Here is a 57,671-nt window from a genome sequence, read left to right on the forward strand (position 1 = left end):
GGACCGGGACCGGCGCGGACCGGGACCGGGACCGGCGCGGACCGAACGGGGGCAGCGTGTGGCGCGGCGTCGACCCACCAGGAGTAGCGCGCGGCGCGGCGCGGGCTGGGCGAGGGCCCGGCGCCCTTCCAGCCTGGCCGGGCGCAGGGCGCTCGGGAGGGAGGGGGGCAGGGCGCTCGGGAGGGACGGGCGCGGGGCTTCGCGCGCCCCTGAATTCTTTTCGACATCGGCTATTGACGTCGCCGTAACAGGTGGCCTAGCGTCCTGTCGAACCGCTTCGTCGAAACGCTTCGACGAAGTTCGGGAGCGGTCCCACCCCAGGCCGGAGGAGGTGCGCGGTGGCCACCATGCACGACGTCGCCCGCCTCGCACAGGTCTCGGTCAGCACCGTCTCGTACGTGCTCACCGGCACCCGGCCGATCTCGCAGGCCACCCGTAACAAGGTGCTCGCCGCGATGGCGCAGCTCGACTACCAGCCCAACGCGATGGCCCGTGGGTTGGCCAGTCGCCGCAGCCGGATCCTCGGCCTGCTGATGCCGATGGACGAGCGTGGCCTCGGTGCCACCGAGACCGCGTTCGTCACCGGTGCCGCCGCCGCGGCCAGCGTCGCCGGCTACCACCTGGTGCTCTCGCCGGTCGGTGGGGGCAACCTCGACGACCTGCGTCGGCTGGCCAGTCAGCGGATGCTCGACGGGGTCGTGCTGATGGAGGTCCAGCTGGCTGACGAGCGGGTCACTGTGCTCCAGGAGGCGGGGGTGCCGCTGGTGCTGATCGGCCGCACGGGCGACACCAGCACGCTCTCCTACGTCGACATCGACTTCGACCAGACCGTTCGGGAGGCTGTCGCGCACCTGGTCGGCCTCGGGCATCGGCGCATCGTCTACGTCAACCACTCGGCCGCGACGTTGGCCAGCGGTTACGGGCCGGCGTTGCGTACCCGTGACGCCTTCAGCGCGGCGATGACCGGGCACGGCCTGGAGCCGGTGATGATCGCGGCCGAGGACAGCGCCGCCGGCGGGCGGGCTGCCCTGGCCGCCGCGTTCGCGCAGGCCCCGGAGCTGACGGCGGTGTTGGCGATGAACGAGACGGCGATCTTCGGCATTCTCGGTGAGCTGACCGGCCGCGGGTTGTCAGTGCCCGACGACGTGTCCGTCGTCTCGATGGTCACCTCGCCGCAGGTCGCCGAGCTGGCCACCCCGGCGCTGACCGCGATGACGTCACCCGGTTCGGCGCTCGGCCGGATCGCGATCGAGGCGCTGACGCGCCAGCTGGATGGCCCCGCTGACCTTCGTCACCAGCAACTGCTGCCGTGCGCGTTGGAGATTCGTGGGTCGACCGCCGTGCCCCGAAGTCACCAGCTGATGGGGGCCGATCAGTAAATGGCCCGCCGCCGCGCTGCAACGCGACGACGGGCCCCGTGAAGTACCGGCTAGATACTCAACGAGGAGGATGCTAATGCAGCGATTCCACCGGCTCGTCGCCGCGATCGCCCTGGCGGCGATGGCGACGACCACCGTGGCCGCGTGCGGCGGTGGTGACAGCGGGGACGACAGTGACGCCAAGACCCTCAAGCTCTGGCACTACGAGAGCGAGAACAGCGCCATGGGGGTCGGCTGGGACCGGGCGATCGAGATCTTCAAGTCCGAGCACCCGGGCGTGGAGGTGCGCTTCGAGCGCAAGGCGTTCGAGCAGATCCAGCAGAACGCCGGGATGATCATCAACTCGTCCGAGGGCCCGGACATCATGGAGTACAACAAGGGCAACGCGACCGCCGGGCTGCTCTCCTCCCAGGGCCTGCTGGCCGACCTGAGCAGCGAGGCCGACAAGCGCGGCTGGGCCGGCAAGCTCAGCCCCAGCCTGCAGACCACCGCCCGGTACAGCGACAAGGGCGTGATGGGCTCCGGCAAGTGGTTCGGCGTGCCGAACTACGGCGAGTACGTCACCGTCTACTACAACAAGGACCTGTTCCAGAGCAACGGCGTCAAGGTCCCGACCTCGATGGCGGAGATGACCGCCGCGATGGACACCTTCGTCGGCAAGGGCATCACCCCGCTGGGCATGGCCGGCGCCGAGTACCCGGCCGGGCAGCTCTTCTACCAGCTCGCCCTCTCCAAGGCCGACCGGCAGTTCGTCGACAACTACCAGCTCTACAAGAACCCGGTCGACTTCAAGGCCGACCCGCTCAAGTACGGCGCGGACACCTTCGCCCAGTGGGTGCAGAAGGGTTACGTCGCGAAGAACTCGGCCAGCCTCAAGGCCGAGGACATGGGCACCGCCTTCATCGGCGGCAAGGTTCCGATGATCGTCTCGGGTAGCTGGTGGTACGGCCGGTTCAAGACCGAGATGAAGGCCAACTGGGACACCTTCCTCTTCCCCGGCAACACCCTGCAGGCCGGCTCCTCCGGCAACCTCTGGGTCGTCCCGGAGAACAGCAAGGCCAAGAGCCTGGCGTACGACTTCATCGACATCACCCTGCGTCCGGAGATCCAGGACCTGATCGGCAACAACGGTGGTGTTCCGGTCGCCGCTGACGCGTCGAAGATCAGCGACCCGAAGGACCGCAAGCTGATCGAGGACTTCAACACGGTCAGCAAGTCCGACGGGCTCGCCTTCTACCCGGACTGGCCGGTCCCCGGCTACTACGACGTGCTGGTCTCCGGCTTCCAGGGTCTGATCAACGGCTCGAAGTCGCCCGACCAGGTTCTCGACACGATCGCCAAGCCGTACGCCGATGGCGTCAAGGAGATCACCGGCAAGTGACACGGCGAGCGGCGGGCGCGACCGGCACGACCGGTGCGCGCCCGCCCACCCCGCCGGGAAGGATCTTCCATGGCAGTCTCCGAGACGGTCGCCGCCACACCGCCGGCCGCGACCCCCACCCCGCCCGCGCCCAGCCGCAGACGCCGCGGCCGCAACGCGGCGTACTGGCTCTACCTGCTCCCCGGAGCGGTGCTCTTTCTCCTGGTCATCGGCGCGCCGCTGGTCGGCACCCTCTACCTGTCGCTGACCAAGTGGTCCGGCATCGGCGACCCCCGGTGGGTCGGCCTGGACAACTACCGGCAGTTGCTCCAGGACGACGTGTTCTGGGCGTCGTTCCGCAACACCGTCTGGATGCTCGTCGCGATGGTGGTGGTGCCCACGGTGCTGGGGCTGCTGCTCGCCGCGGTGCTCTTCGACGTCGTCGGCCGCCGGTTCAAGCCCCGCACCGCCGCCGCGCTGCGGGCCGCGTTCTACCTCCCGCAGGTGCTGCCCGTCGTGGTGGCCGGCATCGTCTGGGGCTGGATCCTGCGCCCCGACGGCGCGTTCAACAGCCTTCTCGACGTGGTCGGTCTCGGCGCGTTACGCCATGACTGGCTCGGGGACCCGGGCACCGCCCTGCCGGCCGTGATGGCCGTGATGATCTGGGTGCAGATCGGCTACCCGGTGGTCGTCTTCATGGCGGCGTTGCAGCGGGTCGACCCCGAGCTGTACGAGGCGGCCGAGGTCGACGGCGCGAACTGGCTGCACCGGTTCCGCGCGATCACCCTTCCGCAGATCCGGCCGGAGACCTTCGTGGTGGCCCTGACCTGCACCATCGCCGCGTTGAAGGTGTTCGGGCCGATCTTCGCGCTGACCCGGGGTGGTCCGGACAACGCGACGAACGTGCCGAGCTACTTCGCCTACTACACGTTCTTCAAGAAGCTGCAGGTTGGCTACGGCTCCGCGATCTCCACGGTGCTGACACTGATCATCGTGGTGGTGGCCGGGGTCTTCATCTGGATGCAGGCCCGCAGCGAGCGCCGGGACCGGGGGTTCTGACATGGCCGTCACGCTCACACCGAGCCCCGCGCCGGTGACGCCGGCCCGGCCCGTACGCGATCGACACCACCGTGGCGTCAGCCGCTGGGTGGTGCTCGCCCTGGTCACCCTCGGCGCGCTCGTCATGCTGGTGCCGTTCGCGTTCATGCTGCTCAACGCGTTCAAGTCGCCCGGCGACTACTCGTCGGGCGGCCCGCTGAGCTGGCCGACGGAGTTCTACACCAAGGGTCTGCGCACGTACTGGACCGAGGTCAACTTCCCGCTGAAGTTCTGGAACTCGGCGGTCATCGCCGGCTCGGTGGCAGTGCTCGGCGTCGCCGTGTCACTGCTCAACGCCTACGCGCTGGGCATCGGCCGGGTCCGGGGCCGGCTGTGGATCGTGGGTCTCTTCCTGCTGGCCAACATGCTGCCGCAGGAGGCGCTGATCTACCCGCTGTACTACGCGGCGAAGCAGGTCGGCCTCTACAACACCCAGCTCTCGGTGATCATCATCTTCACCGTGATCCAGAGCGCGTTCGGCACGTACCTGCTCGCCTCGGTGATGGGCACGTTCCCGCGCTCGCTGCTGGAGGCCGCCGCGCTGGACGGCGCCGGCAAGTGGACGGTGCTGTGGCGGGTGGTCTTCCCCAACCTGCGGCCCACCCTCGCGGTGCTGCTCATCTTCTTCTTCATCTGGACGTGGAACGAGTTCCTCATCCCGCTGGTGATGCTGATCGACAACCAGACGCAGACCATTCCGGTCGCGCTCGCGTCGTTGCAGGGCGACCGGCTGATGGACGCCCCGACCACGAACGCCGGCGCGCTGATCAGCCTGGTGCCGGCCATCCTCTTCTTCCTCATCTTCCAGCGCACTCTGGCGCGCGGCATCACGGCAGGAGCCGAGAAGTGAAGTTCACCGACGGGTACTGGCAGCTGCGCCCCGGCGTCAGCGTCCTGCGCCCCGGCATCGTGGAGTCGGTCGAGCCGGACGAGCGCGGCTTCACCGTCTTCGCACCGACCGGTCAGATCACCGGCCGCGGCGACACCCTCAACCGCCCCCTGGTCACCGTCCGGTTCTTCTCCCCCGCCCCCGGTGTCATCGGCGTGACCATCGCCCACCACACCGGAGGGCTGCCCCGCGAGCCGCACTTCGGGCTGAGCACCGACGACACCCATCCGGTCACCGTCGACGTCACCGGGCTCAGCGCGACACTGACCACCGGTGAACTGACCGCGCGGGTCGCGCTCATCGACGGGTGGCGGGTCGACTTCCTGCACGGCGACCGGCTGGTCACCGCGTCCACCGCACGCAGCATCGGCGTCGTCACCGACGCCGAGGGCCGCCGGCACGTACACGAACGGCTCGCCCTCGGTGTCGGCGAGACGGTGTACGGGTTGGGCGAGCGCTTCGGCCCGTTCGTGAAGAACGGGCAGACCGTCGACATCTGGAACGCCGACGGAGGCACCGCCAGCGAGCAGGCGTACAAGAACGTGCCGTTCTACCTGAGCAGCGCCGGCTACGGGGTCTTCGTCGACCACCCGGAGCACGTGTCGTTCGAGGTCGGCTCCGAGGTCGTCGCTCAGACCCAGTTCAGCGTCGAGGGCCAGTCGCTCACCTACTACGTCATCGACGGACCCCACCCGAAGGACGTGCTGCGCCGCTACACCGCCCTCACCGGCCGTCCGGCCCGGATCCCCGCCTGGTCGTACGGCCTCTGGTTGTCAACCTCGTTCACCACCTCGTACGACGAGAAGACGGTGACCGAGTTCGTCGACGGGATGGCCGAGCGGGGGCTGCCGTTGTCGGTGTTCCACTTCGACTGTTTCTGGATGCGTCAGTTCCACTGGGTCGACTTCATCTGGGACCCGGCGACCTTCGGAGACCCGGAGGGGATGCTGCGCCGGCTGCACGAGCGCGACCTGAAGGTGTGCGTCTGGATCAACCCGTACATCGCGCAGCGCTCGTACCTCTTCGAGGAGGGCCGCGAGGCCGGTTACCTGGTCCGCAACCCGGACGGTTCGGTCTGGCAGTGGGACAAGTGGCAGGCCGGCATGGCGCTCGTCGACTTCACCAACCCGGACGCGGTCCGCTGGTTCACCGGCAAACTCAAGGCCCTGCTGGACATGGGCGTCGACTGCTTCAAGACCGACTTCGGTGAGCGCATACCGACCGACGTGGTGTGGCACGACGGCTCGGACCCGCAGCGGATGCACAACTACTACTCGTACCTCTACAACAAGGCCGTCTTCGAGTTGCTGGAGACCGAGCGCGGCGAGGGCGAGGCGGTGCTGTTCGCCCGCTCGGCCACCGCCGGCGGGCAGCAGTTCCCCGTGCACTGGGGCGGCGACTGCGAGTCGACGTTCGTCGCGATGGCCGAGTCGCTGCGCGGCGGGCTGTCCCTGGCGGCCTCCGGCTTCGGCTACTGGAGCCACGACATCGGCGGCTTCGAGGGCACTCCCGACCCGGCGGTGTTCAAGCGGTGGGTCGCCTTCGGGCTGCTCTCCTCTCATTCCCGGCTGCACGGGTCCGGCTCCTACCGGGTGCCGTGGGCGTACGACGAGGAGTCCGTGGACGTGCTGCGGCACTTCACGCACCTCAAGCTCGGCCTGATGCCGTACCTGGCGGCTGCCGCCCAGGAGGCGCACCGCGACGGGACGCCGGTGATGCGCCCGATGTTCCTGGAGTTCCCGGACGACCCGGCGACGACGCACCTGGACCGGCAGTACATGCTCGGCCCGGACGTGCTGGTCGCCCCGGTGCTCAGCGCCGACGGCGACGTCACGTACTACGTACCCGCCGGCACCTGGACGCACCTGGTCACCGGCGCGCAGGTCACCGGCCCGGCCTGGCTGACCGAGAAGCACTGCTTCGACAGCCTGCCGGTGCTGGCCCGACCGGGCGCGGTCATCCCGTTCGGCTCGCGCACCGACCGACCGGACTACGAGTGGGCCGACGATGTGCGGCTGCGGGTGTACGCACCGGCCGAGGGGCAGCGGACCCGGGTACGGGTACCGTCACCCGGCAACGGGCCGGGTGCCGAGTTCGACGTGCGCTACGAGGGTGGGACGGTCAGCGCCGAACTGGTGGCCGGCACCTCGACGGGCTACATCTGCGAGATCCAGGGGACGGAACGATGACGCAACACCACTTCCCGGAGAGCTTCGTCTGGGGCTCGGCGACGGCCGCGTACCAGATCGAGGGCGCGGCGACCGAGGACGGGCGCGGACCGTCCATCTGGGACACCTACAGCCACACACCGGGTCGAACCCTCAACGGTGACACCGGTGACGTGGCCGCCGACCACTACCACCGGTGGGCCGACGACCTCGGGCACATCGCCGACCTGGGGCTCGGTGCGTACCGGTTCTCCATCTCCTGGCCCCGGGTGCAGCCGGGCGGTTCGGGCCGGTTCAACCAGGCCGGCATCGACTTCTACTCGCGGCTGGTGGACGGGCTGCTGGAGCGGGGCGTCCGCCCGGTAGCCACCATGTACCACTGGGACCTGCCGCAGGAGTTGGAGGACGCCGGCGGGTGGGCGGCGCGGGAGACCGCGTTGCGCTTCCAGGAGTACGCGGCGGGCATCGTCGGTGCGCTGGGCGACCGGGTGCACACCTGGACGACGCTCAACGAGCCGTGGTGCTCCGCGTACCTGGGCTACGCCTCCGGCGTGCACGCGCCGGGTCGGACCGAGCCGGCGGCGGCGCTGGCCGCGGTGCACCACCTCAACCTCGCGCACGGCCTGGCCGGTCGGGTGGTCCGGGAGCTGGCCCCGTCCGCCGAGCTGTCGGTGACCCTGAACCTGCACGTCATCCGGGGTGCGTCGGACTCGGCGGCCGACCAGGACGCGGTCCGGCGGATCGACGCGCTGGCGAACCGGGCGTTCCTCGGCCCGATGCTGGACGGGGAGTACCCGGCCGACCTGCTGGCCGACACCGCTTCCGTCACCGACTGGTCGTTCGTGCGCGAGGGCGACGAGAAGCTGATCGCGGTGCCGCTTGACGTGCTCGGGGTCAACTACTACTCCAGCACCCTGGTCCGGGCGTGGGACGGGGTGTCGGCCCGCTCCGACGCCGACGGGCACGGCGCGTCGACCTCGACGCCGTGGGTCGCCGCGGAGAACGTCGACTTCCTGCCGCAGCCCGGCCCGTACACGGCGATGGGTTGGAACATCGACCCGCCGGCGCTGACCGAGCTGCTGCTGCGCCTCCAGCGCGAATACCCCAACCAGCCCATGATGATCACCGAGAACGGCGCGGCGTTCGACGATGTGGTGTCGGCCGACGGCCGGATCCACGACGAACGTCGGATCGACTACCTGCGTCGGCACATCGGCGCGATGGCCGACGCCCGCGCGCAGGGCGCGGACGTGCGCGGCTACTTCGTCTGGTCGTTGTTGGACAACTTCGAGTGGGGCTACGGCTACGACCGTCGCTTCGGCATCATCCGGGTCGACTACGACACCCAGGTACGCACCTGGAAGGACAGCGCCCACTGGTACCAGCGTCTCGCCGACACCGGCGAGCTGGACCAGGCGGCGGAGTAGACACGCCGCGACACTGCAGGTGTCACGGCGGTCGACCGGAGCCCCGCGCCCCGCGCCCTGCCGCGCCGATCATGGAGTTGTGGTGGGTGACAAAGTCGCCATTAGCCCCCCCAGAATGGGCACCACAATTCCATGATCGGCGAGGGCGGACGAGCGGCGTGGCGGCTAGACCCCGACGCGCTGCGGCGGGACGGTCAGGCCGTACATCTCCATCAGCTCCGGAGTGTCGACCCGGCTGCCGTCGGCCACCGAGTCGCAGGCGATGTCGACGATCTGGTCCTTGTGCGCCAACAGGTACGGCCGGGCGCCGACGTCGGCGCTGGCCAGGGTCGCGATGCCGGGCCAGTGCCGGCGGCCGAACAGCATCGGGTAGCCGCGCAGCCCGTCGTAGGTGGCGCAGACCAGCACGTCCGGGTACGGCAGCGCGGCCACCCGGCTGACCGCCTCGGCGGTCAGGCCCGGCATGTCGACCGGCACCACCACCACCGCCTCGATCCCCTCGTCGTCCATGGCGGCCAGGCCGGCCCGGATGGACGAGCCGACCCCGGTGCCCCACGCCTTGTTGATCACAACGGTCGCCTTGCCCAGGTCGGCGGTTTCCTGGACCTGCTCGGCGGCAGCGCCCAGGACGACCACGATCTGCTCGCAGCCCGCCTCGGTCATCGTGTCGATCATCTGATTCACCAGCGGCTTGGCGCCCTGGTGCAGCAACGCCTCGGGACCACCGATCCGTCGTCCCCCGCCTGCGGCGATGATCATTCCTGCGATCCCGTTCAGCTGCGCCCCCTCAAGCATGGGAGCGACCGCGACCGATCCGCCCCCTCCTACGGACACTGCAACGAGGAGCGCCAGCCAGGGGTGGCGGGGCGAAAAGGAGAAATAGCACAACCGTTATACACCGGACCGCAGCCGCTCCGCTCCGCTGCCACCCCTGACGCGAGCCGTGATCAAGTGATCAAAAGTAGGTCGGGAGGGCTCCTGGAACCTACTTTTCGTCACTTGATCATGGCGCGAGCACGGGTCAGGCCGCGTCGGCGTAGCAGTCGACGATGGACAGGTCCAGTGGGAACCGGACCGGCGTCGCACCGAAGAGCAGCGCGGAGGCTCGCTCGCCCGACCGGTTGACAGCCTCGGCGACCGCGTCCGCCTGACCGGCCGGCGCGTGCACGACCACCTCGTCGTGCTGGAAGAAGACCAGCTCGGCGTCGGTGCCGGACAGCTCCGTCCGCAGCGTGGCCAGCAACGTGGAGGCCCACTCCGCCGCCGTGGCCTGGATGACGAAGTTGCGGGTGAAGCGCCCCCGGGACCGGGCGGCACGCGCCCGCGGACTGTGCGGATCACCCGCCCGCTCCGGGTCGGCGGGCTCGTCGTCGAGATCACCGAACCCGACCGAGCCGGGCGGACACGTCCGCCCCAGCCACGACCGCACCAGCCCACCCGTCTCACCGGTACGCGCCGCCGCCTCGACGTAACCGAACGCCGTCGGGTAACTGCGCTTCAGCACCGCCAACGCGGGCACCGCGGCCCCGCCGGTCTGCCCGTACATCGCGCCGAGCAGGGCCACCTTGGCCTTGGCCCGGTCACCGCCGAACGAGTCCCGGGCCAGGGCCGCGTAGAGGTCGCCGGCACCGCCCGCCGCCGCCAACCGCGCGTCGCCGGAGACCGCGGCCAGCACCCGGGGCTCCAACTGGCCGGCGTCGGCGACCACCAACCGCCAGCCCGGATCGGCCACCACCGCCCGGCGGATCACCTTGGGAATCTGCAACGCGCCACCACCCCGGGTGGCCCAGCGGCCGGAAACGACCCCAGCCGGCACGTACTCCGGGTGGAACCGGCCGCCCCGGGCCCACTGATCGAGCCAGGACCAGCCGTGCGCCGTCCAGATCCGGTACAGCTCCTTGTATTCCAGCACCAGCGGCACCGCCGGATGGTCCACCCCACGCAGCACCCAGGCCCGGGTGTTGGGCAGCTCCACCCCGGCCTGGGCGAACGCCTTCAGCAGCTCCGCCGGAGAGTCGGTGTGCAGGCCGCGTACGCCGAGCGCGTCGGCGATCCGGGCGGCCAGCTCGGCGAGTCGGCGTGGCGGACCACCGACCGGGGACGCCTCGCCGAGCAGCTCGTGCAGGATCTCGTTGTGCACGTCGGCCCGCCAGGGCAGCCCGACGACACCCATCTCCGCCGCGATCAGCGCGCCGGCCGACTCCGCGGCCACCAGCAACCGGAACCGGCCGGGATGCTCGGTCGCGGCGACGCGGGTGAGCTGGTCGGCGTACACCTGGGTCAGTGCCTCGATGCCCGGGCCCGGCGGACCGGGCACTGTGTCGAAGAGCGCGCCCTGCCCGTGCCCGGGTGGCGCTGCGACGCGCAGCGGCGGGTCGGGCGGCACCGTCGCGCCGGTCAGCCGGGCCCAGGCGGCGGCCAGCGAGCGGGGCTCACCCCAACGGCCCACGTGCCCGAGCAGCAACGCCTCGGTCAACTCCACGTTGTGACACCGATCGACCCGGACGCCGGCGCGCAACAGCGTCGGGTAGAGCGCCGTGGCGGTCGACCAGACCCAGCGCGGGTGCTCGGCGGCCTCGCGGGCGGCGACCGCGGCGACCAGATCGGTGACGACCTCGGGTCGGCCGGTCGGCCGGCCGGTGGCGTCCAGCGGGCACAGCACTCCCCCACCCCGCTCGTCGGACACCACCGCCACCAGCACGAACGTGATTCTGCCTCTCCCGTCCGACAGGAACGGAGGCGCACCTCACGGTCGTCGGGCCGGTGGGCTGTCGGGGCCGGTCGGTAGCGTGATCGGGTGCCTCCCCAGATCCCGCATCCCGATCCCGGCACCCCCGACGCCCGCGGTCCGATGCGCTACCTCTGGTGGCTCGTCCGCTGCCAACCCTGGCGGGTGCTGCGCGGCAGCCTGATCGGCACGGCCTGGATGATCGGGCTCTCGGCCCGGCCCTACCTGATCGCCCGCGCCGTCGACGACGGGCTGCGTGAACGCGACACCCAGGCGCTGGCGCTCTGGGTAGCGGCGATCGTCGTCGCCGGCGTGGCCCTGTCCTACCTGGGCATCATGCGGCACCGCACGATGACCTTCCTCCGGGAGGACGCCAAGGCCCGCTCGGCGGAGGTTCTGCTGCGCCACCTGTCCCGCATCGGCGCGGTGCTGCCCCGCCGGGTCGGGGCGGGCGAGGTGTCCACCATCGGCGGCTCCGACATCGACTGGACCGCGCAGGTGCTGACGCTGACCGGGCCCGGCGTCGGCGCTGTCATCGCGTACGGGGTGATCGCCGTGGTGCTCTGGTCGGTCTCCCCGATGCTCGCGGTCTGCGTGCTGGTGGGGGTGCCGGTGGTCGGTCTGATCGTGGGGCCGCTGCTGCGCCGCCTGGAGCAGGTCGAATCGGTCTACCGCCGGCAACAGGGCGCGCTCACCGCCCGATCCGGTGACATCGTCGCCGGGCTACGGGTGCTCGCCGGGGTGGGCGGCCGGGACCTGTTCGCCCGGCGGTACGCGGCCCGGTCCCAGGAGCTGCGCGCCGAGGGCTACCGGGTCGGCGCGGTGAACAGCTGGATCGACGCGGCGACGGTCGCCATCCCCGGGTTGTTCCTGGCGGCGGTGGTGTGGCTGACGGCCCGGATGGCGGTGACCGGCGACGTCACGATCGGCGAGTTGGTCGCCGTCTACGGCTACGTGGCGACCCTGATCGTGCCGGTCTGGTTTCTGCTGGAGGGCAGTTACCAGCTCATTCGCGGCCGGGTCGCCGCCCGACGGATCGCCGACCTGCTCAACGTGACACCGGACGACGTCGGTGGCCCGGGCCGCCGGTGGCCGGGCGCGGTGCCCGAGGCACGCCGGCCGGACGACCTGGCCGGGCCGGACGTCCCGGCCGACCTGCACGACCCGGTGACCGGCCTGACCGTGCGCGCCGGCCACCTGACCGGGGTGGCGGTGGACGACCCGGCGGCGGCCGTGGCGTTGGCCGACCGGCTCGGCCGGTACGTGGCCAGCGACGTCACCTGGGGCGGCGGGCCGCTGCGCGAGGTCGCCCTGGACGAGGTGCGCGCGCGGATCCTCGTCGCCGACCACGACTCCTACCTCTTCGCCGGCACCCTGCGCGACATCCTGCAAGCCGGGGCCGACGACGATGACGAACGGGTCGGCGCGGCCCTGCGGACCGCGTCGGCGCAGGACGTCGTCGACGCCCTGCCCGCCGGGCTGGACACCCCGATCGACGCCCGAGGCCGGACGCTCTCCGGCGGTCAACGCCAACGGCTGCGCCTGGCCCGGGCGTTGAGCAGCGAACCGGAGGTGCTGATCCTCGTCGACCCGACGTCGGCGGTGGACGCGCACACCGAGGCGCAGATCGCCGAGCGGCTGGGGGCCGCGCGGGCCGGGCGGACCACAGTGGTGATCGCCACGTCGCCGCTGCTGCTCGGCCGGGCCGACGTGGTCGCGCTTCTCAGCGCCGGCCGGGTCACCGCCACCGGCAGCCACGCCGACCTGCTCGACGACGACCCGGCCTACCGGCACCTGGTGGCCCGCGGCAGCGAGGAGGCGTACCGGTGAGCCGGCTGCCGGTCGCCGACCGTGGCACCGTACGCCGCGCCCTGCGGGACATGATCAGCCGGCACCGGCGCGCCGTCGGGGTCGTGCTGGCGCTGCACAGCGCCGCCGCGGTCGCCGGGCTCGCCCCGCCGTGGCTGCTGGGCACCATCGTCGACCGGGTCACCGCGGGCGCGGGCGTGGCGACAGTGGACCGGCTGGCACTGGCCATCGCCGGCTGCGTCGTGGTCAGCGCCCTGCTCTCCCGGTACGCCCAGTACGCCGGCCACCGCTTCGGCGAACGGGCCGTCGCCGAGCTGCGCGAGGAGTTCGTCTCCCGGACTCTCGGGCTGCCCGTCTCGGTCGTCGAGCGTGCCGGCTCTGGGGACCTGGCCACCCGCAGCTCGGTCGACGTGTCGACGGTCGGCACCACCGTCCGGGACGTGGTGCCCACCATGGTCATCGCCACGGTGCAGTTGACGTTGCTGTTCGGGGCCGTCTTCCTGCTGCACCCGCTGCTCGGGTTGGCCGCGCTGGCCGGGCTCCCGTCGATCGTGGCGGTGACCCGCTGGTACCTGCGCCGGGCCAGCTCCGCGTACCTCACCGAGGGCGCGGCGGCCGCCGAGCTGACCGAGACGCTGACCACCACCGCCGAGGGCGCGCGCACCGTGGAGGCGCTGCGGCTGGCCGACGACCGGATCCGGCATGGCACCACTCGCGTCACAGCGGTGTGGCGGGCCCGTCGGGCGACCCTCGCGCTGCGTACCGTGTTCTTCTCGGTCGTCGAGGCCAGCTATCCGCTGCCGGTCGCCATGGTCCTGCTCGTCGGGGGCTACCTGCTCTCCCGGGACATGGTGTCGCTCGGCGCGGTGGTCGCCGCCGCGCTCTACCTGCAGCAGGCGATCGACCCGTTGGACCGCCTGTTGCAGTGGACCGAGCAGGCGCAACGCGGCTTCGCGTCGTACGCGCGACTGCTCGGCGTGGGCATGGTCCCGCCGGAAGCGCCAGGCACTAACGCCTCGTCACGGGGTGAGCGGCTGGTCGTCAGTGGCGCCCGGTTCTCCTACTCCGACGGGCCGGACGTGCTGCACGGCATCGACCTGGAGGTGCAGCCCGGTGAACGGCTGGCCGTCGTCGGCCCGTCCGGCGCCGGCAAGTCCACCCTGGCCCGGCTGCTGGCTGGGATCGACGCGCCACGCCACGGCGTCGTGACCATCGGCGGCTGCCCGATCACCGACCTCGACCCGGCCGAGCGACGCCGCCGGATCGCCCTGGTCACCCAGGAGCACCACGTCTTCATCGGCTCGGTACGCGACAACCTCTCCTTCGCCGCGCCCGACGCCTCCGACGAAGAGATGCGCGCCGCGCTGCTCACGGTGGGCGCCGGGTGGTTCGCCGAGCTCCCTGACGACCTGGACACCCAGCTCGGCGACGGGGCCCGTCAACTCGGTGCGGCCGAGGCCCAACAGCTCGCGCTGGCCCGGTTGGTGCTCGCCGACCCGCACACGCTGATCCTGGACGAGGCGACCGCCGCGCTCGACCCGTCCACCGCCCGCCGGACCGAACGCGCGCTGGCCGCCGTGCTGGTCGGGCGGACCGTCATCGCGATCGCGCACCGACTCAACACCGCGCACGACGCCGACCGGGTCGCCGTGCTCGCCGACGGTCGGATCACCGAGATCGGCAGCCACGACGAGCTGGTAGCGGCCGGCGGGGCGTACGCGGCGCTGTGGCGCTCCTGGCACACCCGCGTCGACGAGCGGTGAGGCGTCCTACTTCACGGCGCCGGAGGTGAGGCCGGCCTGGATCTGACGCTGGAAGACCGCGTACACGATGATCATCGGGAGGATGGCGATGGTCAGCGCGGCGAACAGCCCGGACCAGTCCGCCTCGTAGCCGGCGTTCACCGAGATGTCGGCGATGCCCTGGGTGAGCACCCACTTGTCCTTGGCGTTGGAGAGCAGCACCAACGGGAGCTGGTACTGCGCCCACTGGCCGATGATGTTGAAGATCGCCACGCTGATCAGGCCCGGCTTCGCCATCGGCATCATCACCTGGAAGAACAGGCGGGTGTGCGAGCAGCCGTCGATCATCCCCGCCTCGGCCACCGACGACGGCAGCGTCTTGAAGAACGCGGCCAGGAAGAACACGGTGAACGGCAACGAGTACGCCGAGTAGACCAGGATCACGCCGGTGTGGGTGTCGAGCAACCCGAGGTTCTTCACGACGAAGAAGAGCGGCACCAGGGCCAGGAAGACCGGGAAGGCCAACCCGGAGACGAACAGGTAGTAGACCGCCCGGTTGCCCCAGAACTTGTAACGGGCCAGCACGTACGCGGCCATCGAGCCGAGCAGCATGGTGAGGAACGTGCTGCACGACACCACGATCACGCTGTTGATGAAGTAACGGCCGACGTGCGCCTTGGTCCAGGCCCGCCCGAAGTTCTCCCACCGCAGCTCGGCCGGGAGCGTCCACGGGCTGCTGAAGATCTCGCTGGTGTTCTTGAACGCGGCCAGGAACGTCCAGAGGATCGGCACGATGACGATCACCGCCCACACGGCGAGCGCGACGTGCCCCAGGCCGGCGAAGAGCCGTACCTCCGAGCGAGGGTCCTTACGCCCCGGCCCGGCGGGGGCGGACGGGTCACCGGTCTTCGGCGGCAGCGCGGCCGGGGTCGGCGGCAGCGTCGACTGCGGATTCATCAGTACTCCACGCTTTCCCGCTTGGTGAGCCGCAGCGTCAGCGCCGCGAACGTGAGGGTGAGGAAGAACAACGCCACGCCCATCGCCGAGGCGTAGCCGTACTTCGAGTAGACGAACGCGTTGCGGTAGATCTCCATGGCCAGCACGGTGGTGGCGCCGTCCGGGCCGCCACCGTCCACCGAGAGCACCGCCACGATGGCGAACGCGTCGAACGCCGCGATCCCGAGGTAGACCCAGGCCACCTGGAGCGTGTCCCACAGCAGCGGCAGGGTGACCCGGAAGAACAACGTCACCCTCGTCGCCCCGTCCATCTCGGCGGCCTCGTAGATCTCACCGGGGATGGAGGCCATCCCCGCCGAGAAGAGCACCACGTAGAAGCCGACCGCCTGCCAGACCAGCACCGCGAGGATCGACCAGAGGGCCAGGCTCGGCTTGACCAGGAAGAGGATCGGCTCGATGCCGAACTTCATCAACACGCCGTTGATCAGGCCGGACTCGTTCGGCCTGTACACCATCTGGAACAACACCGCGATGATGGCCACCGCCAGGACCTGGGGGAAGAAGAACACCACCCGGTAGAACTTCGCCCCCCAGACCCCCTGGCGTTGACCACCGCTGCTCTTGCCGCCCACGTTGAGCAGGAAGGAGAAGAACAACGCGATGGCAATGGTGATCAGCGGCAGGGCAAGCAGCAGTACGCCGTGGTGCTGGACCGCCTTCCAGAAGGCCCCGTCGTCGAGCAACCTCTGGTAGTTGTCGAAGCCCACCCACTGCGGGGCGGACAGCCCCCGCCAGTTGGTCATCGAGATCTGGAACGCCTGCGCGTACGGCCAGATCACGAATGTCACGTACAGCGCGACCGGGGCGAACAGGAACCCGATCACGAATGGATACTTGCCGTGCCGCATGACCCTAGCTCCGATCGATCAGCGCTTGAACTTGGTGACGGAGCTGTCCTTCTTGATGGCGTCGGCGCGCTTCTGGATCCGCTCCACGAAGGCGTCGGCGTTGATCCGGCCGAACATCAGCTCGTTGGTGGCGGTACGCGCCTCGGTGTCGAGCTCCTTGTACCAGCCGTCGAAGTACAGGTTGAACACGTCCTGACCGGCTGCCTTGAGCGCGGCCTGCGAGCTGGCCACACCGGGCGGGAAGGAGAAGCCCTCCGAGCCGGCGGTGACCACGGTCGGGGCCTTGACCACCTCGGTGAAGCCCTTCGCGCCCGCCTTCGACAGCATCTGACGCATGTACTCCAGGCCACCCTTGGGGTTCTTGCTCTTGGCCGAGACGAAGTAGCCCTCACCGGCGGTGGCGCGCAGCGCGGTGGCTGGCAGCTTGTCCGATGCGGTCAGGCTCGGCACCGGCATGAGCTGGTAGTCGAAGCCGGCCGGGGTGTCCTTCTTCTGCTCGCCCTCCAGCCAGTCACCGCTGGGGTACAGGGCCACCTTGTACTGGTTCTGCCGCAGCTGCACGTCGGTGTGCTTGAGGCCCTCGAAGCTCTTGTCGCTGAACTTCGCCCCGACCTCGGCCCACGCCGCGGCCGCCTGCTTCACGGCGTCCTGCTTCCAGGCGCCGTCCTCCAGGTTGTCGATGTTCTTCAGCACGTCCGTGCCGCCGATCTTGGCGGCCTGGGTGAGGATCACGTTCCACTGGTAGTAGGCCGCGTTCGCACCGGCGTAGCCGTACGGGGTGATGCCCTTGGCCTTGATGTTCGTGAGCAGGGTCATGAACTCTTCCCAGGTCTTCGCCGGCGCCCAGCCATTGTCCTTGAACAGCTTGGCCGAGTACCAGATACCGAAGACCGTGGAGACGTAGTACAGGACGAACGGCTTGCCGTTGAAGGAACCGGCCTCGATGGTGCCCGGCACCACCGTGTCGCGGACCTTCTTGGTCGGGTCGTCGACCGACGGCGCGTCCCACAGCTCGGTGAGGTCCTGGAGCTGACCGTCGGCCACGAGCGCGCCGAAGTCCATCAGCTTCTCGCCCGAGTTGTTCACGAACTCCGGCGGGTTGCCGGAGGCGAACCGCGGCTGGAGCACAGTGGAGACGGCCTGGGTGGCCTGGTGCTTGACCTCGGCCTTGGGGAACGCCTTCTTGTACAGCGGCTCGTGCACGTCGGTGGCGTACTTCTCGCCGTAGCCACCGTTGAAGATGACCACCTCGATCGCGGCGTCCTCCTTGACGCCCAGCGGGTTCGCCTCGCTCTTGGTGCCGCCGGCGACCTGCTCGTTGTCACCGTCACTGCCGCTGGTGGCGCACGCGCCGAGCAGGCCGATGGCCGGAGTGGCGAGCATGCCCACGGCGGCGGCGCGACGCAGCACCGTGCGACGGTCGAGTGCGGCCGGGTGTTCGGGGGTAATCGACATCGTCGTCTCTCCTTGTGAAATTCGGGTCATGCGGTACGCCGGAGACGTCCGGCGTACCGCGACTCGAGGGCGAGGTTGTGCTCGTCCCCGCCGGGGACGTTGGCGGAGAGGTAGATAGGGGGTACCTCCCCGGCCTGGTGGAACCGTCGTACGACCTCCGCGGTCAGCAACTGCGCCAGCAGCGCCGTGGTGACCGAGGAGACCGCACAGACCGCGCCGCCGCCCTCGAGCGGCAGCAGTGCATCGCCGTACGGCGCGCCGTTGTCCAGCACGACGTCGGCGAGGTCGGCGAGCCGGTGCCCGGACGGGTGCCGTGGCGCCACCCGCGCGGTGTGCTCGACCGAGGTGACCGCGATCAACGGGTGACCGCGCTCGGTGACCAGCGCCGCCAGCTCGACCACCGAGCCGTTGATGCCGGACTGGGACGCCACCACGAACACGTCGCGCGGCTGGGGCGCCGCGAGCGCGTAGATCTGGTGGGCGATGGAGGGATCACGTTCCAGCTTGGGGTCGGCGAGCACGTCACGCGGGGCGTCACCGTGCATCACCAGGTCCCGTACCGAGAGCCGGTTGGTGGGGACCAACCCGCCGGCCCGGGCGACCAGCTCGGCGGCGAACGCCTCCGAGTGCCCGGCGCCGAACGCCTGGAGCACGCCGCCGTCGCGCAGGCTGTCGGCGATCAGGTCGGCGGCCCGGGTGATCCCGTCGGCCTCCGAGTCGAGCAGCCGGTCGAGCACCGGGCGGACGGCGTCCGCGTACCCCTGGGCGCTGATCATGAGTGGGCTCCCTTCGCTGCCTTGTGCCCGTCGACGGCCTGCGCTGTCCGCCGGAAGGCCGCGTGCGCGCGGTCGTGCGTGCGTTGGGCGACGGCGATGTAGAGCAGGTCGAGCACCACCAGTTGGGGGTGCCGGGCGGAGAGCGCGTCCGGCCGGAAGGTGGTCGCCTGGCTGGCGGTGAGCAGGACGATGTCGGCCAGCTCGGCCAATGGGGAGCGAGGGAAGCCGGTGAGCGCGAGCGTGGTGGCGCCCCGGCTGCCCGCCTCGGCGAGCATCTCGATCGTCTCCCGGGTCTGCCCGGTGTGCGAGATGCCGAGCGCCACGTCCCCCGATCGCAGCAACGCGGCGCTGGCCAGCCCCTCGTGCACGTCGTTCCAGGCCCACGCCGCCACACCGATGCGGTGCAGGCTGAACTGCATCTCCTCACCGACCAGGGCGCTGCCGCTGGCACCGAAGATGTTCACCCTGCTGGCGCCGGCGATCGCCACCGCGGCCCGCTCCACCTCGGTGAGGTCGAGCAGGGTGGCGGTGTCGTGCATGGCCCGCGTGTCGGCGGCCATGATCTGGTCGAGCACCCGGGCGAGCGGGTCGCTCGGTTGGATCTCGCGTCCGATGTCGACTGTCCAACCGGCAGAGCGGGCCCGGCCGGTCTCGGAGGCGATGCCCAGTCGCAGGTCGGCGTACCCCTCGAAGCCCATCGCCCGGCAGAACCGGGTGATGGTCGCCGGTGAGGTGCCGCTGCGCTCGGCCAGTTCGACGATCGTCGAGCGGGCGGCGGCCTCCGGGTCGCTGAGCACGTGCTCGGCGACGCGGTGCAGGGCACCGGTCAACTCGCCGAGCCCGTTGCGGACCCTGGCCAGCACCCCGTCGGAGGCCGAGGTTCGTCGCTCGATCACGTCGGCGTCGACCACCGCGGTCCCCGCGGCGGTGTCCACCTCGTGATCAACCATGAGACGCCCCTGCTTTCCGAAAAGACTGTTAACTGTTAGTGGTAAAATTTCTTACTGAACGACCGTCTATGTCAAGACCGTGGGCGAAGTTTTCAAACTGTTACCTGGCGCACGGCCCCTCACGCCGGCCACAACTTGCCCCGCACGACCGCGCCGACCAGCATGAACAAGCCAGATCGCCGTTCCGCGCAAGGAGAGTCGTACCGATGTCCGACAGCGTCGTGGTGGGTCTCGACATCGGCGGTACGTCCACCCGGGCGACCGTCCTCACCCTCACCGGGCAACGCGTCGGCACCGGTCGCGCCGGCGGCGGCAACCCCACCAGTCACGGCGCCGAGCGCGCCGCCGCCGAACTGTTGACTGCGCTGCGCGAAGCGCTCGCCGACGTCGACCCGACGCGGGCCGCCGCCGGGACCATCGGGCTCGCCGGAGCCGGCCGACTGCTCGCCGACCCGGCCGGGCGGGCCGCCTTCGACCAGGCCTGGCATGACGCCGGCCTGCGCTGCCCGTACGAGGTCCACGGCGACGCCCTGGTCGCGTACGCCTCCGGCACCGCCGCCCCGGACGGAACCATCCTCATCGCCGGCACCGGCGCGATCACCGCCCACGTCCACGAGCTGCGGCTCGACCGGATCGCCGACGGCCACGGCTGGCTGCTCGGCGACGCCGGGTCGGGCTTCTGGCTCGGTCGGGAAGCCGTACGCCGACTGCTCGCCGACCTCGACGCCGGCAGTGCGCTGGGCGCGCTGACCACCACCGTGCTCACCGAGATTCTGGGCAGCGCCGACATCGCCGCCCGCTCCCGAGACACCGTCGACGCCACCATCCAGACGGTGACCCGTCGACCCCCCGTCGAACTGGCCCGGCTCGCGCCGCTGGTCGTCGACGCCGCCACCCACGGCGACCCGGTCGCCACCGAACTGATCACCGACGCCGCCGCGCACCTCACTGAGAGCGTGAGCCGCATCCGCCCCGCCGGGGCTGTGACACCGATCGTGCTCGGCGGCGGCCTGCTCACCGCGGACACCCCGCTCGCCGCCGCTGTCCGGGCCGAGATCGCGCGGCACTGGCCGGACGCGCCACTGCGCACCGCCGGAGACGGGGCCGCCGCCGCGGCCTGGCTCGCCGCCCGTGGCCTACCCGAGGTGACCGACCCGGGCGCGCTGCATGCCCGCCTCTTCCCCACCCCCTGAAGGCAACGGCGCGCAGCGCGCCGCCCGCATCGGCACGGCACCTCGCACCCCCGCACCGCGGTTCCCCGCGCCTGACCTGCCCGCGGCGCACCCCGCGCCGCACTGCGCCCGACACCCCGCCCGGCCGCCTCGCACCCCGCCCGGCCGCGCCGCACCCCGCCCGGCCGCGCGGAGCGCCCGGCCGCCTCGCACCCCGCCCGGCCGCCTCGCACCCCGCCCGGCCGCCTCGCACCCCGCCCGGCCGCGCGGAGCGCCCGGCCCAAGATCGTGCTCGAACCAGGATGTAGTGGCCTCACGCCGCCAGGAGGGGACTACATCCTGGATCGAGCACGATCAAGGGGTCCGCGGTGACTCCACACATGCGGCGGTGCGCCCCAACGCACCTGGACAGCCCTGGCCCGTCGCGACAAGGCCAAGATCCGCGCACTTTCGGTGAAACTGCTGCCTCGGCGCGGCGTGAGGCAGCAATTTCACCGGAGTTGCGCGGATCTTGGGGCCGGGCCGGGCCGGGGTGGGATGGGGCCGGTCGGGGTGGCCGGCCCAGGGGTGGGATGGGGCCGGTCGGGGTGGGTGGGGCGGCCCGGGGTGGGGCCAGCCCAGGGGTGGGGCGGCCCAGGGGTGGGGCCGGTCGGTGAGCGAGTCGGGGTGAGCGAGTCGGGTGGAAAGTCGTATCGGCCTGCGGGTGGGGTGATCGGAATCGGTCAGCGGTGGCTAGGTCGGTTCTACTTGAGCTGCCCTGCGGTGAGGCCCGCCTGCACCTGCCGCTGGAAGGCCACGTAGACCGCGAGCACCGGGAGCACCGCGATACTCAGTCCGGCGAAGAGCCGGGCGTAGTCGCCGGCGTACCCCTGGCTGACCGACAGCGCGAAGAGCCCCTGCGCCAGCATCCATTTGGACTCGTCGCCCTGCAACAGCACCTGCGGTAGCAGGAACTGGTTCCAGTGGCTGAGGAAGTTGAAGATCGCCACACTGATCAGTCCCGGACGTGCCATGGGAAGCATCACCCGGAAGAAGAGCCGGAAGTGACCGCAGCCGTCGACCAGTGCGGCTTCCGCCACCGAGGTCGGCAGGGTCCGGAAGAACGCGCTCAGGAAGAACACTGTGAACGGCAGCGAGTAGGCCGCGTACACGAGGATCAGCCCGAGCCAGGTGTTGAAGAGGCCGGCGTTGCGGACCACGAAGAAGAGCGGTACCAGGGCGAGGAACACCGGGAACATCAGGCCGCCGACGAACAGGTAGTAGACGACCTGGCGACCGCGGAACTCGTACCGGGCGAAGACGTACGCGGCGGTGGCGCCCATCAGCATGGTGAGGCTGACCGAGCCGGCCACCACCACCAGGCTGTTGAGGAAGTACCGGCCGATGTGCGCGCCGGTCCAGGCCCGCACCCAGTTGTCCAGGTGCAGGGCACCGGGCAGCCCCCACGGGTCGGCGAGGATCTCACCGTTGGTCTTGAACGAGCTGATGAACATCCACAGCAGTGGCAGCACGGTGAGCAGGCCCCAGAGCAGCAGGAAGCCGTGCGAGAGGGCGTTGGCCACGCCGAGTTCCCGGCGTACCGGGCGGTCCCCGCTGGTGACCGGGGTCGGGGCGGTCGCGGTGGGCTGATCCAGAGTGGTCACGAGTACTCGATCCGTTCGCGCCGGCCGACCCGCAGCGACAGCACCGCCACCGAGAGGGTCAGGAAGAACATCACCACGCCGATCGCCGAGGCGTAGCCGAACTTGGTCTCGCTGCCGAAGGCGGTGTCGTACATGCGTACGCCGATCACGTCGGTGGAGAAGTTTGGCCCGCCGTTGGTCATCAGCTGGACGAGGATGAACCCGTCCAGGGCGAAGATGGCCAGGTAGACCCAGGCGACCTGGACGGTGTCCCAGAGCAGCGGCAGGGTGACCCGGCGCAGGGTGGTGAACCGGGACGCGCCGTCGAGCAGGACGGCCTCGTAGATCTCCTTCGGCACTGCCGACATCGCCGCGCCGAACAGCACCACGTAGAAGCCGACGTTGCTCCAGACCATCACCGCCAGCACGCACCAGAAGGCGGTCGCCGGGTCGCCGAGCCAGGTCGGCGCGGGCAGGCCGAGGCCGTGCAGAGCTGTGGTGAGCAGCCCCTTGTTGGGGTGGTACACCTCCTTCCACAGCAGCGCGATGATCACCACGGAGAGCACCTGCGGGAAGAAGTAAACGGTGCGGTAGAGCGCGCCGCCGCGTACGCCGGTGACGCCGGCGCTGCCCTTGCGTCCGCCCATGGCGAGCATGGTGGCGAAGAACAGCCCGAGCACGATGGTGAGCACCGGCACCAGCCCCAGCAGGATCGCGTTGTTCTTGAGCGCGTTCCACACGTAGTCGTCGTGCCAGAGGGTCTTGAAGTTGGCCAGACCGACCGGGTTGGCGTCGGCCGAGTAGCCGAGCCAGTCGGTGGTGGAGATCTGGAACGCCTGGAGGTACGGCGAGACGACGAAGAACACGTACAGCAGCACCGGTGGCACCAGGAACGTGACGATCAGCGGCCACTTGCCATGTTTCACGAGAGGGACCTCTCCGTTTGGGTACGGCCGGTGGGGGCGGACCTCTCCCCCACCGGCCGGGCGGTCAGGCCGCTCGCTTGTACTTCTTGATCGAGCTGTCCTGGGCGATCGAGTCGGCGCCCTTCTGGCACTGTTCGAGGAACTCGGCGGGGCCGATCCGGCCGCTGAAGAACTCGCCGCACGCGGCGTCGACGAGGTTGCGTTCCAACTTGCGGTAGAAGCTGTTGTAGACCCAGTTGAAGCCGTTGGCGCCGGACGCGTCGAGCGCCTTCACCACGGTGCTCAGCCCGTACGGCAGCTCGACGCCCTCGGTGGCACCGGCGACCACGGTGAGGCTGGCGACCTTCTTCGTGAAGTCCTGGGCGCCCTTCTTGGAGAGCATGGTCCGGAAGTACTCCAGGCCGCCGGCGACGTTGCGGGCCTTGGCGGGCACCATGAACGGTTCCCCGGCGGTTCCCCGGATCGCCTCGAACGGCAGCTTGTCGCCGCCGCCCAGGCTCGGCGTCGGTGCGATGGTCATGTTGAAACCGGCCGGGGTGACGTCCTTCTGCTCGCTCTCCAGCCAGGATCCGCAGGAGATGAAGGCGGCCTTGCCCTGACACCAGGCGGTCTGCGACTGCTTGTGGTCCAGGCCGGGCGAGCCGTCCAGGATGTACTTGTCCTTGACGATCTGGTGCCAGGCGTCGGCGGCGGCGCGCATCGAGTCGGACTTCCAGGCGTTCGGCTCCAGGTTGTCGATGGCGGTCGCCACCGACGGGCCGCCGAACTTGATCGCCGTGGAGATCAGCGGCCAGCTCATGTAGCGCGGGTGCAGGCCGGCGTACGTCCAGGGGGCGATGCCGGCGGCCTTGATCTGCTTGCAGAGCGCGATGTGCTCGTCCCAGTTCTTCGCGTACGACCAGCCGCGGTCGGCGAAGAGCTTGGCGGAGTGCCAGATGCCGTAGGCGGTGTAGGTGTAGTTGAGCACCAGGAACTTGCCGTCGTAGGAGCCGACCTCGACCGCGCCAGGCAGCAGGGTGTCCTTGACCGTCTTGCCGGGGATGTCGAGGCTCGGGGCGGCCAGCAGTTCGTCGAGGCCGGCGAGGGCGTTCTGGCTGACCAGGCCGTTGAAGTCGATCTGGCTGGAGCCGGAGTTGTTGACCACGTCGGGCGGGGTGCCGTCGACGAAGCGCGGCTGGAGGGTCTTGCTGATCTCCTGGGTGGAGGAGTGCTTGATCTTCGCCTTCGGGTACTTCTCGGTGTACATGGCCTCGTGGGCCTTTGCGTACTCCTCACCGAACCCGCCGCCGAAGATCACCACCTCGAGTGGGGCGTCCTCCTTCACGCCGAGCGGGTTCTCGGCGCTCTTGGTGCCCCGGTAGGTCTCGGCATCGTTCTTGTCACCGCCACCGCTGGTGGCGCAGCCGGACAGCAGACCGGCGGCGGGGGTGGCCAGGAGGCCGGCGGCGGCGCTGCGCCGCAGGATGTCACGCCTGTTCATGGGTTCTCCTCGGGTCGGGTCGGGCGGATCGCCGGTCTTGTGGGGGAGGCGTCCACCGCGCGAGGGGCGGTAGTTCTCTTCAGTTAGTGCTCCGTTGCTGAAGAATTTCTACGACAGCCGGGCTCGGACTTCAAGTCCTGACTGTCGAACCGTTATCACCACCAGCCGTCGTCAGGTCGCCTAGCCTGAGGCGATGCGCCGCCTGCGCCAGCTGGCCGAGCACACCCCGGCTGGGCGGGAGCGATACGTCGACCTGCTCCGCGCACTCGCCATCACCATGGTCGTTTTCGGACACTGGGGCGTCACGGCGATCGGGCGCGACGCCGCCGGGCAGGTCACCGGGCACTCCGCGCTCGGCGACCTGCGCTGGGCGTACCCGCTGACCTGGCTGGCCCAGGTGATGCCCGTCTTCTTCCTGGTCGGGGGCTACGCCAACGCGGCCTCGTTGACCCGCCTGCGGGCCCGCGACGGCGACGCCGCCGGGTGGCTGATCGACCGCAGTGCCCGCCTGGTCCGCCCCACCAGCACGCTGCTGCTCGTACTCACCGCCGGGGCGGCGGTCGCCTGGCTGCGCGGCACCGACCCCACCAGGATCCGCGAGGTGTTCTGGTTCGCGACCATCCCGCTCTGGTTCCTGGTCGCCTACCTGGCTGCGGTCGCGCTCACCCCACCGATGTACGCGCTGCACCGTCGCTTCGGTCTCACCATCCCGCTGGCACTTGTCGCCCTGGTCGGCCTCGGCGACCTCGGCCGGCTCACCGGGCCGGAGGCGCTGAGCTACGGCAACTACCTCTTCGGTTGGCTGGCCGTCCACCAGCTCGGCTTCGCCTGGCACGACACCCGGCAGACGCCGCCGCCCGCCGCCGGGCCGCCGGGCGACACCGCCGCGACCGCCTCGGAAGCCGGCCCGACGCCCGCCGCCGGGCCGTCGCCCCACGACCGTCCGGGGGTACGCCGCTGGCGACGACTGCCCACCTCGCGGCGGGCCGGACTGGTGTTCCTGGCCGGCGGCCTGGCCACGGTACTGCTGCTCACCGGGCCGGGCCCGTGGCCGGTGGCCATGCTGCACGTGCCCGGCGAGCGCCTGGACAACGCCGCGCCGCCGAGCCTCGCACTGCTGGCCGTCGCCGCCGGCCAGCTCGGTCTGATCCTGCTGCTGTCCGGCCCGGCGGAGCGCCTGCTGCGCCGCACCGGCCCCTGGTCGCTGGTGATCGGCGTCAACCTCGTGGTGCTCACCGTCTTCCTCTGGCACCTGACCGCCGCGATCCTGCTGATCGGAGTGCTCGACGCGATCGGGGCGCTGCCCACCCCGGCGGTCGGCAGCGCCGCCTGGTGGGCCTGGCGGGTGCCGTGGTTGCTGCTACTCAGCGCCGTTCTGGCGGTGCTCGTGGCCATCTTCGGCCGGGTGGAGGCGCGCAGCGGCCGGCATCGCACCGGGCGTCGGACCGGTCGAGGCACGCCAACCCGAACGGCCTCGACGGTGGCCGCCTACGCCGCCGTGGTGGCGGCGCTGCTGCTCAACAGTGCGACGGCCTCCCGCGCCCCGGAGCCGCTCGGCACACCCGTCCCGGCACTGGTGGCGTACCTGGCCGGGGCGGGCGTGCTGCGACTGCTCAGGTCTGGGTGGGGAACCCGAGGTTGACCCCGCCGTGCCGCGGATCCAACCAGCGACTGGTGACGACCTTGCCCCGGGTGAAGAACCGCACCCCGTCCTCGCCGTGCGCGTGCAGGTCACCGAAGAGCGACGACTTCCAGCCGCCGAACGAGTGGTACGCCATCGGCACCGGGATGGGCACGTTAATCCCGACCATGCCCACCTCCACCTCGTGCTGGTAGCGCCGAGCCGCCCCGCCGTCGTTGGTGAAGATCGCCGTGCCGTTGCCGTACGGGCTGGCGTTGACCAGGTCCACCGCCTCGTCGTACGAGTCGACCCGGACCACGCTCAGCACCGGCCCGAAGATCTCGTCGGTGTAGATCGACATGTCCGGGGTCACCCGGTCGAACAGCGTCGGACCGAGCCAGAAACCGTCCGGGTCGCCGTCCGGCGTCACGTCCCGCCCATCCACCACGGGCACCGCGCCGGCGGCGACACCGGCGTCCACGTAGGAGCGCACCTTCGCCGCGTGCCCGGCGGTCACCAGTGGGCCCATGTCGCAGCCCCGTCGGCCGTCGCCGGTGCGCAGACCGGTCACCCGCGCGGCGATCCGCTCGACCAGCGCGTCCGCCACCGGCTCCACCGCCACCAGCACCGAGATGGCCATGCACCGCTCCCCCGCCGAGCCGAACCCGGCGTTGACCGCCGCGTCGGCCGCCAGGTCCAGATCGGCGTCCGGGAGCACCACCATGTGGTTCTTCGCCCCACCGAGCGCCTGCACCCGCTTGCCGGCGGCCGTGCCACGTTGGTAGACGTACCGGGCGATCGGCGTGGAGCCGACGAACGACACCGCCCGCACCTCCGGGTGCTCCAGCAACGCGTCGACCGCCTCCTTGTCACCGTTGACCACGTTGAGCACCCCGTCGGGCAGGCCCGCCTCGGCGAACCATTCGGCCAGCAGCAGCGCCGCGCTCGGGTCCTTCTCGCTCGGCTTGAGCACCACCGCGTTGCCGCAGGCCACTGCCACCGGCACGAACCACAGCGGCACCATCACCGGGAAGTTGAACGGCGAGATCACCGCGACCACGCCGAGCGGCTGCCGGATGGTGTACGAGTCGACCTCGGTGGACACGTTCTCGCTGAACGCGCCGCGCAACGCCGACGGCAGGCCGCACGCGTACTCGATGACCTCCAGGCCGCGCTGCACCTCGCCGGCGGCGTCGGCGAGCACCTTGCCGTGCTCGGCGGTGATCACCTCGGCGAGCCGGTCCCGCCGGGCGTGCACCAACTCCCGGAAGGCGAACAGCACCGCCGACCGCTTCGCCAGCGACGCGTCCCGCCAGGCCCGCGCCGCGCGGGCGGCGGCCTGCACCGCCACGTCGACGTCCGCGGTCGAGGCCAGCTCGACCTCTGCGGTACGCCGACCGGTCGCCGGGTCGAACACGTCGCCACACCGCTGCGACGTGCCGTCGACCCGCTTGCCGTCGATGAAGTGACCGATGCTCATGCCGCGACCCCCGCAGCCGAACGGATCGCGTCGACCAGGATCGCCAGACCCTCACGGGCCTCCTCCTCGGTCAGCGTCAACGGTGGCCCCATCCGCAGCACGTTGCCGTGGAGGCCGCCCTTGCCGGTGAGCAGGCCACCGTCCCGGGCGGCTTCGAAGACCCGGTTGGTCAACGCCGGATCCGGCTCACTGCCGCCCGGTCGGACGAACTCGACGCCGAGCATCAGCCCCTTTCCGCGTACCTCGGCGACGCAGTCGAGCCCGCCCACGGCGGACCGCAGGCCGTCGGCGAGGATCGCGCCGACGCGGGCGGCGTTCGCCTGGAGGTCGTGCGCGATCAGGTAGTCGAGCACCGCGTTGCCGGCCGCCGTGGAGATCGGGTTGCCGCCGAAGGTGGAGAAGCTGATGGCCGGCACCGCCTGGAGCACGTCGGCCCGACCGACCACCCCGGCCAGGGCGAACCCGTTGCCGATGCCCTTGGCGAAGGTGAGCAGGTCGGGGGTGACACCGTGCGCCTGGTAACCCCAGAAGTGCTCCCCGGTACGCCCCCAGCCGGTCTGCACCTCGTCGGCGATGAACAGGATGCCGTGCTCGTCGAGGACCTTCTTCCAGCCGGCGAAGAGCCCGTCCGGCGGGTGCACGAAACCGCCCACGCCCTGGATCGGCTCGGCGATGAGCGCGGCCACGTCGCCAGCGGTCTGGGTGGCCAACACCTCGCGCAGGTCCTCCACCGCCGCGTCGACCTGCTCGTCGGCGCTGAGCCGGGCCAGCAGACCCCGCACCCGGTCACCGGAGTGCAGCCAGGCCACCTGGAGCGGGTTGAGGCCGCTGGCCGACCAGGAGCGGTTGCCGGTGACGCCCATCGCCGCGAACGACCGGCCGTGGTAACTGTTGCGCACGGCCAGGATCTGGTGCGAGCGGCGGTGGTTGGTGGCCACCAGCAGCGCCGCCTCGTTCGCCTCGGTGCCGGAGTTCGTGAAGAACACCCGGGCGTCCGGGATGCCGGAGCGCTGGGCGATCTTCTCGGCCAGCTCCACCTGTTGACGGATCAGGTAGAGCGTCGAGGTGTGCACGATGCCGGTGGCGAGCTGCCGCTCGACGGCCTCCCGGATCTCCGGGATGTCGTACCCGATCATGTTGGTCAACACGCCGCCGAAGAAGTCCAGGTAGCTGCGCCCCTGAGCGTCGGTGACCCGACGGCCCGAGCCGGAGACCAACTCGATCGGCTCGGCGTAGTACAACGGCATCCAGGACGGGAGCACTGCCCGGTGCCGGGCCAGCAGGTCGTCGGTCATCGTGGCAACCCTTCAGCGGCGTTCGTGGATACCGCACGCTCCCACCGCCGGCCGACGCGAACAACTGTCAGTGTGTAGCGCGATAGGGGCCCTGAGCTGACAGCACGCAACGATTTCCGGGGCTTTTCCGGCATATCGCAGCCCTTCCCCGCAACATCCGAGACCGTCCACCACTCGATCCGCAGCCTGGCCCGACGTGGCTACCCTGGGGTCGCCAACTGTCGCCGGGGAGGCACGCGATGCGGATCGAGCAGACGATCGCCGAGCTGGAGCGGATCGCCGCGCGGGAGGTGGGCCGGGGCAGCGAAGCGCTGGCTGTACCGGCGGCGGGTGGACTGCTCGCCGCCGCCCGGTCGCTCGCCGGCCCCGGCGCCCCGGACGCCGCGGTGTTCACCGGGTTCTTCATCCCGGGCGCCGAACCGCCCGCCGCGGAGACCGATGGCCCGCTCGGCGCGGCGCAGATCGCCGCCGCGCTGCGCCTCCTCGGCGGCCGGTGCCGGCTCGTCACCGACGAGCCCTGCGCGCCGGTGGTCCAGGCCGCCGTGGACGCAGCCGCACCAGGCCTACCGGTGGACGTCGCGCCGCTGCGGAGGTACGACGAGTGGGCCGCCACCGCCCTGCCCCGGTACGCCCACCTGACCCACCTCATCGCGTGCGAGCGGGTCGGGCCCGGGATGGACGGCCGGCCCCGCAACATGCGCGGCGAGGACATCGGCGCGCACACGGCACCCCTGGACCAGCTCTACACCGCCGGGTCGGCCTTCCGGATCGGCATCGGCGACGGCGGCAACGAACTGGGCATGGGCCGGCTGCCGGCGGAACTGGTCGGACGGGTCGTCGCCTCGGGCGAGCGGATCCGGTGCGTGGTGGGCGCGGACGCGCTGCTCGTCGGCGGCACCTCCAACTGGGCCGCCGCCGCGATCGTCGGTGCGCTGGCGCTGCTCCGGCCCGAGGTGCCCGAGCTTCGTACGCTGCTCCAACCGGCGTGGTCGTACGACCTGCTGTCCTCGATCGTGCGCGCGGGCGCGGTGGACGGCGTCCGTCGCCGCCCGACACTCAGCGTCGACGGCCTCGACTGGCCCGCCTACGCCGAGCCCCTCACCCGCATCGCGGACCTGGTCGCGGCGACCCGGTAGGGCGACGCTCACACGGGCCCTTCCGGAACCGGCCGCCACACGCCCGGGGGTGATGGCCGTCCTCATCGGGCCGACGGTGGCTCGACCGGTCGGAGAGGCCGCGAGAGGCGAGCACCCGGACGGGCCTGGGCACCGCTGCGAGCCCCGGTGGGACCGCCGCCGGTCGACGCCGCAGGATCCGGGCCGCGTTCCGGGCCGGCAGGGTTCGAAGCACCCGACGGAGGACCGGCGGGCTTCGGGTCGGCGGAATGTCGGACAGGCGGCGCGACTGTGGGATCCGGCGCGGTGCGGTTCGAGGCGGTGCGGTTCGTGGCGGCGGGGTCCGGCGCTGCCGGTCGGGTGCCCAGCGGTAGGTGCAGGGCGGTGGCGACCAACGCGAAGGCCGCCCAACCGGCGCCCAGCGCCACTGCCGACGACACGTCCTGGAGGTAGTGGTAGGCGGTGAGGAAACCGACCAGCGCGAGGCTGTTGCGGGCGAAGTGCCGACTGAACTCGCGCAGCTCGCGGCGGGCCTCGACGGCGACCAGCACCCCCGAGTAGGGAAACGTCACCACCATGCCGCGTAGCACCGCACCGAGCAACGCGGTGAGGATCGCCCCGACGAAGATGACCACCAGCTTGAGCAGCGCCGGCAGCCCTTCCGGACGGACGGCGCTCGACGTCTCGACGGCGGCCGCTGAACCGACAGTGGCCGGGCGGCCGGTGGCGGGTGTGCTGGCGTGCGACCGGGCGCGACGGCGCAGCAGCAGCATCGCCGCCAGCCAGAGCACCAGCATGCCGGCCAGGGCCGCCTCGAACGGGACGGGGACGGCCAGCAGGCCGGCGCTCAGTGCCACGTACACGCCGACCCCTGCGCCATCGGCCAGCAGAATCGGCCAGCGCAGCCGATGGTGGGTGACCGCCACGGTGACGAAGAAAAGGTTGAGCCCGAGCACGCCGAGCAACTGCGCGCCGTCCACCCGGTAGCCGGTGCTGACGAGGGCGAGTGTCATCGGCAACGGAAGGCTGTAGACCAGGGCTCGGAGCCGGACCGAGCGGATCACGCTGACTGCCCAGACCACGGCCGTCACCAGCAGGACCGCACTCCATGTCATGGGTCACCCGTCTCCGCCCTGGTGGGGCCATCAGTCCTGGAAGGTCGCGGCATTCGCGCAGAGGTCGAAGACGCGGGTGAGCCGGCCGACGTCCGTCCGGTTGACCGAGAACTGGTTCTCGCCGATCTCGCCGTGCGCGGTCATCCGGGCCTCCCAGCAGCTCGACCCGTCCCAGACTGCCAGATTGACGTGCAGGTGTGGACTGACCACACCGAACAGCAGCAGACCGACGCGCACCCCCGCCGTGCGCTGCTTCTCGACCAGGGTGGACAGCTCGTCGGTTAATGTGGCGTAGACGAAGACGCGGGTGATCCGGACCCCCCGATCCAGAGCCGCCTCATTCGCCTCCCAGTAGCGCCGTCCGATGTCACTGCGCCACCAGCTCAGCTCCCCACTCACCCGAGGCATCACGTTCGTCAACGCGTCCAACCGGCGCACGCAGCTCCGGGTCGCGCCGACCAGGTCCTCGTCCTCGTCGCCGCGCCGGATGATCCGACCCTCCGCGAGCTGCTCTGCCTCCAGCCGGAACTGCTCGTAGCGCCGCTGCGCCTCCGCCGCGACCCGGGTGCCCTCGTGCTGCTCCGCGGCCTCGCGCATGGCCCCGGCGAGTTCGGTGGTGGTGCGGACGAGCCAGGGTGGGCCGTCCAGCAACGTGCGCAGATGGAACCGTCGCTCCGCGCGCGCCAGCGAGTCGACCAGCAGCGAGATGGTGATCCCCATAAGGCCGGCCAGCAGCGACTCCACCCCGGAGGCCGCGTTACTGAGGTCGAGCATGACACTGAGCGTGACCGACAGCGTGATGCCGATCAACGCCACCGGATCGGTGTGCGCAACCAGGCGGGCGAACCCTTCTGCGGTGCTGCCGCGTCCCCTGAGCCGTCGAGGGACGTCGTCACGAGCCATCGATCTCCCCCAATCCGCTGATGCCGCCAGGGTAGTGACTGCTCACAACCGCCGGTACCGACATTCCGGGCGGGTAGCATCCGGCAGATGCAGAGAGCGGATGCGGCCCTGTCGACCGGGGTGGTCGCCGGCCAGGTTCCGGCGGAGATCTGGGCCTGGGTCGGCTCCGCCCCGCTACGCGGGCTGATCCGGCACTTCGATGGTGACTGGCCGGCAGGTGACCTGGCTGCGGTCCTCGCATGGCTGGACGACTTCTCTGCCCGGCACTGGGATTTTCGGCAAGGGCAGGAACGCCCGGAGGCGCGGGAACCCGCCTTCGACGCGCGGACGGCGCAGGTGGTCCTCGACGCGGCAGCCGCGCTCGGGCTGATCCATCCGGTGCCGCCGACCCGCGACGCGTACGCCCACCTGGTGGTGCTCGGCGGCCTGGCGCATGCCTGCGTGCGCCGCGTCGCTCACGCCGCGCACCTGCTGCGTGCCGGGCTGACGGTGGGCGGCGAGGTGGCCGTGCTGGGCAGCTTCCGACCGCTGTCCGAGTGGGAACGCGCGACGCTCGCCGACGCTGGCCTGCCGGCCGAGGACACCGAGGTGGACGTGCTGGACTCGGCGGTCCGGCGGGTGTTCGGGGTGGCCGCGCCGGCGGAGCAGGACGGGGTCGACGCCGGCCATCCGCACCATTCCTGGTCGTCGCGGACCTACCGGCCGGCTGGTCTACCAGCGGTGCGGGTGCTCGCCGCGCCCTCCAGCGAGCCGCACCGACGGCGCGCGCACACCGCCGACACGCAGCGTTTCTGGGCCGGACACGTCCAACTCGCCCCCGACGACGCGGTGCTGCTGGTGACCGCACCGATCTACGTGCCGTTCCAGCACTGCGACGCGCTGCGTACCCTGGCCGTGCCGTACGGCTGCGAGATCGAGACCGTCGGGGTGGACCCCACCCTGGCCGACCTGGCCAGGCTGCCGGAGCAGACGCTCAGCCCCGGCCGCTACCTGCAGGAGATCCGCTCGGCGATCCGGTCGATGCGCGCCCTGCACGCGGCGCTGGTCGCTGGCTGACCCGCGCATGGTCGAGGGCCGGCGCACGGCGGATTACCGCGCACCGGCCCGCTGGATCATGGTCAGTTCACGTAGACGGCCGCGTTGCCCTTGGTGCTGTCGCGCACCGGCGAGTACGTCGCCGAGAAGTACGCGGTGCCGAAGCAGAGGGCCGAGCCGGAGAACTTGGTCAGCGGTTGGTTGGTGAAGACGATGGAATTGGTCGCGTTGACCGCCGCGCCGGTAAGGCTGTTGGTGCTGGTCCGGTAGACGCAGTTGACCGTACCGAGCAGCGAGTTCAGCACGACGGTGCTCTGGATCGGCGCCGCCGCGGTGCCGGTGATCTTGACGACGCCGGCGCTGGTGACGGAGGTGGCGTACGGCAGGTTGTTGAGGGTGATGCTCTGCACCCCGGTGGTGCCGAACACGTTTGTGGTGCAGGTGCCGAAGCTCTGGGCGGTGAGGCTCTCGGTGGCGGCGCCCGGGGCGGTCGGGTTGGTGAGCACCTTGGCGCTGAAGGCGGATGCGGCGCACTTGATGCCGGTGGTGCCCGAGGTGGAGTTGTAGAAGGTGGCGTTGGTGCCGGTCTTGAGGCTGGCCTGGATGACGTCGTTGACGGCGACGGCGGTGCCGCCGGCCGTGGGGTAGGTCAGGACGTTGCCGGCGAGCGCGGCCGACGGGTCTGCGGAGGCTGGCGGGGCGGCTACGAGACCGGTCAGCAGCGCGAGGGCGACGAGGCCCCCGCCGATCTTTCCGTACCTGGGCATGGTGCTTCCTTTCGGTGGTGGGACGGGAACGAGCGGACCGCGCAGGCGGTCACCGCCGGGCGGGCACGCCGGGCGGCGATTGTGGCCGTCCGAAGTGGACGGTGGTGGTGGAGGCGCCGGGTGAGGGCGCGGGTGAGGAAGGTGCCGCGGATCAGCGGGCGGGTCGGCGTGGTGCACTGCGGCGTAGCCGCGTCACCTGCGCCTTTCCGGCATTGGGAGAGCGTTCGTGTTCGGCGATAATGACAGCCATCGAGCCCTCCTTCGACGAGTCGGGGTGACCACCCGGGATGATCACCAAAGGTGACGGGGAGCGAACTGAGCGTGAGGAAAGTTATAAACCCCGGAGGATCGCAAAGTCAACGAATCAAAGGAGGTCAATGAGTTGACCACGCAGAGCCACCCTCAGTCGGTGCCGGCGCCCTTGCCGGGCGCACGCCCGGGCCGTGACCCGGACCGCGCGATCAAGCGCGGCCCGCGACGGGTCTCCGCAGAGGTCGTGGCCGCCACCCAGCGCGACCGCCTCTTCGACGGGCTCGTGCACGAGGTGGCGACGAAGGGCTACGACAACGCCCGGGTCAGCGACATCTGCCACGCCGCCGGCGTGACCCGGCCAGCCTTCTACGCCCTGTTCACCGGCAAGGAGGATGCCTTTCTCGCCGCGTACCGGCACGGGATCGCAGTGGTGTCACAGCTGATGGAGGGCGCCTACCGCGAGGCCGGCCCGACCTGGCCGGACGCGGCGCGCGCCGCACTGCGCACCCTGCTGGAGGTGCTGGCGAGCGTGCCGGCGTTCGCCCGGATGGCGCTCGTCGAGGTCGACGCCGCCGGCCCCGATGCCCGCCGCGAGCGCGACGCTCTGCTCAACAGCTTCCGCCGGTTCTTCGCCGACGCCGGCCCGGGGCCCGCGCTCGCCGACGTGGACCGCGACGAGCTGGTGTCCACGGTGGTCGGCGGCATCTACGCCACCGTCCGCGGCCGTGTGGCGCGGGGCCGGACGGCGGAGTTGCCGCAACTGCTGCCGGTGCTCACCTACGCGGCCATGGCGCCATTCCTGGGCACCGAGGGTGCGATTCAGGCGACCCGGCCGATCAGGCCGGACGACGGTCCGAGTACGACCGCTCCATGCGCACCGACCCACCACTCCTGATCACACGGTCGGAAACCGCAGCGGTTTTTCACTTTGGCCGCATTTAACAAATACCGCCCAAATGGCCGCCACACGGCGTTGACCTGTTCTTTACTCAGCGGTAACTTCGGCTCTGCGCCTACCAAGCGCAGGCCCGGGGATGCAATTCCCATTGTCGCTGACGAATTGATCTTAAAGGGAGCCGCCATGTCGGAGGAAACCACACCAACCGCACCCGGCCCACCGCGCAGCGGTGTGCGCTGGCGCCGGTTCGCCGCCGCGTTCGGCACCGTCGCGGCGGCCGCCGCCGGCATGATCATGCTCACCGCCCAGGGCGTGCTGGCCGCGCAGTTCGCCATCTCGGGCATGCCGTTCACCGTCACCGCGGACAAGCTCACCGGCACCGGATTCGAGCAGTTCGCCACCCTCGACCAGATGATCGAGGACAGCCCCAACCAGGGCGACACCGGCGGGCAGGTCCTGGTGATGGTCTCGGCGATCGACAAGGCGGAGCTGACCAACCTGTGCCAGAGCATCAACCTGGGCGGCGTCCACCTGAAGATCACTGCGGGCAACGGCGACAAGCCGGTCTTCGCCCGAACCCTGGTGGTCGACGGTGACGAGATCAACGGCAACGCCGCATTCGAGAAAATCGACATCGGTCAGGATGCCAGCACTCTGGACAAGGTGCCCGGCGTGAAGGGTAACCCGGGCGTCTTCTCGCAGCAGGCGGACTCGATCGTCATCGAGAACCTGCGGCAGAACAACTACGCCACTACGGCCGCCGTCTTCAAACTGCCCAACCTGCGCATGGCGTTCACCCCCGACGGGTGCTGACGTGAGCGCACAACGACACCAGGCCGCGCCCACCGTCCGCGAAACCCGCGGGCGGTGGCGCCGCTGGCGGCGGGGCCGCCCATTCACCGCCGCGGTGCTGATCGCCCTCGGCGGCGCGGAGATGCTGGTGACCCTGCGCGCGCCGCTCGGGGTGCTGCTGCACGTCGGGCCGCAGGGGCTCGCCGCGTACCTGGTACCCATCGTCCTGGTGCTCTGCGGGGTGCTGCTGATCACCACCCCGCAGCAGAGGGTCTTCTACGCGCTGGTCTCGCTGGTGCTCGGGCTGGTCTCCTGGCTGACCTCGAACCTGGGCGGCTTCGTGATCGGGATGCTGCTGGCCCTGGTCGGTGGGGCGCTCGCATTCGCCTGGACCCCGAACAAGGACCGCCGCCCCACCGGCGCGGCGACCGAACCCGCCTCACCCGAGGACGAGGACGAAGACGACACCGTGCTGCTGCCCGGAATGCAGTCACCGGACCCCAGCCCGGTCGACCGGGGCTGAGTCAGCGGGCGGTGTCGGCGACCGCCTGCGCGAACACCTCGGAGCGGTGCTCGAAGTTGCGGAACCGCCCGTAGCTCGGAGCCGCCGGGGAGAGCAGCACGACGCCGCCCGCCGGAGTCAGCTTGCGCGCCAGCCCGACCGCGGCCACCAGATCCTCGGCGAGCTCCGTACGAACCGCCGGCAGCCCGGCCAGCACCTCGATGATCCGGGGGCCGCTGTCCGGGATGCCGATGACCGTGATCTCCCGCTCCGCCAGGTGCTCGGCCAACGGCGTGTAGTCCAGACCCCGGTCGTTGCCACCGACGATCACCGTCAACGGCCGCCCGTCGTACGCGTCGATGGCGTGCATGGCCGCGTACGGGCTGGTGGCCAGGGTGTCGTCGACGAAGGTCAGCCCGGACGGGTCGGTGATCTCGGTGAGCCGGTGGGCCAGCCCCTGGAACTCGGCGACCGCGACGGCGAGGTGGTCCTTACCGGCCACCACGTCCACGCCGAGCGCGTCGAGGACAGCGAGCGCGACGCACAGGTTGCCCTCGTTGTGCCGGCCGACCAGCGGCAGCACCGCACGCGGGAACAGCGGCTGGTCACCGAAGTGGAACCACTGCGTACCGTCGAGGCCGGGGGCGACGTGAGTGGTGTCGGGGCTTCCGGCGCGGACCGCCGGCAGCTCACCAAGCTCCGCGGCCAGCCGGGGGTCACCACCGTTGACCACGATCGTCTGCGGGTCGTGGGCGAGCAGGTTGAGCTTGTCCCGGTAGTACTCCCGCTCCCCGCCGTGCGCGTCCAGGTGCTCGGGGAAGAGCGCGGTGACCACCGCCACCCGCGGCGAGTCGGTGAGGTCGCTGCACTGGTAGCTGGACAGCTCCAACACGTACAGCTCCGCCTCCGGCAGGTCCAGGGTCGGCACCCCGATGTTGCCTCCGAAGACGTTCGGCCGCCCCATCGCGGTGAGCAGGTGACTGATCAGGCTGGAGGTGGTGCTCTTGCCCTTGCTGCCGGTGACCCCGACGGTGCGCGCGGCGTGGTCGGCCATCCACAACGCGGTGCCCTGGGTCACCATGACCCCGCGGCGGCGCAGCTCGACCAGCCACGGGTGGGTCTGGGGCACGCCCGGGGACCGCACCACCACGTCCGCGGCGGCCAGCCGCTCGAAGCCCGCCTCGCCGGTGACCAGCGGCGCCGCCTCGGCCAGGGGGCCGTCCCACGGCAGCGACAGGAAGTTCGCGCTGTCGTCCACGGCGACCATCTCGGCCGGGCCGTGCGCGGCGATGGCTGTCACAGCGGCCCGGCCCTCCCGACCGGTGCCCCAGACGGCGACGGTACGTCCGCGCAGGTCAGACAGGCGCACTGGTGTCTCCTCGGGGGTCACGGCGGCGGCTGGCAGGGCCCGGTCCGGACACGGCCGGACGAACCAGGGCCTAGTATGGCGTGTGCCCAACGAGCAGCTCCGGCGGATGGACGCCTTCACCTTCCCGTCCTACTCGATCGACTTCGCCACCGGCGAGGTGTTGTTCGACTACGCCCTGACCGGCCCGGCCGGCGAGCAGCGGTTCACCGAGGTGATCACGCTCCCGCTGCCAGCGGAACCGCCCTCCGACGAGACGGTGGCGACCCTCAACCGGGTGCTGGAGGTGCTCCACCTCGTCGCCGGGGTCAGCTATTACAAGGCCGCCGCGCCGCCCCGGCTCGTGCTGCCGACGCCGCTGGGCGCGGCCACCGTCGACTACGTCACGGCCGTCTACACCAGGGGCCTCGCCGAGTACGCGTACCGCAACCAACTGCCGCACGTGCTCGAGCTGCGCCCCGAGGTGCCAACCGGTGTGGTGACGCCGGCCCGGGTGTACGACGACTCGGACCGTCGCCCGCTCTCCGCCGTCGGCGGCGGTAAGGACTCGATCGTCAGCCTGGAGGCGCTGCGCCGCGCCGAACTGGACCCGGTGCCGTTCTCGGTCAACCCGAATCACGTGATCGTCGCCGTCAACGAGGCGTCCGGGCTGGTTCCGCTGGCCGCCCGGCGGCGCATCGACCCGGTGCTGTTCGACCTGAACGCCGCCGGCGCGCTGAACGGGCACATCCCGGTCACCGCCATCAACTCCCTCATCGCGGTGGCCACCGCCGTCCTGCACGGGCTGGGTCCGGTGGTGATGTCCAACGAGCGTTCGGCGTCCGACCCGAACCTGGTCTGGGACGGTCACGAGATCAACCACCAGTGGTCCAAGGGCGTCGAGGCGGAGGGGCTGCTGCGGGCGTCGCTGGCCGAGCACGCCGGTCTGACCGACCCGTACTTCTCCCTGCTGCGTTCGCTGTCCGAGCTGCACATCGCCCGGCTGTTCGCCGAGTTCACCCGGTACGACGACGTGGTGACCAGCTGCAACCAGGCGTTCAAGCTGCGCGACGCGAGTGAGCGCTGGTGCCGGGACTGCCCGAAGTGTCGCTTCGTCTTCCTGGCCATGGCGCCGTTCATGCCGCGGGAGCGGGTCACCCACATCTTCGGCGGCGACCTGCTGGCCGACGAGTCGCAGATTCCCGGCTACCGCGAGTTGCTGGGCGTGGACGGGCACAAGCCGTTCGAGTGCGTGGGCGAGGTCGAGGAGTCGGTGGTGGCCCTCGGCCTGCTCGCCGAGCAGGACCAGTGGCGCGACGCCCCGGTGATCCAGGCCCTGGTCGACGCCGTCCCGGAGACGGCCTGGTCCTCGGTGGCCCACTCGGATGTCTTCACCCCCGGCGGTCCCAACCACATCCCCCCAACCTACGCAAAAGCCCTGAACGCCCTAGCAACCTAACCCCACCCGACCCCCGGCACCCCCGCGCGCCCCGCACCCCTCCGCCCTCGTCGATCTTGCACTTCGTGTTGTCGATATGCCGTCTTTGTGAGGCTTTGTCCCAGCAGGAAGTGCAAGATCGCGGCGTGAGGGGGCGGGGCGCGGGGGTTACGGGGTTCGGACTGCGTCCAGGGCCAGCAGGGCCACGTGTAGGGAGAGGGCGGCCTCTACCGAGTCGAGATCCACGTCGAGGATGCGGGCGATGCGGGCCAGCCGTTCGTAGAAGGCCGGTCGGGACAGGTGGGCGGCGGCAGCGGCTGCGGACTTGTTGCGCCCCTGCTCCAGGTAGGCGCGCAGGGTGTCCAGCAGCCGCTCCCTCGGGTGCCGGGCGTCGTACTCCAGCAGGGCGCCGAGTTCGCGTTCCACGAACGTCTGCAGGCGGGGCTCGTCGCGCAGCAGGTGCAGCAGACCGGCCAGCCCGACGTGCGGGAGCCGGAAGATCGGCAGGTCACGCCGGTCCCGTCGGGCCGCCTCGGCGATCTGCCGTGCCTCGACGAGCGACCGGCGGGCCTCCCGCAGTGTGCTCACCCCGGACCCGGCGGCCACGATCACGGCACCCGGACCAGCACCTCGGGCCCCCTCGACACCTGTCCGAGCGGCCTCGACACCGGGAGCCGCGCGGGACGGCTCCGCGCCGGAGGAGGAGCGGGACACGTCGACGCCGGGTCCCGGCCGGCCGGCGCCGGCGTCGAGGCGTACCTGACGAAGGGCGCTGGCGAACGCGGACAGCGCGCGGTCCTCGGCGGCCGGGTCTGGCAGGGCCAACAGCGCGCCCACCGAGTTGTCGTCGACGGCGCTGGTCAGTGCGGTCAGCTTCGCCTCCCGCAGGGCCTGGCCGACGGCCTCGGAGAGATCACGTAGCCGGGCCTGGCCGGCCTCGGGGCCGACTTCCCCCGCGGGGTCGTCGGCGCGGTGCCGGACCATCACGCCGACCAGGTGCCGCCGGTCGAGCACCACGCCGAGCGCCTTGGCCCGCAGTCCCACCTCGTCGACCGGGCGGGAGTGGTCGAGCAGCGCGGTGAGCAGGGTGCGGTGGATCTGCCGTTTCAGGCCCTCGGCGTCGCGGCGGATCAGCCGGCCCAGCGCGAGGGTGGACGCGGCCCGCTCGATCAGGATGGTGAGCCGGGTGGGCGAGCCCGCGCTCGGTTCGACGGCCTGGGCGCTGGGCACGTCGCCGCTGGCCGGCCAGCGCAGCAGTAGCCGACCCCAGTCCTGCCCCCGGGCGCCGACGGTGGTCACCAGCCAGCCGCTGTCCGGGTCGTACGCGGTCCGCCCGGCCGGGCGAATCCGCCGGGAGTGCTGCTCCCAGCCGTCCAGCAGCAGCTCTGCGCTCTCCCCCGCCGGGTCGTACCCGAGCACCTGCCGGGACAGGTTCTCCAGCACCACCGGGCAGCCGGACAGCTCGGCGGCCTGTCGGATCACCTCGGCGGCGTCGGCGCCCTCCACGGACAGGTCGTTGAACCGCTGGTGGATCTCCTCGGTGGCGCGCAGCTCGGTGAGCTGCGCGTCGACGATCAGCGCGTGCACCGCCTCGGTGATCCGGACGAACGGAGTGGCCCGGCGCAGCTCCACCAGGGGCAGCCCACGCCGCTCGGCGGCGGCGGCCATCACCCGGGGCACACCGCTGACGTACCGGCGGCCCAGCTCGACGACGAGCCCGGAGACCCCGACGTCGGCGAGATCGCCGATGAACGCCCGCAACCCGGCGTCGTCCCCGGGCAGACCGATGCCGGTGGTGAGCACCAGTTCGCCACCGCCGAGCAGGGTGGCGATGTCGGGCACCTCGGCGACGTGCACCCAGCGGACGGGTCGGTCCAGCCCCTCGTCACCGGCGACGACGCGTGGCGCGCCGTGGCGGACCGGGCCCAGGGCGAGGACCTCACGGACGGTAGGGAACACGGCCGACACGCTACCGTCCGTGACGCCGGATCTCGAACAGCGGCCGGCGACGCGAGCCGGGGCGGCGGCGTGGGCTGCCCCGGCCTGGCGGCGTGGTAGGAGGGCTCAGTCGACGCCGAACTCCATAGCGGCGCGGTCGAGGGCCGCGTCCTCCGCCGAGGCGACGCCCCGGGACGCGATGGCTTCCGCGCCGCCCTCGGGCATCGCACCGATCAACCCGGTGGAGGCGGCCTGCGCGGCCCCGATCATCCGCTGCGGGTTCCCGCCGCCGACCAGGCCGAGGGAGGCGTACTGCTCCAGCTTCGACCGCGAGTCGGCGATGTCCAGGTTGCGCATCGTGAGCTGGCCGATCCGGTCCGACGGGCCGAACGCCGAGTCCTCGGTGCGCTCCATGGACAGCTTGTCGGGGTGGTAGCTGAACGACGGACCGGTGGTGTCCAGGATCGAGTAGTCCTCGCCCCGGCGCAGCCGCAACGTCACCTCGCCGGTGACCGCCGTGCCGACCCACCGCTGCAACGACTCGCGGAGCATCAGCGCCTGCGGGTCCAGCCAGCGGCCCTCGTACATCAGCCGACCGAGGCGGCGACCCTCGTTGTGGTAGTTCGCCAGGGTGTCCTCGTTGTGGATGGCGTTCACCAGCCGCTCGTACGCGTAGTGCAGCAGCGCCATCCCGGGCGCCTCGTAGATGCCTCGGCTCTTGGCCTCGATGATCCGGTTCTCGATCTGGTCCGACATGCCCAGGCCGTGCCGGCCGCCGATGGCGTTGGCCTCCAGCACCAGGTCGACGGCGCTGCCGAACTCCTTGCCGTTGATCGTGACCGGTCGACCCTGGTCGAAACCGACTGTGACGTCCTCGGTCGGGATCTCCACCGACGGGTCCCAGAACCGGACGCCCATGATCGGGTTGACCGTCTCTATGCCGGTGTCGAGGTGCTCCAGGGTCTTCGCCTCGTGCGTGGCGCCCCAGATGTTGGCGTCGGTCGAGTACGCCTTCTCGGTGCTGTCGCGGTAGGGCAGGCCGCGCTCCAGCAGCCACTCGGACATCTCCTTACGGCCACCCAGTTCGGTGACGAAGGCGGTGTCGAGCCACGGCTTGTAGATGCGCAGCATCGGGTTGGCCAGCAGGCCGTACCGGTAGAACCGCTCGATGTCGTTGCCCTTGAAGGTCGAGCCGTCGCCCCAGATCTGCACGTCGTCGGCGACCATCGCCCGCACCAGCAGGGTGCCGGTCACGGCGCGGCCCAGCGGGGTGGTGTTGAAGTAGGCCCGACCGCCGGTGCGGATGTGGAAGGCGCCGCAGGTCAACGCGGCGAGGCCCTCCTCGACCAGGGCGGCGCGGCAGTCGACCAGGCGGCCGAGCTCGGCGCCGTAGCTGAGCGCACGACCGGGCACCGAGGCGATGTCGGGCTCGTCGTACTGGCCGATGTCGGCGGTGTAGGCGCAGGGAATGGCGCCCTTGTCGCGCATCCACGCGACCGCGACCGAGGTGTCGAGGCCGCCGGAGAAGGCGATGCCGACACGTTCGCCGGTGGGCAGGGAGGTGAGGACCTTGGACACGGGGAAAATTATGCAATAGAACGCATGGCCATGCAAGCCGATGTGGTCTACCCGCCGTCGACCGGCGCGTCGTCGCGCCCCAGCTCCCAGAACGCGACCGCCGCCGCGGCGGCGACGTTCAACGAGTCCACGCCGCGCCGCATCGGAAGGACCACCCGCACGTCGCTGGCGGCCTGCGCCGCCGCGGTGAGGCCCGGCCCCTCGGCGCCGAGCAGCAACGCCGCCCGCTCACGCTGCGCCGGGGTCAACCGCTGCATCGGTACGGCGTCCGGCGCGGGCGTCATCGCGAGCACCGTGAAACCGGCCTCCCGCACCTGGTCCAGGCCCTCCGGCCAGCGGTCGAGTTTCGCGTACGGCATGGCGAAGACCTCGCCCATGCTGACCCGGACGCTGCGCCGGTAGAGCGGGTCGGCGCAGGTCGGCGAGAGCAGTACCGCGTCGACACCGAGCGCGGCGGCGCCCCGGAAGATCGCGCCCAGGTTGGTGTGGTTGTTCACGTCCTCCAGGACGACGACCCGGCGCGCGGTGGCGAGCACCTCGGCCGCCGTCGGCAGCGGCCGGCGGTGGAACGACGCCAGCACCCCCCGGTGTACGTGGAAACCGGTGGCCCGTTGCAGCACGTCCTGGGTCGCGGCGTAGACCGGGGCGTCGCCGGTGTCCAGGTCGGCGAGCTGGTCGGCCCGCTTGGCGTCGACCAGGTACGACCGGGCCGGGTAGCCCGCGCGCAGCGCCCGGCGCAGCACCAGCTCCCCCTCGGCGATGAACAGGCCGTGCGGTGGTTCCCAACGGGTGCGCAGCTCGACGTCGGTGAGCGCCCGGTAGTCGGCGATCCGGTCGTCGTCGGGGTCGGTGATCTGGTGGACGGGCACCCGACGATTCTGCCGGACGCGGAGCAGCGCGCTCCGAGGCCCGCCCGACGAGGCGTTTTGTCCGAAGAAGAAGGGGAATGCCCGGCAGACAACGGACGTGACGGGAAGGACCAGCCAGGTGAGCGCAGACGACACCACCCCGGGCGAAGCGGGTGCCCTGCCCCGGCGTCCGACCGTCGCGGACCACATCGTGTCGCGACTGTTCAGCTGGGGCGTGCACCGCTACTTCGGCTACCCCGGCGACGGCATCAACGGCCTCACCTCCGCGCTGCAACGCACGAACGGACGAGCCCAGTTCATCCAGGTCCGCCACGAGGAGACCGCCGGCTTCGCCGCCTCCGCGCATGTCAAGTACGGCGGCGGCCCGCTGGGCTGCGCGCTGGTCACCAGCGGGCCGGGCGCCATCCACCTGCTCAACGGCCTGTACGACGCGAAGCTCGACCACCAACCGGTGATCGCCCTGGTCGGGCACACCGCGACCACCGCCGAGGGCGGCGGCTACTACCAGGAGGTCGACCTGCTCGCCCTCTACAAGGACGTGGCGGCAGCGTTCCTGGCCCAGCTCGACAACCCGGCACAGGTACGCCACCTGGTCGACCGGGCGTGCCGCACGGCGCTGGCCCGGCGTACCGTCACCGCGCTGATCCTGCCCCTGGACATCCAGGACGAGCCGGCTGTCCCGAACCCGCCCCACGCGCACGGCTACTACCAGACCAGCAACGCGCCGAGCAGCACGCCGACGGTGCCACCGGAGGCGGACGTACGCCGGGCGGCCGAGGTCCTGCGCGGCGGGCAGCGGGTGGCCATGCTGGTCGGCCAGGGTGCCCTCGGCGCACGCGACGAGGTCCGCGAGATCGCTGATCGACTCGGGGCCGGCGTGGCCACCGCACTGCTCGGCTTCACCGCCGTCGACCACCGCGAGCCGTGGGTGACCGGCGCGATCGGGCTGCTCGGCACCCGACCGAGCTGGCAGCTGATGAGCGGCTGCGACCGGCTGCTGATCGTGGGCAGCAACATGCCGTACTCGGAGTTCTACCCACAACCCGGGCAGGCCCGCGCGGTCCAGATCGACCTGGACGGCACCCAGCTCGGGCTGCGCTACCCGACGGAGGTGAACCTGACCGGCGACGCCCGCCCCACGCTGCGGGCCCTGCTGAACGAGCTGGGCCCCGGCCCCGGGCCGACCGCCTGGCGGACGGAGGTCACCGAGGCCACCTCGGCGTGGCGTCGGGTGCAACACGACCTGGCCGAACAGGCCGCCGACCCGGTCAACCCGCAGTTGCTCTTCCACACCCTGAACGAGCGGCTGCCCGACGACGTGCTGCTTGCCGTCGACTGCGGCACCACCACCGCCTGGTACGCCCGACACATCCAGGTACGCCCCGGCATGCTGGCCAGCCTCTCCGGCACGCTGCTGTCCATGGGCGGCGCCATGCCGTACGCGCTGAGCGCCAAGTTCGCCCACCCGGACCGGCCGCTGGTCGCGCTGATCGGTGACGGGGCCATGCAGATGAACGGCGTCAACGAGCTGATCACCGTGGCGAAGTACTGGCGCAGCTGGGCCGACCCGCGCTTCGTGGTGCTGGTGCTCAACAACCGGGATCTGGCGTTCGTCAGCTGGGAACAGCGCTCCACCGAGGGGACGCCGATGTTCCCGGACAGCCAGCAGTTGCCGGACATCGCCTACCACCAGTGGGCGGAGGTGCTCGGGCTGCACGGCGAGTTGATCGACTCACCGGATCAGGTGCGCGACGTCTGGGACCGGGCGCTCACCGCCGACCGGCCGGTGGTGATCAACGCCCTGGTCGACCCGGCGGAGCTGATGCTGCCACCGCACTTCACCGTCGAGCAGGCCCGCAAGACCGCTGCGGCGGTGCTACGCGGCGACACCGACTGGGCCGGAATCATCCGCCGCGGCCTCCCCTCGACGCTCGCGAGCTACCGCCCCCGCCGGCGCAAGGACTGATCGGGACCTCCAGAACATCGAGGGATTGCCCGAGATCAATCATGGGTACCTGGCTCTCCGCTCACCCACGGGGGGTGGCACAAGGGAGCCGACAATGAGATCGACTACGACAATCAGACGAGGCATGGTCGCCGTGGTGGCGATGGCGTTGCTGGCCGGATGCGGCGATGGTGACGGCGGGCAGTCGGCACCGGCTGCCCCCGCAGACAACGGTGTCGCGGCGCTCGCACCGAACGAGGCGCTTCAGCGCGCCACGACGGCGGTGAAGAACGCGAAGTCCTACCGCCTGGCCGGTGACATCGACACCGACGGCCAGAAGATGACCCTCGACTTCAAGATGACCGGCAGTGACCTGGCTGGTCAGGTGTCCACGGACGAGGGCACAGTGGAACTGCTCTCGGTGGCCGGCCAGCAGTACATCCGGCCGGACGAGAAGTTCTGGGTGAAGAACGTCGGTGCCAAGGCATCGGGCGAGATGGTGAAACTGATGGGCGACAAGTGGGCCAAGGTCTCCAAGAAGGACGAGTTCACCCGGCTCTTCAACGTCGGCAACGTCGACGAACTGCTCAAGCCCGAAGGCACCATGACCAAGGGTGAGGCCAAGGAGATCGACGGCGTGAAGACTGTCGGCCTCGTTGACGGCGACAAGGACGGCACGCTCTACATCGCCACCACCGGCGAGCCGTACCCGGTCCGGATTGAAGGCGGCCAGGACGCGGCCGGCCAGGTCACGTTCAGCGATTTCGGTGCGACCTTCGACGAGCTGAAGGCGCCACCGGCGAACCAGGTTGTCGACTTCGACCAGTTGAAGCGCAAGTAGAAGACCGCACTCCTCGGCCGGCGCCTCCGCACCTCGGTACGGAGGCGCCGGCGCGTTGCCGGGTCAGCCGCGGCGGTCGAGCCAGCGTTGCAGGGCTGAGCGGGGGTCCTGGGTGGGCTCCTGCTGACGCTCCGGGACCGCTGGCCGCTCGACCGGGCGGCGCGCGTCGCCGGCCAGCTCGCGGCTCGGTGCGACGAACGCCTTCTCCGGTTGGCCCTTCACGGCGGTGGCGATGACCCGGGCCACCGCGTCGATCACCTTGGTTTGCACGGCCGACCCCACCGAGTCGGCCGGGTCGTCCGGGTTGGCGGCGATACCGGCCACCGCGACCTGCGGGGTGAAGCCGACGAACGTCTCGGTGGAGTTCTGCTCCGAGCTACCCGTCTTACCAGCCACCGGTCGGCCGTCGAGGATGTCGTTCACACCGGTGGCGGTGCCGCCGTTGCACTGCCCGAACGCCGACTGCTGACCCACCGGGCAGCGCGCCGCGTCGGTCGCGGCACGCGCGACGTCCGCGTCGAGCACCCGCTTGCAGGACGGCTGCCCCACCGGCACCTTCGTGCCGTCCGCGCCGGTCACCGAGACCACCGGCACCGGCGTGCAGTAGGTGCCGTCGGCGGCCACCGTCGCGTACGCGTTGGCCAGGTCCAGCGGGGTGCTGGCCGCCACTCCCAGAGTGAACGAGCCCCAGTTCGCGGCGTTGTTCTTGGCGAAGGCCGCGTCCGAGTCGGCGCGGAACGTGATGCCGAGCCGCTGCGCCATCTGGACCACCTTGTCCTGGCCGACCTGCTCGGCCAGCCAGACGAAGTAGGTGTTCACCGAGCGGCCGAAGCCGTCCCACATCATCCGGTACCCGTCCATCCAGTCCGGGTTGGCGTTCGCCGGGCACCAGTGACCGTCACAGCTGCCCGGCCCCTCGGCGGGGTACCGGGTGGGCAGTTTGGCGGGCGCGTCGAAACCGGTGGAGAGGGTACGGCCCGACTCCAGCGCGGCGAGCATCGTGAACATCTTGAACGTGGAACCCGCCTGGTATCCGTCGACGCTGGCTCCGCCGGAGATCAACGGGTTGACGGTGTTCGGGTAGTTCGCCTGCCCGGCCGGGTTGTCGGCGAGGCTGTAGTGCCTGTTGACCGCCATCGCCAACACCCGACCGGTCCCGGGCTGGACCGCCGCGATCGGCAGGGCGCGCTTGTTGTCGTACCCGTAGACCTTTGTGGCCTGCTGTTGCGCGGTGGCCTGGATCTTCGGGTCCAGCGAGGTGACCACGGTGTAGCCGCCCGAACGCAGTGCCTGCTCGCGCTCCGCGACGGTAGCCCCGAAGGCCGGCTGGGTCAGCCACCACTGGCGCAGGTAGTCGCAGAAGTAGCCCCAGTCGTCGTGGCCCTGGGAGACGGCGGTGCAGCCGTTGGGCTGGGCGGTGGGGCGCAGGGCCAGCGGCTCGGCCTTGGCCTGGGCGGCCTGCGCTGCGGTGATCGCGTTGGTGGCGACCATCGAGTCCAGCACGTACGACCGGCGGGTCACCGCCTCGTCCTTGTCGCCGCTGATCGGGCTGTACGCGTCCGGGGACTGCACCAGACCGGCCAACAGGGCCGACTCGGCGAGGGTCAACTGCGCCGGAGGCTTGCCGAAGTACCGCTGGCTGGCCGCCGCGATCCCGTACGCGCCGGAGCCGAAGTAGGCGATGTTCAGGTACCGGTCGAGGATCTCGTCCTTGCCGAGGTTCTTGTCGAGCGCGCTCGCGTACCGGATCTCCTGGATCTTGCGGCCCACTGTGGGATCGGTGGCGGCGGCGCGCTCCTCGGCGGTGCGGGTGGGGTCGGTCTTGAGCACGTTACGGACGTACTGCATGGTCAGCGTCGAGCCGCCCTGCTCGGTGCCGCCACCCTTGACGTTGGCCACCAGCGCCCGGGCCAGGCCGCGCAGGTCCGCACCACCATGGTCGTAGAAGCGCCGGTCCTCGGCCGCCACGATCGCCTGCCGCATGACCGGAGCGATCTCCGACAGGGGTACGTCGGTGCGGTTCACATCGTAGAACGTGGTGATCAGCGTCTTGCCGTCGTTGGCGTAGAGGTACGAACGCTGCGGCGTGGCCGGGGTCTTCAGCGAGGCAGGCAACGCGGCGTACGACCCGAGCGCGGAGCGGGCGGTGAGCCCGAGCAGCAGGTTGCCCGGCAGTGCGGCGACTGCCAGGACGAGCCCGGCCAACACGCCGGCGAGCAGCACGGTGAACAGCCGCGACAGCGGCGAGCGAGGGGCGGCCATGCTCCCCAGGATTGCCACGAAAGCCGCCAACCGACCACCCCCACAGCCAGATTGTCAGCAACTTCACGGCCCCCCACCAGCCAATCCCCACCCCAAGCCCCAACCCCGCACCCCCGCCCCGAGGGCCGGGCCGGGCGGCCGACACTCGTTGATCATGAAGTTATTGCCGGGACACGCCGAGGGCGAGCGCAATAACTTCATGATCAACGGGCGCGGGGCAACCGGCGCGGGGCGGGACCCGGGCGGGGGGCGGGACCCGGGCGTGGGGCGGGACCCGGGCGTGGGGCGGGACCCGGGCGTGGGGCGGGACCCGGGCGGGTGGCGGGACCCGGGCGTGGGGTTAGGGGTTTGGGGTGCTCAGGCTGGCGCTGGCGGCGTCTCTGGCGGTTTCGCGGGGCATCAGGCGGCCGGAGCGGTAGCCGATGCCGATGCCGGCGATCAGCACGAAGATCGCGCCGAAGGTCTGCAACGAGCCGATCAGGGCGCCGCCGAGGCCGAGCAGCGGCGCGGCGATGATCAGCATGACGCCGTCGCCGAGGCTGAAGGTGCCCGAGCGGGCCACCGCCCACCCGGTGAGGAACCAGCCCGCGCTGTAGAACGTCGCGCCGAGCAGGACCAGCGACCGCGCGGTGGCACCGAAGACCGGCGTCTGCTCCTCGAACCCGGCGAACGGCAGCATCAGCACGGTGCCGGCGATGCTGACCAGCAACCCGGCGGCGGCCACCCGGCGGCTGCGGGTCGCGGCCAGCAGCCCGGTGAGGGCCAGCAACGCGAGCAGGCCGAGCCAGACCGCGGCCACCCAGCCGATCAGGTAGACCGCTCGGCCGTCGGCCGGATAGGGGTCGTTGCCCACCCCTCCGTCGCTGGCCATCGCCACCGCGCCGTAGAGGATGGCGTACGCGGGCAGCAGCCAGACCGCCGCCCGCGCGAACCGACGCAACGACCAGGCCCAACTGGCGTTCGTGGCGGGGGCGCCCGGGGTCGGCTCGCCGACGAAGGGCAGTACGCCGAACCCACCACCGCTGCGCCGGGAGCCCAGCGGGGCGACCGGGTCGTGCGCGCCGGGCACCGGGGCCGAGGACCACATCCGATTCGCCGGATCCTTCATGCGTCACCTCGCTCGCCGACGAGCGGTGCGGGACGCGCCGGGGCGCCCCGATTGCCTGGTCACCACCCGTCCTAGGACCGATCGTGGCAGGCGTCGGAGCGCCCCATGAGTCTTTTTCGTATTAAGGCCATGTGTCAAAGCCTCGGTCGAGGCTTTGACACAGACCCTTACCGGCCAGGTGGCCGGCGTAGGAGATCAGCCGCGTTCGCGCTGGTCGGCCGGGTCCTCGACGAGGCTGGCCGGCGACACCGGCTCCGGCGCGGGCAGCCCCTGCGGCTTGTTGCCGCCGGTGGCCTGCGCCTCGGCGACGCGTACCTCGTCGTGGATCTGCTGGGCAGCGTCCGCCGCCGCCTGCGCCGCCGCCGCGGCCTCCCGCTCGACCTGGCTCGCGTGTTCGGCTGCCTCCGGTGCGGGAAGGTCCCCCACCATCTGGCTCAGCCCGCCCAGCGCGCCACCCATGCCCTCCAGGGCCTTGGTCAGCTCGGCCGGGACGATCCAGACCTTGTTGGCGCTGCCCTGGGCGATCTGCGGCAGGGCCTGCAGGTACTGGTAGGCGAGCACCTTCTGGCTCGGGTTGGCCTGGTGGATCGCGTCGAACACGGTCCGGATGGCCTTCGCCTGACCCTCGGCCTGCAGGATCCGGGCCTGCCGGTCACCGTCCGCACGCAGCACCGCGGACTGCTTGTCACCCTCGGCGGTGAGGATCACCGACTGCTTGTGCCCCTCGGCGGTGAGGATCGCCGCACGGCGGTCCCGCTCGGCGCGCATCTGCTTCTCCATGGAGTCGCGGATGCTGGCCGGCGGCTCGATCGCCTTGATCTCGACCCGGGTCACCTTGATGCCCCAGCGGCCGGTGGTCTCGTCCAGCACACCCGAGAGGTGCCTGTTGATCTCGTCCCGGCTGGTGAGCGCCCGCTCCAGATCGAGCGAGCCGATCACGTTACGCAGCGTGGTGACGGTCAACTGCTCGATGGCCTGAAGGAAGCTGGAGATCTCGTAGGTCGCCCGGACCGAGTCGACCACCTTGAAGTAGAGAACCGTGTCGATCGAGACCACCAGGTTGTCCGAGGTGATCACCGGCTGCGGCGGGAAGCTGACCACCTGCTCCCGCATGTCGACCTTGGTACGCACCGCGTCGATGAACGGCACCAGCAGGTTGAGGCCGGGGTTGAGGGTGCGCTTGTACTTGCCGAGCCGTTCCACCACGTCCTGGCGTTGCTGCGGCACGATCCGCACCGCCTTGGCCAGCGTTATCACGGCGATCAACGCCACCGCGATGATCAGCACACCTATGACCGTCATCGGTTCACCCTCTCGCTTCCGGCAATTCGCCGGCGGAAGAAACATCGTCCTGCCAGACCAGGGCTGTCGCGCCCCGGACCTTTATCACCCGAACCCGTTCACCGGGCTCGAAAGTCTGCGTCGTGTCGTACGACCGGGCGGTCCACAACTCACCGTCGATCTTGACCAGGCCGTGCTCGGCGTCCACTCGTTCCAACACCAGTGCCGTGGAGCCCTCGATCGCCTCCACGCCGAACGGCTGCTCGCCGCTCTCCAGCGCGGAGCGGCTGTGCCGCCGGATGACCGGTCGGACCACCACCAGGCTCAACGCCGACACCACAGCGAACACCAGTGCCTGCACCGCGACCGGCGCACCCAGTGCGGCCGCACCGGCGGCGGCGAACGCACCGACCCCGAACATGATCAGAAATAGCGTCGTCGTGAAAATCTCGGCGACGGCCAGCACCACACCCAAAACGATCCACACCACGGCGTCCACACCGCAAGGGTGACACGTTAATGCACGAGCAGCCCACCCGTGATGATCAGTAGGCTCGGCGACACGAGCGCCGTCCACCGCATTCACCGGCCGAACGAGGAGATTCCCTTGACCCTGCTGCCCGCGACCGCCCGGCAGATCGACACCCAGGTCGCCCAGGCGCAGATCGACGGACGTACCCCGTCACTGGTGCTGGGCGTGGTCCGCGACGGCACGCTGGTCCACCTCGCCACCGCCGGCGAGCACCCCCGCCCGGACGCCGACCTGCAGTACCGGGTCGGCTCGATCAGCAAGACGATGACCGCCACCTTGATCATGCAGTTGCGTGACGCTGGCCAGCTCTCCCTCGATGACCCGCTGGACCGGCACCTGCCCGGCACGGCGGCGGGCGCGCTCACAGTGCGTCAGCTGCTCGGGCACGCCAGCGGCATGCAACGCGAACCCGAGGGCGACTGGTGGGAGCGGAGCGCGGGCGCCGACCTGGCCGGGCTGCTCGACGGCCTCAACGCCGACAAGATCGCCTACCCGCCGCACACCGCCTACCACTACTCCAACCTGGCCTACGGGCTCCTCGGTGGCGTGCTCGAACGGCTCACCGGAATGCGGTGGGCCGACCTGCTCGACGAAAGGGTGTTCGGCCCGCTGGGCCTGCGCCGCACCACCTACGCGGCCACCGAGCCGTACGCCCCCGGCTACGTCGTCCACCCCTGGCACGGCACCCTGCGCGAGGAACCCCGTACCGACACCGGCGCCATGGCCCCCGCCGGGCAGCTCTGGTCGACGATCGAGGACCTCGGCCGCTGGGCCGCATTCCTGGCCGACCCCGACCCGTCGGTGCTGGCCGCCGAGACGCTGACCGAGATGTGCGCCCCCGTGGTGATCAGCGACCTCGACTCCTGGACCGGCGGGCACGGCCTGGGGCTGGAGCTCTACCGCGACGGCGAGCGGGTGTACGTCGGGCACGGCGGCTCGATGCCCGGGTACGTGGCCGCCCTCATGGTGCACCGACCCAGCCGCACCGCCGTGGTCGGCTTCGCCAACTCGTACGGCTTCCCGATCACCGGGCTCGGCCGTCAGCTGCTGACCATGGTGCTGGACGCCGAGCCGGCGCTTCCGCAGCCGTGGCGGCCCGCCACCGCCGCACCCGACGCGGGGTCGGCCGAGCTGACCGGTCGCTGGTGGTGGATGGGCACCTCGCTGGACCTGAGCTGGGACGCGGGTGACCTGGTGGCCCACGTACGCGGTGAGCGGGTGAGCCGGTTCACCGCCGAGGGGACGGACCGCTGGCGGGGACGTTCCGGCCCGGAGAACGGCGAGATCCTGTCGGTGCTGCGCGACGACAGCGGACGGGCGCTGGCAGTCGACATCGCCACGTTCGTCTTCACGCGCAGCCCGGACGAGGTTCCCTGACCGGCCGCCGGGGTCGGGCGGTCAGGCCGGCTCGGTGACGAAGTCGATGAGCCGTTCCATGGCGTTGATCAGAGGGGTCTCCACGTCGGCGAAGCTGTTCACCCTGGACAGGATGTGCCGCCACATGTCGGCCGGCTCGGCCACCCCGAGGGCCGCGCAGACCCCCTCCTTCCACGGCCGCCCCGGCGGCACGACCGGCCACGCCGCGATACCCAACGCCGCCGGTTTGACCGCCTGCCAGACGTCCACGTACGGGTGGCCGGTCACCAGCACGTAGGGCGAGTTCACCCGGGCCACGATCCGGCTCTCCTTGCTGCCCGGCACGAGGTGGTCGACGAGCACGCCGAGTCGCCGGGTCGGGCCGGGGCCGAAGTCGCGTACGTCGGCGTCGAGGGCATCGATGCCGTCCAGCGGCTCGACCACCACACCCTCGATCCGTAGGTCGTCGCCCCAGATCCGCTCGACCAGCGCGGCGTCGTGGATGCCCTCCACCCAGATCCGGCTGGCCTTGGCCACCTGGGCGCGGACGTTGTCCACCGCCACCGAACCGGACGCGGTACGTCGACGGGCCGCCGGAACCGGCGCACGGGTGGGGCGGCGCAGCGTCACCGGGCGGCCGTCGAGCAGGAACGCCGCCGGCAGCAGCGGGAAGTTGCGCCGTTTACCGTGCCGGTCCTCCAACACCACCGCGCCGGCCTCGAAGCCCACCACCGCTCCACAGAACCCGGAGTCGGCATCCTCGACCACGAGATCCGGTTCGGCGTCCACCTCGGGGGTGACCTTGCGCCGTCGCCAGTCGCCCGCCAACACGTCCTCGCCGTATCGCCCCGCCATGTCGATCACGCTAGACCCAGCCCGCCCCCACCCCACCCCCGACACACCGCCCCACCCCCACCCCCACCCCCCGACCCCCGACCCCCCACCCCCACCCCTCCACGTCAGCCGCCACCCACCGCTGTCGATCATGCAGTTGTGGTGCTCCACGAAACGGCTACAACCGGTGCCTGTCACCCACCACCACTGCATGATCGACGCGACCCGGGGCGCGGAGACAGGGGCGGGCCGGAGCGGGGATCGGGGCGAACAGGGCAGTTGGGGGCAGGCCGGGCGACCGGAGCGGCAGCCGAGACAGGGCCGGTCGTGACCACGTACCCTTTCGGCATGTCCACCCCCGCAACGGGCGCGGTCACACTCGCGCCGCGCCGGTCCAGCCGGTTCGTTGCCTGGGTGCGCGCGTGGCGCGCCGGGTTGGTGCCCTTCGACGAGGTCGCCGACGCCATCGCCGGCGACGAGGAACACCTCGTTGCGGACGCCCCGGGCACCTGGACCGACGTCCCGCTGGGTGCCGCGCTGCCCACCCTGGCCAAGCTCTCCCCGGACGAGATCCGCCTGGTGCTGCCCGCGCCGGGCGACCCGAGGGGTCTGCCCGGCCCCGGTGACTTCGCCGGTGCGGCGCTGGTCACGGGTGAGGCGGTGGTCGCCGGCGGGCTGGGGTTGATCCCGGAGGTCCGCTCGCACACCTCCGGCTCGGGAGACTGTTTCGAGACGGTGCTGTGGCGGGTCTACCCACTGCCCGCCAACGCCCCCGCCGCGTCACTCTCGTTGCCTGGCGCCGCCGAGGCGGAGGCCGAGTTGGCCACCGCGCTGGCCGAGACGACAGCCGTGCTGACCCGCCTCGACGTCGCCCAGTGGCGGCCCGAGTTGGCCGGTGCGCTGGCCGCGCTCCGCCGCCCGGACGGCACCACCGACCTCCCACCGGGCTTCGACCCGCGGGCCCGCCGACTCTTCGCCCGGGCCGCGGTGCTCGACCGGGTGCTGGCGTTGGCCGGGCACGCCGCCCCGGGCGGCGCGATCAACAACTACGAGGCGCAGCAGCGGGACGCGGCACTTCGCCCCCTGACCGCAGCCTGCCGGCAGGCGCTGGTGGCCGCCTGCAACGCCCCCCTGCGCCCCTGACCAGCGCCGGCACCAGACAGCAAGACCGGGGCAGGTCAGATCTCGTCGAGCAGGTCCGCGACCGAGTTGATGATCCGCGACGGGCGGTACGGGTAACGCTCCGCCTCGGTGCGGCTGCTGATCCCGGTGAGCACCAGGATGGTCTCCAGCCCAGCCTCCAGGCCGCACAGGATGTCGGTGTCCATCCGGTCACCGATCATCGCGGTGCTCTCCGAGTGGGCGTTGATGGTGTTGAGCGCCGAGCGCATCATCATCGGGTTGGGCTTGCCGACGAAGTACGGCTCGACCCCGGTCGCCTTGGAGATCATGGCGGCGACCGAGCCGGCGGCGGGTAGTGCGCCCTCCACGGACGGGCCGGTCACGTCGGGGTTGGTGCAGATGAACCGGGCGCCGTCGTTGATCAGGCGGACGGCCTTGGTGATCGCCTCGAAGCTGTAGGTGCGGGTCTCGCCGAGCACCACGTAGTCGGGGGCGAAATCGGTCAGCACGTAGCCGACGGCGTGCAGCGCCGTGGTCAGCCCGGCCTCACCGATGACGTACGCGGTGCCACCCGGGCGCTGGTCGGCAAGGAACTGGCCGGTGGCCAGGGCGGAGGACCAGATCGACTCCTCCGGCACGTCCAGCCCCATCCGGCTGAGCCGGGCCGTCAGGTCCCGCGGGGTGTAGATCGAGTTGTTGGTCAGCACCAGGAACGGCTTGCCGGAGGCGCGCATCCGGTTGATGAACTCCGGCGCGCCGGGCACCGGCTGGCCCTCGTGCACCAGCACGCCGTCCATGTCGGTCAGCCAACTCTGCACGGGCTTACGGTCATGCATGATGATCCTCAGAGGTCAGGGGCGACGGGTCGGCACGCAACAGACGGTGGCGCAGGTGTCCCACATCGGCAGCTCGCCCAGGCGTCGGCGCAGCTGCGCGCCGTCCGGGTCGGTCCGCTCGGTGACCAGCTCACGCACCATGGTCACGAAACGCGGGTCGGTGCCCGGCGTACCGGCCCGGACGAAGTCCAGGCCGAGCTGCTTCGCCGTCTCCAGCGCTTCGGTGTCCAGGTCCCACACGACCTCCAGGTGATCGGAGACGAACCCGATCGGGCTGACCACCACACCGGTGGTGCCGCCCTGCGCGAGGGCGGCCAGGTGGTCGTTGATGTCCGGTTCCAGCCACGGGACCTGCGGCGGGCCGGAGCGGCTCTGCCAGACCAGGTCGTACCCCAGGTCGGGTGCGGCGGCCGCGGCGACGAGCCGGGCGGTCTCGTGCAGCTGAGCCTCGTACCGGCCGCCGTGCGGGCCGGCGTTGGCCGCCATCGAGTTGGGGATGGAGTGGGCGGTGAAGACCAGCCGGGTGGTGTCCCGCAACGCCGGGTCGAGCTGGCTCAACGCCGCCCGGACCGCGTCGACGTGCGGCTCGACGAAGCCGGGGTGGTCCCAGAACTGTCGCAGCTTCTCGATCACCGGGGCGTCCGGGCCGACGGCGGCACGCGCGGCGGCGATGTCCTCCTGGTACTGCCGGCAGGAGGAGTAGCCGCCGTACGCGCTGGTGACGAAGGCCAGTGCCCGGGTGACCCCGTCGTCGCGCATCTGGGTCACGGTGTCGGCGAGCATCGGGTCCCAGTTGCGGTTGCCCCAGTAGATGGGCAGGTCGACACCGTGCGCGGCGAAATCGGCGCGGACGGCGGCCAGGAGGTCCCGGCACTGCTGGTTGATTGGGGACACCCCACCGAAGTGCTGGTAGTGCTCGGCGACCTCGACCAGTCGTTCGGGAGGCACACCTCGGCCCCGGGTCACGTTCTGCAGAAACGGCATCACGTCCTCGGGCCGTTCGGGCCCGCCGAAGGACACCAGCACCAGCGCGTCGTACGACATGGGGTCATTCTTGCCCCTCGGCCGGGACGCCACGGCGACGCCCCCTGGTCCGGACGCGTAGATCACGCGGACGGCGACCAGTGGGCGTCGCGGGGAGCGTCAGGAACCGATGGCGTGGTAGCCGCCGTCGACGTGGACGATCTCGCCGGTGGTGGCCGGGAACCAGTCGGAGAGCAGCGCCAGGCAGGCCTTGGCGGCGGGCTCCTGGTCGGTGAGGCTCCAGCCCAGCGGGGCCCGCTCGGCCCAGGCGTCCTCGAACTGGTCGAAGCCGGGGATCGACTTGGCGGCGATGGTCCGCAGCGGCCCGGCGGCGACAAGGTTGCTGCGGATGCCCTGCTTGCCCAGGTGCATCGCCAGGTAGCGCGACGCCGACTCCAGGCCGGCCTTGGCCACGCCCATCCAGTCGTAGACCGGCCACGCCTTCGTCGCGTCGAAGGTCAGGCCGACCACCGCGCCGCCGGGCGACATCAGCGGCAGCGCCGCCATGGCGAGCGACTTGTACGAGAAGGTGGAGACGTGCAGGGCGGTCGCCACGTCCTCCCAGGGCGCGTCGAGGAAGCCGCCACCCAGGCAACTCTGCGGGGCGAAGCCGATCGAGTGCACGACACCGTCGAGGCCGTCGACGTGCTCGCGTACCCGGTCGGCGAGGCCGGCCAGGTGTTCGGTGTTGGTGACGTCCACCTCGATGACCGGTGCCGGCTCGGGCAGCCGCTTGGCGATC

General features: G+C 71.0%; 47 protein-coding genes (1 of these 47 only partly in view). 20 read left to right on the top strand and 27 right to left on the bottom strand.

What is annotated here, in order from left to right; genetic code table 11:
• The first annotated feature begins 347 nt into the window (after positions 1-347).
• From ACFYPG_RS06855 to ACFYPG_RS06880, 6 genes are all read left to right on the top strand, one after another.
• Positions 348-1,379 (top strand): LacI family DNA-binding transcriptional regulator, encoded by a 1,032-nt coding sequence (locus ACFYPG_RS06855; protein ID WP_355009736.1) that lies wholly within the window; start codon positions 348-350, stop codon positions 1,377-1,379.
• Positions 1,380-1,455: 76 nt separating this feature from the next.
• Positions 1,456-2,760 (top strand): extracellular solute-binding protein, encoded by a 1,305-nt coding sequence (locus tag ACFYPG_RS06860; protein WP_355009725.1) that lies wholly within the window; start codon positions 1,456-1,458, stop codon positions 2,758-2,760.
• Positions 2,761-2,829: 69 nt separating this feature from the next.
• Entirely contained in the window at positions 2,830-3,798 is a 969-nt protein-coding gene (locus tag ACFYPG_RS06865) for a sugar ABC transporter permease (RefSeq protein ID WP_357260446.1), read from the top strand.
• Between the two features lies 1 nt (position 3,799).
• Positions 3,800-4,687, top strand: coding sequence for a carbohydrate ABC transporter permease (locus tag ACFYPG_RS06870; protein ID WP_355009723.1), 888 nt, complete (start codon positions 3,800-3,802; stop codon positions 4,685-4,687).
• Positions 4,684-6,915, top strand: a complete 2,232-nt coding sequence (gene yicI, locus ACFYPG_RS06875) for an alpha-xylosidase (RefSeq protein ID WP_357223127.1) — start codon at positions 4,684-4,686, stop codon at positions 6,913-6,915. Before ACFYPG_RS06870 ends, yicI begins: the two co-directional genes overlap by 4 nt.
• Positions 6,912-8,321 carry a GH1 family beta-glucosidase gene (locus ACFYPG_RS06880; RefSeq protein WP_355009721.1) on the top strand — a complete coding sequence of 470 codons (1,410 nt, stop codon included), beginning with the start codon at positions 6,912-6,914 and terminating at the stop codon, positions 8,319-8,321. Before yicI ends, ACFYPG_RS06880 begins: the two co-directional genes overlap by 4 nt.
• A 165-nt stretch (positions 8,322-8,486) precedes the next feature.
• Here the strand turns inward: ACFYPG_RS06880 and ACFYPG_RS06885 are convergent, their stop codons facing one another.
• Both ACFYPG_RS06885 and ACFYPG_RS06890 read right to left on the bottom strand, forming a co-directional pair.
• Positions 8,487-9,080, bottom strand: a complete 594-nt coding sequence (locus tag ACFYPG_RS06885; RefSeq protein ID WP_355009720.1) for an NTP transferase domain-containing protein — start codon at positions 9,078-9,080, stop codon at positions 8,487-8,489.
• A gap of 262 nt (positions 9,081-9,342) precedes the next feature.
• On the bottom strand, positions 9,343-11,022 hold the full coding sequence (locus ACFYPG_RS06890) for a bifunctional 3'-5' exonuclease/DNA polymerase (protein WP_387350773.1): 1,680 nt from the start codon (positions 11,020-11,022) through the stop codon (positions 9,343-9,345).
• A 150-nt stretch (positions 11,023-11,172) separates the two neighbouring features.
• Here ACFYPG_RS06890 and ACFYPG_RS06895 point away from each other — a divergent pair, with 150 nt between their 5' ends.
• Positions 11,173-12,879: an ABC transporter ATP-binding protein gene (locus ACFYPG_RS06895; protein WP_387350916.1), complete on the top strand. Its 1,707-nt coding sequence runs from the start codon at positions 11,173-11,175 to the stop codon at positions 12,877-12,879.
• Between the two features lie 50 nt (positions 12,880-12,929).
• Positions 12,930-14,621, top strand: a complete 1,692-nt coding sequence (locus tag ACFYPG_RS06900; RefSeq protein WP_387350918.1) for an ABC transporter ATP-binding protein — start codon at positions 12,930-12,932, stop codon at positions 14,619-14,621.
• Positions 14,622-14,627: 6 nt separating this feature from the next.
• Here ACFYPG_RS06900 and ACFYPG_RS06905 read toward each other — a convergent pair whose 3' ends face one another.
• From ACFYPG_RS06905 to ACFYPG_RS06925, 5 genes are read right to left on the bottom strand one after another with little or no spacing between them, the layout of a single operon-like run.
• Positions 14,628-15,557, bottom strand: a complete 930-nt coding sequence (locus ACFYPG_RS06905) for a carbohydrate ABC transporter permease (RefSeq protein ID WP_354878666.1) — start codon at positions 15,555-15,557, stop codon at positions 14,628-14,630.
• Positions 15,557-16,465, bottom strand: coding sequence for a sugar ABC transporter permease (locus ACFYPG_RS06910; RefSeq protein WP_354878663.1), 909 nt, complete (start codon positions 16,463-16,465; stop codon positions 15,557-15,559). Before ACFYPG_RS06910 ends, ACFYPG_RS06905 begins: the two co-directional genes overlap by 1 nt.
• A gap of 18 nt (positions 16,466-16,483) precedes the next feature.
• Positions 16,484-17,920, bottom strand: a complete 1,437-nt coding sequence (gene ngcE, locus ACFYPG_RS06915; protein WP_357260452.1) for an N-acetylglucosamine/diacetylchitobiose ABC transporter substrate-binding protein — start codon at positions 17,918-17,920, stop codon at positions 16,484-16,486.
• 26 nt (positions 17,921-17,946) lie between these two features.
• Positions 17,947-18,696, bottom strand: coding sequence for a sugar isomerase domain-containing protein (locus ACFYPG_RS06920; protein WP_091403970.1), 750 nt, complete (start codon positions 18,694-18,696; stop codon positions 17,947-17,949).
• On the bottom strand, positions 18,693-19,646 hold the full coding sequence (locus tag ACFYPG_RS06925) for a MurR/RpiR family transcriptional regulator (protein ID WP_387350776.1): 954 nt from the start codon (positions 19,644-19,646) through the stop codon (positions 18,693-18,695). The genes ACFYPG_RS06920 and ACFYPG_RS06925 overlap by 4 nt, the downstream gene beginning before the upstream one ends.
• Positions 19,647-19,852: 206 nt before the next feature.
• Between ACFYPG_RS06925 and ACFYPG_RS06930 the strand changes: the two genes are divergently transcribed.
• Positions 19,853-20,839: an N-acetylglucosamine kinase gene (locus ACFYPG_RS06930; RefSeq protein ID WP_387350778.1), complete on the top strand. Its 987-nt coding sequence runs from the start codon at positions 19,853-19,855 to the stop codon at positions 20,837-20,839.
• Between the two features lie 722 nt (positions 20,840-21,561).
• Here the strand turns inward: ACFYPG_RS06930 and ACFYPG_RS06935 are convergent.
• The 3 genes from ACFYPG_RS06935 to ngcE (ACFYPG_RS06945) form a co-directional block, all read right to left on the bottom strand.
• Entirely contained in the window at positions 21,562-22,461 is a 900-nt protein-coding gene (locus ACFYPG_RS06935; RefSeq protein ID WP_355009716.1) for a carbohydrate ABC transporter permease, read from the bottom strand.
• The gene (locus ACFYPG_RS06940; protein ID WP_091403945.1) at positions 22,458-23,366 is read right to left on the bottom strand and encodes a carbohydrate ABC transporter permease; all 909 of its coding nucleotides are present in this window, start codon (positions 23,364-23,366) and stop codon (positions 22,458-22,460) included. The genes ACFYPG_RS06935 and ACFYPG_RS06940 overlap by 4 nt, the downstream gene beginning before the upstream one ends.
• 64 nt (positions 23,367-23,430) lie before the next feature.
• Positions 23,431-24,846, bottom strand: a complete 1,416-nt coding sequence (gene ngcE / locus ACFYPG_RS06945) for an N-acetylglucosamine/diacetylchitobiose ABC transporter substrate-binding protein (protein ID WP_387350780.1) — start codon at positions 24,844-24,846, stop codon at positions 23,431-23,433.
• Between the two features lie 193 nt (positions 24,847-25,039).
• Between ngcE (ACFYPG_RS06945) and ACFYPG_RS06950 the strand changes: the two genes are divergently transcribed.
• Positions 25,040-26,488 carry an acyltransferase gene (locus ACFYPG_RS06950; RefSeq protein ID WP_387350782.1) on the top strand — a complete coding sequence of 483 codons (1,449 nt, stop codon included), beginning with the start codon at positions 25,040-25,042 and terminating at the stop codon, positions 26,486-26,488.
• On the opposite strand, the gene ACFYPG_RS06955 is transcribed toward ACFYPG_RS06950, so the two are convergent.
• Entirely contained in the window at positions 26,460-27,947 is a 1,488-nt protein-coding gene (locus ACFYPG_RS06955; RefSeq protein ID WP_387350784.1) for a CoA-acylating methylmalonate-semialdehyde dehydrogenase, read from the bottom strand. The two genes, ACFYPG_RS06950 and ACFYPG_RS06955, sit on opposite strands and share 29 nt — an antisense overlap.
• On the bottom strand, positions 27,944-29,242 hold the full coding sequence (locus tag ACFYPG_RS06960; protein ID WP_355009712.1) for an aspartate aminotransferase family protein: 1,299 nt from the start codon (positions 29,240-29,242) through the stop codon (positions 27,944-27,946). Before ACFYPG_RS06960 ends, ACFYPG_RS06955 begins: the two co-directional genes overlap by 4 nt.
• 239 nt (positions 29,243-29,481) lie before the next feature.
• On the opposite strand from ACFYPG_RS06960, the gene ACFYPG_RS06965 reads away from it, so the two are divergent.
• Positions 29,482-30,378, top strand: a complete 897-nt coding sequence (locus ACFYPG_RS06965; protein ID WP_387350786.1) for a glutamate cyclase domain-containing protein — start codon at positions 29,482-29,484, stop codon at positions 30,376-30,378.
• Between the two features lie 62 nt (positions 30,379-30,440).
• On the opposite strand, the gene ACFYPG_RS06970 is transcribed toward ACFYPG_RS06965, so the two are convergent.
• Together ACFYPG_RS06970 and ACFYPG_RS06975 are read right to left on the bottom strand one after the other, a co-directional pair.
• Positions 30,441-31,472 (bottom strand): hypothetical protein, encoded by a 1,032-nt coding sequence (locus tag ACFYPG_RS06970; protein ID WP_387350788.1) that lies wholly within the window; start codon positions 31,470-31,472, stop codon positions 30,441-30,443.
• Between the two features lie 30 nt (positions 31,473-31,502).
• Entirely contained in the window at positions 31,503-32,375 is an 873-nt protein-coding gene (locus tag ACFYPG_RS06975; RefSeq protein ID WP_387350789.1) for a hypothetical protein, read from the bottom strand.
• 87 nt (positions 32,376-32,462) lie between these two features.
• On the opposite strand from ACFYPG_RS06975, the gene ACFYPG_RS06980 reads away from it, so the two are divergent.
• Positions 32,463-33,431 carry a hypothetical protein gene (locus tag ACFYPG_RS06980; RefSeq protein WP_387350791.1) on the top strand — a complete coding sequence of 323 codons (969 nt, stop codon included), beginning with the start codon at positions 32,463-32,465 and terminating at the stop codon, positions 33,429-33,431.
• 62 nt (positions 33,432-33,493) lie between these two features.
• Here the strand turns inward: ACFYPG_RS06980 and ACFYPG_RS06985 are convergent, their stop codons facing one another.
• Entirely contained in the window at positions 33,494-34,177 is a 684-nt protein-coding gene (locus tag ACFYPG_RS06985) for a Tat pathway signal sequence domain protein (protein ID WP_387350793.1), read from the bottom strand.
• Between the two features lie 409 nt (positions 34,178-34,586).
• On the opposite strand from ACFYPG_RS06985, the gene ACFYPG_RS06990 reads away from it, so the two are divergent.
• The 3 genes from ACFYPG_RS06990 (at position 34,587) to ACFYPG_RS07000 (ending at position 36,642) form a co-directional block, all read left to right on the top strand.
• A complete protein-coding gene (locus tag ACFYPG_RS06990) occupies positions 34,587-35,324 on the top strand; it encodes a TetR/AcrR family transcriptional regulator (RefSeq protein ID WP_387350795.1) in 738 nt (245 codons plus the stop codon).
• A gap of 186 nt (positions 35,325-35,510) precedes the next feature.
• Positions 35,511-36,140, top strand: coding sequence for a DUF6230 family protein (locus ACFYPG_RS06995; protein ID WP_387350797.1), 630 nt, complete (start codon positions 35,511-35,513; stop codon positions 36,138-36,140).
• Position 36,141: 1 nt separating this feature from the next.
• On the top strand, positions 36,142-36,642 hold the full coding sequence (locus tag ACFYPG_RS07000; protein WP_387350798.1) for a DUF6114 domain-containing protein: 501 nt from the start codon (positions 36,142-36,144) through the stop codon (positions 36,640-36,642).
• Between the two features lies 1 nt (position 36,643).
• Here ACFYPG_RS07000 and murD read toward each other — a convergent pair whose 3' ends face one another.
• Positions 36,644-37,990, bottom strand: a complete 1,347-nt coding sequence (gene murD, locus ACFYPG_RS07005) for a UDP-N-acetylmuramoyl-L-alanine--D-glutamate ligase (protein ID WP_355009706.1) — start codon at positions 37,988-37,990, stop codon at positions 36,644-36,646.
• Positions 37,991-38,072: 82 nt separating this feature from the next.
• On the opposite strand from murD, the gene ACFYPG_RS07010 reads away from it, so the two are divergent.
• Positions 38,073-39,425 carry a hypothetical protein gene (locus tag ACFYPG_RS07010; RefSeq protein ID WP_387350799.1) on the top strand — a complete coding sequence of 451 codons (1,353 nt, stop codon included), beginning with the start codon at positions 38,073-38,075 and terminating at the stop codon, positions 39,423-39,425.
• 147 nt (positions 39,426-39,572) lie between these two features.
• On the opposite strand, the gene ACFYPG_RS07015 is transcribed toward ACFYPG_RS07010, so the two are convergent.
• The 3 genes from ACFYPG_RS07015 to ACFYPG_RS07025 all read right to left on the bottom strand — a co-directional run bounded on the left by ACFYPG_RS07015 (position 39,573) and on the right by ACFYPG_RS07025 (position 43,816).
• The gene (locus tag ACFYPG_RS07015) at positions 39,573-41,372 is read right to left on the bottom strand and encodes a PucR family transcriptional regulator (protein ID WP_387350800.1); all 1,800 of its coding nucleotides are present in this window, start codon (positions 41,370-41,372) and stop codon (positions 39,573-39,575) included.
• 96 nt (positions 41,373-41,468) lie between these two features.
• Positions 41,469-42,920 carry an argininosuccinate synthase gene (gene argG / locus ACFYPG_RS07020; RefSeq protein WP_355009703.1) on the bottom strand — a complete coding sequence of 484 codons (1,452 nt, stop codon included), beginning with the start codon at positions 42,918-42,920 and terminating at the stop codon, positions 41,469-41,471.
• 47 nt (positions 42,921-42,967) lie between these two features.
• Positions 42,968-43,816: an RNA methyltransferase gene (locus ACFYPG_RS07025; RefSeq protein ID WP_357194469.1), complete on the bottom strand. Its 849-nt coding sequence runs from the start codon at positions 43,814-43,816 to the stop codon at positions 42,968-42,970.
• 91 nt (positions 43,817-43,907) lie between these two features.
• Here ACFYPG_RS07025 and ACFYPG_RS07030 point away from each other — a divergent pair, with 91 nt between their 5' ends.
• Both ACFYPG_RS07030 and ACFYPG_RS07035 read left to right on the top strand, forming a co-directional pair.
• Positions 43,908-45,755 carry a thiamine pyrophosphate-requiring protein gene (locus ACFYPG_RS07030; RefSeq protein WP_387350802.1) on the top strand — a complete coding sequence of 616 codons (1,848 nt, stop codon included), beginning with the start codon at positions 43,908-43,910 and terminating at the stop codon, positions 45,753-45,755.
• 94 nt (positions 45,756-45,849) lie between these two features.
• The gene (locus tag ACFYPG_RS07035; protein WP_387350804.1) at positions 45,850-46,575 is read left to right on the top strand and encodes a hypothetical protein; all 726 of its coding nucleotides are present in this window, start codon (positions 45,850-45,852) and stop codon (positions 46,573-46,575) included.
• Between the two features lie 63 nt (positions 46,576-46,638).
• Here ACFYPG_RS07035 and ACFYPG_RS07040 read toward each other — a convergent pair whose 3' ends face one another.
• The 4 genes from ACFYPG_RS07040 to ACFYPG_RS07055 all read right to left on the bottom strand — a co-directional run bounded on the left by ACFYPG_RS07040 (position 46,639) and on the right by ACFYPG_RS07055 (position 51,725).
• Positions 46,639-48,837, bottom strand: a complete 2,199-nt coding sequence (locus ACFYPG_RS07040) for a transglycosylase domain-containing protein (protein ID WP_387350806.1) — start codon at positions 48,835-48,837, stop codon at positions 46,639-46,641.
• Positions 48,838-49,177: 340 nt separating this feature from the next.
• Positions 49,178-49,945, bottom strand: a complete 768-nt coding sequence (locus ACFYPG_RS07045) for a hypothetical protein (protein WP_355009699.1) — start codon at positions 49,943-49,945, stop codon at positions 49,178-49,180.
• A 195-nt stretch (positions 49,946-50,140) separates the two neighbouring features.
• Positions 50,141-51,247 carry an SPFH domain-containing protein gene (locus tag ACFYPG_RS07050; RefSeq protein WP_355009698.1) on the bottom strand — a complete coding sequence of 369 codons (1,107 nt, stop codon included), beginning with the start codon at positions 51,245-51,247 and terminating at the stop codon, positions 50,141-50,143.
• Between the two features lie 4 nt (positions 51,248-51,251).
• Positions 51,252-51,725, bottom strand: coding sequence for an NfeD family protein (locus ACFYPG_RS07055; protein WP_355009697.1), 474 nt, complete (start codon positions 51,723-51,725; stop codon positions 51,252-51,254).
• Between the two features lie 108 nt (positions 51,726-51,833).
• On the opposite strand from ACFYPG_RS07055, the gene ACFYPG_RS07060 reads away from it, so the two are divergent.
• Positions 51,834-53,135, top strand: a complete 1,302-nt coding sequence (locus ACFYPG_RS07060) for a serine hydrolase domain-containing protein (protein ID WP_387350809.1) — start codon at positions 51,834-51,836, stop codon at positions 53,133-53,135.
• A 21-nt stretch (positions 53,136-53,156) separates the two neighbouring features.
• Here ACFYPG_RS07060 and ACFYPG_RS07065 read toward each other — a convergent pair whose 3' ends face one another.
• Entirely contained in the window at positions 53,157-53,969 is an 813-nt protein-coding gene (locus ACFYPG_RS07065) for a DUF3097 domain-containing protein (RefSeq protein WP_387350811.1), read from the bottom strand.
• 327 nt (positions 53,970-54,296) lie between these two features.
• Between ACFYPG_RS07065 and ACFYPG_RS07070 the strand changes: the two genes are divergently transcribed.
• A complete protein-coding gene (locus tag ACFYPG_RS07070) occupies positions 54,297-55,091 on the top strand; it encodes a hypothetical protein (protein WP_355009694.1) in 795 nt (264 codons plus the stop codon).
• Between the two features lie 35 nt (positions 55,092-55,126).
• Here ACFYPG_RS07070 and ACFYPG_RS07075 read toward each other — a convergent pair whose 3' ends face one another.
• From ACFYPG_RS07075 to fabI, 3 genes are all read right to left on the bottom strand, one after another.
• Positions 55,127-55,906 carry an HAD-IIA family hydrolase gene (locus tag ACFYPG_RS07075; protein ID WP_091403868.1) on the bottom strand — a complete coding sequence of 260 codons (780 nt, stop codon included), beginning with the start codon at positions 55,904-55,906 and terminating at the stop codon, positions 55,127-55,129.
• Positions 55,907-55,921: 15 nt separating this feature from the next.
• Entirely contained in the window at positions 55,922-56,950 is a 1,029-nt protein-coding gene (locus ACFYPG_RS07080; protein ID WP_355009693.1) for a ferrochelatase, read from the bottom strand.
• Between the two features lie 99 nt (positions 56,951-57,049).
• Positions 57,050-57,671: the 3' portion of an enoyl-ACP reductase FabI gene (gene fabI, locus ACFYPG_RS07085; RefSeq protein ID WP_088949179.1), read on the bottom strand. It continues 146 nt past the right edge of the window; 622 of the gene's 768 nt are visible here — the last part of the coding sequence; the start codon falls outside the window, past its right edge — the gene reads right to left on this strand; its stop codon occupies positions 57,050-57,052.

Source organism: Micromonospora sp. NPDC005553, assembly GCF_042871765.1.
In the GTDB taxonomy this organism is placed as follows: Bacteria; Actinomycetota; Actinomycetes; order Mycobacteriales; family Micromonosporaceae; genus Micromonospora.

Bases quoted from the DNA above. Each gene is read 5' to 3' on its own strand.
- ACFYPG_RS06980 (WP_387350791.1), top strand. From the start codon at position 32,463: ATGCAGAGAGCGGATGCGGCCCTGTCGACCGGGGTGGTCGCCGGCCAG.
- ACFYPG_RS06995 (WP_387350797.1), top strand. From the start codon at position 35,511: ATGTCGGAGGAAACCACACCAACCGCACCCGGCCCACCGCGCAGCGGT.
- ngcE (WP_357260452.1), bottom strand. From the start codon at position 17,920: ATGTCGATTACCCCCGAACACCCGGCCGCACTCGACCGTCGCACGGTG.
- ACFYPG_RS06960 (WP_355009712.1), bottom strand. From the start codon at position 29,242: ATGACCGACGACCTGCTGGCCCGGCACCGGGCAGTGCTCCCGTCCTGG.
- ACFYPG_RS07045 (WP_355009699.1), bottom strand. From the start codon at position 49,945: ATGAAGGATCCGGCGAATCGGATGTGGTCCTCGGCCCCGGTGCCCGGC.
- ACFYPG_RS06920 (WP_091403970.1), bottom strand. From the start codon at position 18,696: ATGATCAGCGCCCAGGGGTACGCGGACGCCGTCCGCCCGGTGCTCGAC.
- ACFYPG_RS07035 (WP_387350804.1), top strand. From the start codon at position 45,850: ATGAGATCGACTACGACAATCAGACGAGGCATGGTCGCCGTGGTGGCG.
- ACFYPG_RS07070 (WP_355009694.1), top strand. From the start codon at position 54,297: ATGTCCACCCCCGCAACGGGCGCGGTCACACTCGCGCCGCGCCGGTCC.
- ACFYPG_RS06930 (WP_387350778.1), top strand. From the start codon at position 19,853: ATGTCCGACAGCGTCGTGGTGGGTCTCGACATCGGCGGTACGTCCACC.
- ACFYPG_RS07075 (WP_091403868.1), bottom strand. From the start codon at position 55,906: ATGCATGACCGTAAGCCCGTGCAGAGTTGGCTGACCGACATGGACGGC.
- ACFYPG_RS06955 (WP_387350784.1), bottom strand. From the start codon at position 27,947: ATGAGCATCGGTCACTTCATCGACGGCAAGCGGGTCGACGGCACGTCG.
- ACFYPG_RS06895 (WP_387350916.1), top strand. From the start codon at position 11,173: ATGCGCTACCTCTGGTGGCTCGTCCGCTGCCAACCCTGGCGGGTGCTG.
- ACFYPG_RS07050 (WP_355009698.1), bottom strand. From the start codon at position 51,247: ATGACGGTCATAGGTGTGCTGATCATCGCGGTGGCGTTGATCGCCGTG.
- ACFYPG_RS06870 (WP_355009723.1), top strand. From the start codon at position 3,800: ATGGCCGTCACGCTCACACCGAGCCCCGCGCCGGTGACGCCGGCCCGG.
- ACFYPG_RS07065 (WP_387350811.1), bottom strand. From the start codon at position 53,969: ATGGCGGGGCGATACGGCGAGGACGTGTTGGCGGGCGACTGGCGACGG.
- ACFYPG_RS06910 (WP_354878663.1), bottom strand. From the start codon at position 16,465: ATGCGGCACGGCAAGTATCCATTCGTGATCGGGTTCCTGTTCGCCCCG.
- ACFYPG_RS06900 (WP_387350918.1), top strand. From the start codon at position 12,930: ATGATCAGCCGGCACCGGCGCGCCGTCGGGGTCGTGCTGGCGCTGCAC.
- ACFYPG_RS07080 (WP_355009693.1), bottom strand. From the start codon at position 56,950: ATGTCGTACGACGCGCTGGTGCTGGTGTCCTTCGGCGGGCCCGAACGG.
- ACFYPG_RS06970 (WP_387350788.1), bottom strand. From the start codon at position 31,472: ATGACATGGAGTGCGGTCCTGCTGGTGACGGCCGTGGTCTGGGCAGTC.
- ACFYPG_RS06905 (WP_354878666.1), bottom strand. From the start codon at position 15,557: ATGAATCCGCAGTCGACGCTGCCGCCGACCCCGGCCGCGCTGCCGCCG.
- ACFYPG_RS06925 (WP_387350776.1), bottom strand. From the start codon at position 19,646: ATGGTTGATCACGAGGTGGACACCGCCGCGGGGACCGCGGTGGTCGAC.
- ACFYPG_RS06860 (WP_355009725.1), top strand. From the start codon at position 1,456: ATGCAGCGATTCCACCGGCTCGTCGCCGCGATCGCCCTGGCGGCGATG.
- ACFYPG_RS06965 (WP_387350786.1), top strand. From the start codon at position 29,482: ATGCGGATCGAGCAGACGATCGCCGAGCTGGAGCGGATCGCCGCGCGG.
- ACFYPG_RS06855 (WP_355009736.1), top strand. From the start codon at position 348: ATGCACGACGTCGCCCGCCTCGCACAGGTCTCGGTCAGCACCGTCTCG.
- ACFYPG_RS06975 (WP_387350789.1), bottom strand. From the start codon at position 32,375: ATGGCTCGTGACGACGTCCCTCGACGGCTCAGGGGACGCGGCAGCACC.
- ACFYPG_RS07040 (WP_387350806.1), bottom strand. From the start codon at position 48,837: ATGGCCGCCCCTCGCTCGCCGCTGTCGCGGCTGTTCACCGTGCTGCTC.
- ACFYPG_RS06880 (WP_355009721.1), top strand. From the start codon at position 6,912: ATGACGCAACACCACTTCCCGGAGAGCTTCGTCTGGGGCTCGGCGACG.
- ngcE (WP_387350780.1), bottom strand. From the start codon at position 24,846: ATGAACAGGCGTGACATCCTGCGGCGCAGCGCCGCCGCCGGCCTCCTG.
- ACFYPG_RS06950 (WP_387350782.1), top strand. From the start codon at position 25,040: ATGCGCCGCCTGCGCCAGCTGGCCGAGCACACCCCGGCTGGGCGGGAG.
- ACFYPG_RS06865 (WP_357260446.1), top strand. From the start codon at position 2,830: ATGGCAGTCTCCGAGACGGTCGCCGCCACACCGCCGGCCGCGACCCCC.
- ACFYPG_RS06985 (WP_387350793.1), bottom strand. From the start codon at position 34,177: ATGCCCAGGTACGGAAAGATCGGCGGGGGCCTCGTCGCCCTCGCGCTG.
- ACFYPG_RS06885 (WP_355009720.1), bottom strand. From the start codon at position 9,080: ATGATCATCGCCGCAGGCGGGGGACGACGGATCGGTGGTCCCGAGGCG.